The organism is Gordonia sp. NPDC003585, from assembly GCF_040610755.1.
GTDB lineage: Bacteria > Actinomycetota > Actinomycetes > Mycobacteriales > Mycobacteriaceae > Gordonia.
The window spans coordinates 1-57120 of the sequence record NZ_JBEXMX010000005.1; the positions used below are offsets into that span (position 1 = coordinate 1).

The 57120-nt window shown below is 66.5% G+C and carries 50 protein-coding genes and 2 pseudogenes; 27 read left to right on the forward strand and 25 right to left on the reverse strand.

Going from position 1 to position 57120, the window contains the following annotated elements:
- Positions 1-188 (forward strand): annotated as a pseudogene (locus tag ABZW74_RS02020) (hypothetical protein); the annotation flags it as partial.
- Here the strand turns inward: ABZW74_RS02020 and ABZW74_RS02025 are convergent.
- The 3 genes from ABZW74_RS02025 to ABZW74_RS02035 form a co-directional block, all read right to left on the reverse strand.
- Positions 163-621 (reverse strand): NlpC/P60 family protein, encoded by a 459-nt coding sequence (locus ABZW74_RS02025; RefSeq protein ID WP_355273549.1) that lies wholly within the window; start codon positions 619-621, stop codon positions 163-165. The pseudogene ABZW74_RS02020 and the gene ABZW74_RS02025 sit on opposite strands and share 26 nt — an antisense overlap.
- 129 nt (positions 622-750) lie before the next feature.
- A complete protein-coding gene (locus ABZW74_RS02030; RefSeq protein WP_240861943.1) occupies positions 751-1143 on the reverse strand; it encodes a hypothetical protein in 393 nt (130 codons plus the stop codon).
- Between the two features lie 4 nt (positions 1144-1147).
- Positions 1148-2368 (reverse strand): Rieske 2Fe-2S domain-containing protein, encoded by a 1221-nt coding sequence (locus tag ABZW74_RS02035; RefSeq protein WP_240861947.1) that lies wholly within the window; start codon positions 2366-2368, stop codon positions 1148-1150.
- Between the two features lie 240 nt (positions 2369-2608).
- Between ABZW74_RS02035 and hsaA the strand changes: the two genes are divergently transcribed.
- The 6 genes from hsaA to ABZW74_RS02065 all read left to right on the forward strand — a co-directional run bounded on the left by hsaA (position 2609) and on the right by ABZW74_RS02065 (position 8524).
- On the forward strand, positions 2609-3784 hold the full coding sequence (hsaA, locus tag ABZW74_RS02040; RefSeq protein WP_355273397.1) for a 3-hydroxy-9,10-secoandrosta-1,3,5(10)-triene-9,17-dione monooxygenase oxygenase subunit: 1176 nt from the start codon (positions 2609-2611) through the stop codon (positions 3782-3784).
- A 117-nt stretch (positions 3785-3901) separates the two neighbouring features.
- A complete protein-coding gene (hsaC, locus tag ABZW74_RS02045) occupies positions 3902-4816 on the forward strand; it encodes an iron-dependent extradiol dioxygenase HsaC (RefSeq protein ID WP_240861951.1) in 915 nt (304 codons plus the stop codon).
- A gap of 1 nt (position 4817) precedes the next feature.
- Positions 4818-5402, forward strand: a complete 585-nt coding sequence (gene hsaB, locus ABZW74_RS02050) for a 3-hydroxy-9,10-secoandrosta-1,3,5(10)-triene-9,17-dione monooxygenase reductase subunit (protein WP_355273400.1) — start codon at positions 4818-4820, stop codon at positions 5400-5402.
- Positions 5399-6592 (forward strand): hypothetical protein, encoded by a 1194-nt coding sequence (locus ABZW74_RS02055; protein ID WP_355273402.1) that lies wholly within the window; start codon positions 5399-5401, stop codon positions 6590-6592. Before hsaB ends, ABZW74_RS02055 begins: the two co-directional genes overlap by 4 nt.
- On the forward strand, positions 6589-7371 hold the full coding sequence (locus tag ABZW74_RS02060) for an SDR family oxidoreductase (protein ID WP_355273404.1): 783 nt from the start codon (positions 6589-6591) through the stop codon (positions 7369-7371). Before ABZW74_RS02055 ends, ABZW74_RS02060 begins: the two co-directional genes overlap by 4 nt.
- Positions 7364-8524: a sulfotransferase gene (locus ABZW74_RS02065; protein WP_355273407.1), complete on the forward strand. Its 1161-nt coding sequence runs from the start codon at positions 7364-7366 to the stop codon at positions 8522-8524. The genes ABZW74_RS02060 and ABZW74_RS02065 overlap by 8 nt, the downstream gene beginning before the upstream one ends.
- 572 nt (positions 8525-9096) lie before the next feature.
- Here the strand turns inward: ABZW74_RS02065 and ABZW74_RS02070 are convergent.
- The 5 genes from ABZW74_RS02070 to ABZW74_RS02090 all read right to left on the reverse strand — a co-directional run bounded on the left by ABZW74_RS02070 (position 9097) and on the right by ABZW74_RS02090 (position 14227).
- Positions 9097-10188: an acyl-CoA dehydrogenase family protein gene (locus ABZW74_RS02070; protein WP_240862117.1), complete on the reverse strand. Its 1092-nt coding sequence runs from the start codon at positions 10186-10188 to the stop codon at positions 9097-9099.
- Positions 10185-11159: an acyl-CoA dehydrogenase gene (locus ABZW74_RS02075; protein ID WP_240862115.1), complete on the reverse strand. Its 975-nt coding sequence runs from the start codon at positions 11157-11159 to the stop codon at positions 10185-10187. The genes ABZW74_RS02070 and ABZW74_RS02075 overlap by 4 nt, the downstream gene beginning before the upstream one ends.
- Before the next feature lie 4 nt (positions 11160-11163).
- Positions 11164-12330, reverse strand: a complete 1167-nt coding sequence (locus ABZW74_RS02080) for an acyl-CoA dehydrogenase family protein (RefSeq protein WP_240862119.1) — start codon at positions 12328-12330, stop codon at positions 11164-11166.
- A 1-nt stretch (position 12331) separates the two neighbouring features.
- Complete coding sequence (locus tag ABZW74_RS02085) at positions 12332-13243, reverse strand: enoyl-CoA hydratase (RefSeq protein WP_240862113.1); 912 nt, start codon at positions 13241-13243, stop codon at positions 12332-12334.
- Between the two features lie 66 nt (positions 13244-13309).
- Positions 13310-14227 carry a helix-turn-helix domain-containing protein gene (locus ABZW74_RS02090; RefSeq protein ID WP_355273412.1) on the reverse strand — a complete coding sequence of 306 codons (918 nt, stop codon included), beginning with the start codon at positions 14225-14227 and terminating at the stop codon, positions 13310-13312.
- A 53-nt stretch (positions 14228-14280) separates the two neighbouring features.
- Between ABZW74_RS02090 and cysD the strand changes: the two genes are divergently transcribed.
- From cysD to ABZW74_RS02105, 3 genes are read left to right on the forward strand one after another with little or no spacing between them, the layout of a single operon-like run.
- Entirely contained in the window at positions 14281-15234 is a 954-nt protein-coding gene (gene cysD, locus ABZW74_RS02095) for a sulfate adenylyltransferase subunit CysD (RefSeq protein WP_355273415.1), read from the forward strand.
- Positions 15234-17078: an adenylyl-sulfate kinase gene (gene cysC / locus ABZW74_RS02100; protein ID WP_355273417.1), complete on the forward strand. Its 1845-nt coding sequence runs from the start codon at positions 15234-15236 to the stop codon at positions 17076-17078. The genes cysD and cysC overlap by 1 nt, the downstream gene beginning before the upstream one ends.
- Before the next feature lie 31 nt (positions 17079-17109).
- Entirely contained in the window at positions 17110-17871 is a 762-nt protein-coding gene (locus tag ABZW74_RS02105) for a 3'(2'),5'-bisphosphate nucleotidase CysQ (protein ID WP_240862105.1), read from the forward strand.
- 280 nt (positions 17872-18151) lie between these two features.
- Here ABZW74_RS02105 and ABZW74_RS02110 read toward each other — a convergent pair whose 3' ends face one another.
- The 3 genes from ABZW74_RS02110 to eccA are packed head-to-tail and all read right to left on the reverse strand — an operon-like array spanning position 18152 to position 20886.
- Entirely contained in the window at positions 18152-18706 is a 555-nt protein-coding gene (locus tag ABZW74_RS02110; RefSeq protein WP_240862104.1) for a hypothetical protein, read from the reverse strand.
- A gap of 15 nt (positions 18707-18721) precedes the next feature.
- On the reverse strand, positions 18722-19099 hold the full coding sequence (locus tag ABZW74_RS02115; RefSeq protein WP_355273420.1) for a hypothetical protein: 378 nt from the start codon (positions 19097-19099) through the stop codon (positions 18722-18724).
- Positions 19100-19116: 17 nt separating this feature from the next.
- Positions 19117-20886 (reverse strand): type VII secretion AAA-ATPase EccA, encoded by a 1770-nt coding sequence (eccA, locus tag ABZW74_RS02120; protein WP_355273423.1) that lies wholly within the window; start codon positions 20884-20886, stop codon positions 19117-19119.
- 151 nt (positions 20887-21037) lie between these two features.
- Here eccA and purL point away from each other — a divergent pair, with 151 nt between their 5' ends.
- Positions 21038-23338 carry a phosphoribosylformylglycinamidine synthase subunit PurL gene (gene purL / locus ABZW74_RS02125; RefSeq protein ID WP_355273426.1) on the forward strand — a complete coding sequence of 767 codons (2301 nt, stop codon included), beginning with the start codon at positions 21038-21040 and terminating at the stop codon, positions 23336-23338.
- Between the two features lie 177 nt (positions 23339-23515).
- Here purL and ABZW74_RS02130 read toward each other — a convergent pair whose 3' ends face one another.
- Positions 23516-24376, reverse strand: a complete 861-nt coding sequence (locus ABZW74_RS02130; RefSeq protein WP_240862096.1) for a glycerophosphodiester phosphodiesterase family protein — start codon at positions 24374-24376, stop codon at positions 23516-23518.
- 68 nt (positions 24377-24444) lie between these two features.
- On the opposite strand from ABZW74_RS02130, the gene ABZW74_RS02135 reads away from it, so the two are divergent.
- Together ABZW74_RS02135 and ABZW74_RS02140 are read left to right on the forward strand one after the other, a co-directional pair.
- Entirely contained in the window at positions 24445-25551 is a 1107-nt protein-coding gene (locus ABZW74_RS02135; protein WP_355273429.1) for a diacylglycerol kinase, read from the forward strand.
- A 389-nt stretch (positions 25552-25940) separates the two neighbouring features.
- A pseudogene (locus ABZW74_RS02140) lies at positions 25941-26135 on the forward strand (hypothetical protein); the annotation flags it as partial.
- A gap of 7 nt (positions 26136-26142) precedes the next feature.
- On the opposite strand, the gene ABZW74_RS02145 reads toward ABZW74_RS02140, so the two are convergent.
- Together ABZW74_RS02145 and ABZW74_RS02150 are read right to left on the reverse strand one after the other, a co-directional pair.
- On the reverse strand, positions 26143-29226 hold the full coding sequence (locus ABZW74_RS02145; protein WP_355273432.1) for an MMPL family transporter: 3084 nt from the start codon (positions 29224-29226) through the stop codon (positions 26143-26145).
- Between the two features lie 206 nt (positions 29227-29432).
- A complete protein-coding gene (locus ABZW74_RS02150) occupies positions 29433-30941 on the reverse strand; it encodes a glutamate--cysteine ligase (RefSeq protein ID WP_240862091.1) in 1509 nt (502 codons plus the stop codon).
- Positions 30942-31008: 67 nt separating this feature from the next.
- Here ABZW74_RS02150 and ABZW74_RS02155 point away from each other — a divergent pair, with 67 nt between their 5' ends.
- The 4 genes from ABZW74_RS02155 to purM all read left to right on the forward strand — a co-directional run bounded on the left by ABZW74_RS02155 (position 31009) and on the right by purM (position 35126).
- Positions 31009-31401: a sterol carrier family protein gene (locus ABZW74_RS02155; RefSeq protein ID WP_240862090.1), complete on the forward strand. Its 393-nt coding sequence runs from the start codon at positions 31009-31011 to the stop codon at positions 31399-31401.
- 120 nt (positions 31402-31521) lie between these two features.
- Positions 31522-32247: a hypothetical protein gene (locus ABZW74_RS02160; RefSeq protein WP_355273436.1), complete on the forward strand. Its 726-nt coding sequence runs from the start codon at positions 31522-31524 to the stop codon at positions 32245-32247.
- Between the two features lie 114 nt (positions 32248-32361).
- Positions 32362-33942, forward strand: coding sequence for an amidophosphoribosyltransferase (purF, locus tag ABZW74_RS02165; protein ID WP_240862086.1), 1581 nt, complete (start codon positions 32362-32364; stop codon positions 33940-33942).
- Between the two features lie 74 nt (positions 33943-34016).
- Positions 34017-35126, forward strand: coding sequence for a phosphoribosylformylglycinamidine cyclo-ligase (purM, locus tag ABZW74_RS02170; protein ID WP_240862083.1), 1110 nt, complete (start codon positions 34017-34019; stop codon positions 35124-35126).
- Positions 35127-35585: 459 nt separating this feature from the next.
- On the opposite strand, the gene ABZW74_RS02175 is transcribed toward purM, so the two are convergent.
- The 3 genes from ABZW74_RS02175 to ABZW74_RS02185 all read right to left on the reverse strand — a co-directional run bounded on the left by ABZW74_RS02175 (position 35586) and on the right by ABZW74_RS02185 (position 37741).
- A complete protein-coding gene (locus ABZW74_RS02175; protein ID WP_240862080.1) occupies positions 35586-35762 on the reverse strand; it encodes a DUF3073 domain-containing protein in 177 nt (58 codons plus the stop codon).
- Between the two features lie 150 nt (positions 35763-35912).
- Complete coding sequence (locus tag ABZW74_RS02180) at positions 35913-36563, reverse strand: MOSC domain-containing protein (RefSeq protein WP_240862078.1); 651 nt, start codon at positions 36561-36563, stop codon at positions 35913-35915.
- A complete protein-coding gene (locus ABZW74_RS02185) occupies positions 36560-37741 on the reverse strand; it encodes a folate-binding protein (protein WP_355273441.1) in 1182 nt (393 codons plus the stop codon). Before ABZW74_RS02185 ends, ABZW74_RS02180 begins: the two co-directional genes overlap by 4 nt.
- Before the next feature lie 65 nt (positions 37742-37806).
- Here ABZW74_RS02185 and ABZW74_RS02190 point away from each other — a divergent pair, with 65 nt between their 5' ends.
- From ABZW74_RS02190 to cydC, 5 genes are all read left to right on the forward strand, one after another.
- Positions 37807-38679 carry an aminodeoxychorismate lyase gene (locus tag ABZW74_RS02190; protein WP_355273444.1) on the forward strand — a complete coding sequence of 291 codons (873 nt, stop codon included), beginning with the start codon at positions 37807-37809 and terminating at the stop codon, positions 38677-38679.
- Positions 38680-38868: 189 nt separating this feature from the next.
- Positions 38869-40428, forward strand: a complete 1560-nt coding sequence (locus ABZW74_RS02195) for a cytochrome ubiquinol oxidase subunit I (RefSeq protein ID WP_355273447.1) — start codon at positions 38869-38871, stop codon at positions 40426-40428.
- A gap of 11 nt (positions 40429-40439) precedes the next feature.
- On the forward strand, positions 40440-41522 hold the full coding sequence (gene cydB / locus ABZW74_RS02200; RefSeq protein WP_355273450.1) for a cytochrome d ubiquinol oxidase subunit II: 1083 nt from the start codon (positions 40440-40442) through the stop codon (positions 41520-41522).
- Positions 41523-41532: 10 nt separating this feature from the next.
- Entirely contained in the window at positions 41533-43278 is a 1746-nt protein-coding gene (gene cydD / locus ABZW74_RS02205; RefSeq protein WP_355273453.1) for a thiol reductant ABC exporter subunit CydD, read from the forward strand.
- Complete coding sequence (gene cydC / locus ABZW74_RS02210; protein ID WP_355273456.1) at positions 43260-44954, forward strand: thiol reductant ABC exporter subunit CydC; 1695 nt, start codon at positions 43260-43262, stop codon at positions 44952-44954. The genes cydD and cydC overlap by 19 nt, the downstream gene beginning before the upstream one ends.
- A gap of 149 nt (positions 44955-45103) precedes the next feature.
- Here the strand turns inward: cydC and ABZW74_RS02215 are convergent, their stop codons facing one another.
- Positions 45104-46597 carry an aldehyde dehydrogenase gene (locus tag ABZW74_RS02215; RefSeq protein WP_240862065.1) on the reverse strand — a complete coding sequence of 498 codons (1494 nt, stop codon included), beginning with the start codon at positions 46595-46597 and terminating at the stop codon, positions 45104-45106.
- Between the two features lie 116 nt (positions 46598-46713).
- On the reverse strand, positions 46714-47412 hold the full coding sequence (locus ABZW74_RS02220; RefSeq protein WP_240862063.1) for a helix-turn-helix domain-containing protein: 699 nt from the start codon (positions 47410-47412) through the stop codon (positions 46714-46716).
- 127 nt (positions 47413-47539) lie between these two features.
- On the opposite strand from ABZW74_RS02220, the gene ABZW74_RS02225 reads away from it, so the two are divergent.
- Positions 47540-48082: a universal stress protein gene (locus ABZW74_RS02225; protein WP_355273460.1), complete on the forward strand. Its 543-nt coding sequence runs from the start codon at positions 47540-47542 to the stop codon at positions 48080-48082.
- 10 nt (positions 48083-48092) lie between these two features.
- On the opposite strand, the gene ABZW74_RS02230 is transcribed toward ABZW74_RS02225, so the two are convergent.
- Together ABZW74_RS02230 and mhuD are read right to left on the reverse strand one after the other, a co-directional pair.
- Positions 48093-48710 (reverse strand): LON peptidase substrate-binding domain-containing protein, encoded by a 618-nt coding sequence (locus ABZW74_RS02230; RefSeq protein ID WP_240862060.1) that lies wholly within the window; start codon positions 48708-48710, stop codon positions 48093-48095.
- A gap of 32 nt (positions 48711-48742) precedes the next feature.
- A complete protein-coding gene (mhuD, locus tag ABZW74_RS02235; protein WP_240862058.1) occupies positions 48743-49051 on the reverse strand; it encodes a mycobilin-forming heme oxygenase MhuD in 309 nt (102 codons plus the stop codon).
- Between the two features lie 45 nt (positions 49052-49096).
- On the opposite strand from mhuD, the gene ABZW74_RS02240 reads away from it, so the two are divergent.
- On the forward strand, positions 49097-49933 hold the full coding sequence (locus ABZW74_RS02240) for an alpha/beta hydrolase (RefSeq protein ID WP_240862056.1): 837 nt from the start codon (positions 49097-49099) through the stop codon (positions 49931-49933).
- A 66-nt stretch (positions 49934-49999) separates the two neighbouring features.
- On the opposite strand, the gene ABZW74_RS02245 is transcribed toward ABZW74_RS02240, so the two are convergent.
- The gene (locus tag ABZW74_RS02245) at positions 50000-50986 is read right to left on the reverse strand and encodes a hypothetical protein (RefSeq protein ID WP_240862054.1); all 987 of its coding nucleotides are present in this window, start codon (positions 50984-50986) and stop codon (positions 50000-50002) included.
- Positions 50987-51088: 102 nt separating this feature from the next.
- The gene (locus tag ABZW74_RS02250; RefSeq protein ID WP_240862052.1) at positions 51089-51991 is read right to left on the reverse strand and encodes an A/G-specific adenine glycosylase; all 903 of its coding nucleotides are present in this window, start codon (positions 51989-51991) and stop codon (positions 51089-51091) included.
- Between ABZW74_RS02250 and ABZW74_RS02255 the strand changes: the two genes are divergently transcribed.
- Both ABZW74_RS02255 and ABZW74_RS02260 read left to right on the forward strand, forming a co-directional pair.
- Positions 51990-52643, forward strand: a complete 654-nt coding sequence (locus ABZW74_RS02255) for a carbonic anhydrase (protein ID WP_240862050.1) — start codon at positions 51990-51992, stop codon at positions 52641-52643. The two genes, ABZW74_RS02250 and ABZW74_RS02255, sit on opposite strands and share 2 nt — an antisense overlap.
- Positions 52644-52771: 128 nt before the next feature.
- On the forward strand, positions 52772-53530 hold the full coding sequence (locus tag ABZW74_RS02260; RefSeq protein WP_240862048.1) for a hypothetical protein: 759 nt from the start codon (positions 52772-52774) through the stop codon (positions 53528-53530).
- Between the two features lie 37 nt (positions 53531-53567).
- On the opposite strand, the gene disA is transcribed toward ABZW74_RS02260, so the two are convergent.
- Positions 53568-54650, reverse strand: coding sequence for a DNA integrity scanning diadenylate cyclase DisA (gene disA / locus ABZW74_RS02265; RefSeq protein WP_240862046.1), 1083 nt, complete (start codon positions 54648-54650; stop codon positions 53568-53570).
- Positions 54651-54872: 222 nt separating this feature from the next.
- On the opposite strand from disA, the gene ABZW74_RS02270 reads away from it, so the two are divergent.
- Positions 54873-55421 carry a PaaI family thioesterase gene (locus ABZW74_RS02270; RefSeq protein ID WP_355273468.1) on the forward strand — a complete coding sequence of 183 codons (549 nt, stop codon included), beginning with the start codon at positions 54873-54875 and terminating at the stop codon, positions 55419-55421.
- 295 nt (positions 55422-55716) lie between these two features.
- On the opposite strand, the gene radA is transcribed toward ABZW74_RS02270, so the two are convergent.
- Positions 55717-57096, reverse strand: coding sequence for a DNA repair protein RadA (gene radA, locus ABZW74_RS02275; protein ID WP_240862762.1), 1380 nt, complete (start codon positions 57094-57096; stop codon positions 55717-55719).
- Between the last annotated feature and the right edge of the window lie 24 nt (positions 57097-57120).

Genomic DNA, 57120 nt, shown 5'->3' on the forward strand with positions numbered 1-57120 from the left:
TGAGCGACCCGGCCGGTCATCTGTTCTCCGAACGTCTCACCGAAGCGCTCGACCTGGATCTGCCGACGATGCAGCCCGGCTATGGACTGATCGGCACGCTGATCGTCGGTGTTCTGGTGTTGGCACTGGCGGTGTTCTGGGCTGCGACGTCGTGGAGGCGCCCTACCCGAACCGACGAATCGTCTTGATCGGCGGCATCCGGTCGAGCGGGGTGAACCCGATCGGGACACCGTTGGGTCCGTACGCGTTGAAGACCTGGCCGAACCCGGCGTAGATGCCGATGTGGCTGGCGTCGCGCCAGAACACGATCGCGTCGCCCGGCGCGAGGGCGCTCATCGGGATCGCGTGACCCACCCGGGCCTGCTGCTGACTGACGCGTGGCAGCCGGATTCCCGCGGTACCGAATGCCCATTGGACCAGGCCGGAGCAGTCCCACGAGTTCGGTCCGACGCCGCCCCACTTGTACGGCTTACCCATTTGCGTCATCGCCGCCGACAGCGCCTGCAACCCGGCCGGGGTCGATATCGGCAGGTAGATCTCCACCGAACCCGACGAGCCGGATGACCCGGTGTCGGCCGACGCGGTGGGTTCGCCCGCGGCCAGGGCGACACCGGTGGCCATGACGAGCGCAGCGCCGATCGCCGCGACACGGCAACGGAGACTCGACACGCGATCCAGGGTGACCCCTCGGTTCGGGGAAGTCTCAGGTTGCGGTTGAGATGTTATCGATGCGTGACCTTCACCTGCGGGTCACCAGTAGCCGTCGGGGTCGCTCTCGGGTGACTCGGCGGGAATGATGCCCTCGGCGACGCCGTGGTCGATGCTCGCCGACAGCCGGGGGCAGGTGGGCATCATGGCGGTGTTGCCGCCCTGCTCACGGATGCGTTCGAGTTCATTGCAGCGGGCCCGCGCATCGGCGTTCCACTGCACGCTCGTGTGGAACGAACTGGTCTTCTTGACCATGACGCACGCGTGACACGATCGGCACTCGATCTCGGTCATTCCGCCCCGCAGGTAATGCTCGCGGTCGCGGGCGGTCGCGGCATGCACGGCGGCCAGACGGTCGGGATCGCCGCCGAAATCGGGTGCCTTGGCCCAGCCGATCTGGCTGTCGGCGGTCGGACGTTCGGCGGCGCGGGTCATCGCCTCAGACCTCGGCCGTTTGGACGGAGTCGTCGGCGTCCTCGGACTCCTTCGCGGCCTCCTGCATGCGCAAGTTCTCCTGGATCTCGACACCCCAGCTCTCCAAGGCCTTCTCGGTGTCGATCTCGTACTCGAAGCGCTGGGTCATCTCGTCGGTGACGTCGGCCTTGTCGACGTAGAACTGCTCGTACCAGCGTCGCAGTTGGTAGACCGGGCCGTCTTCTTCGACGAGGAGCGGATTGTCGATGCGGGTCTTGTGCTTCCAGATCTCGACGTCCTGCAGGAATCCGACCTCGACGCCGGCGCTGATCTTCTTGGCCATCTTGGCGGCCTGCTCGTTGGTGAGACCGTCGGGGACCTTGGCCATCACCCCGTACATCAGGACGAAGGAGTTGGCGTCGATCGGGTAGTGGCAGTTGGTGAGGATGGTCTCGACCGCGAACTCGCCGTAGTACTGGATCATCGGGTTCAGCATGTAGGACGGGCCGTAGTACGCCGCGATCGACTCGAGCCGGCTGTCGCCGTAGTTGGTGCCGAGCGTGACGTCGGGGCGGCCGTGCGAATTCATGTACTGCGCAGCGGTTTCGCCCTCGAAGACGTTCTTGAAGTAGTCGGGCAGGGCGAAGTGCACGTAGTAGAAGTGCGCCATGTCGACGACGTTGTCGATGATCTCGCGGCAGTTGGAGCCCTCGATGACGATCCGGTTCCACGTCCAGGCGGTCCACTCGTCGGACCCGACCTCGTCGAGCGCCGGGATGATGCAGTCCTCGGGTGGCGCGTTGCCCTCGGGGTCGTTGTAGACGAACACCTGGCCGTTGCGGACCATCGTCGGCCACGACCGGGTCTTGGCCAGCTTGGGATTGCGTTTCGCGTAGGGAACTCCGGCGCAGCGGCCGTTGCCCTTCCATTGCCAGCCGTGGAAGGGGCAGGCGACGTTACCGTCGTCCTTGATGCTGCCCTGGGAGAGGTCGGCACCCATGTGGCGGCAGAAGGCGTCGAGGACGTTGAGCTTCACCTCGCCGTTCTCGTCCCGGGTTGCCCACACGACCAGCTTGGTGCCGAAGATCTGCACCGAGTGCGGCTTGCCGTCGTCGAACTCGTCGATCAGGCCGAGGCAATGCCAACCGCGTGCGAACCGGGAGGGCGGGGCGCCGGTGTCGATCTCGCGCACTCCCGGCTCTTCACCGCTGCGCGTGGAACCGACCGTCTCGGGTGTCGCCGACATTCGTCTCTCCTGTCACTCGACTCGCGTTGCGTGGATCCGCAGACGAACGCGGACCGCATGATGCAATACTAGAACACGTTTCAATAATGATCCGTCAATCGGGGCGAGTGGTCCAGGTCTGTCCTGGAAATGGGCATAAAGTCCCAGTACTCGACATAAATGAGAACGTGTTCTAATCTCGAGTCTGACGACGATGATGGCCGGCCACCGAGGTTGGCGACTATGGAGTAGGAGTGGACGATGCGCAGCGAAGCCGCGGAGCAGGTCCTGGAGAAGATCAACGCACTGTTGCCCGAGATCGAGCAGCGCGCGCAGCAGACCGAAGACCTGCGCCGCATCCCCGACGAGACGGTGTCGAGTCTGGAAAGCGCCGGCTTCTTCAAGCTGATGCAGCCCGAGCAGTGGGGCGGCTACCAGGTCGACCCGGTGACCTTCTACGAAGCGGTCCGTCGGATCGCGACCGCCTGCGGTTCCACCGGCTGGGTGGCCGGGATCATCGGTATCCACAACTGGCATCTCGCCCTGTTCGACCAGCAGGCCCAGGAGGACGTCTGGGGTTCGGACACCTCGGTCCGGATCTCGTCGTCGTATGCGCCCATGGGTATGGGTGAGGTCGTCGACGGCGGCTACAAGGTCAACGGCAACTGGGCGTTCTCGTCGGGCTGCGAACTCGCTGACTGGACCTTTGTCGGCGGCCCGGTGATCAAGCGCGGCAAGCCCGTCGACTTCGTCAGCTTCTTGCTGCCCCGGTCGGACTACACCATCAAGGATGTGTGGAACGTGGTGGGACTCAAGGGAACCGGCTCGAACACGCTGGAGGTCAAGGACGCATTCGTCCCGACGCACCGCGTGCTGAGCATGCGCACCATGGCCGAATACAAGAGCCCCGGCCTGGAGCGCAACACCGCACCCGTCTACCGGATGCCTTGGGGCACCATCCATCCCAGCGTGATCTCGGCACCCATCGTGGGCATGGCCTACGGTGCCTACCGGGCGCACGTCGAGCATCAGGGCAAGCGCGTGCGCGCCGCCTACGCGGGCGAGAAGTCCAAGGACGACCCGTTCGCCAAGGTGCGTATCGCCGGCGCCGCCAGTGACATCGACGCCGCGTGGCGTCAGCTGTCGGGCAATCTGGCCGCCGAGTACGAGCTGATCCGCAAGGGTGAGGAACCCCCGATGGAGATGCGCACCGCCGCCCGGCGCGACCAGGTCCGCGCAACCGCTCGGGCCATCGCGTCCATCGACAGTCTCTTCGAGAACTCCGGTGCCGGAGCGTTGAACCTCGACTCGCCGATCCAGCGGTTCTGGCGCGACGCACACGCCGGCCGGGTGCACGCCGCCAACGATCCCGAGCGCGCGTACGTGGCGTTCGGCAACAACGAGTTCGGGATTCCCATCGGCGACACCATGGTCTGACTTCTCGAGGCTCGCAAGGTCGCACCGTTACCGCTCCCTGAGGTGCGAGGAGCGCAAGCGACGAGCCTCGAAGGGCCTGGCAACACTCGACAAAAAGCAGTTCCAAGGAGTCATCACATGAGTGACAGCAGTCCGATCAGATCGCTGGGATACATGCGCATCGAGGCCACCGACATGGCCGCGTGGCGGGAGTACGGACTCAAGGTTCTCGGCATGATCGAGGGCAAGGGGTCCACCGAAGGTGCGCTGTATCTGCGCATGGACGACTTTCCCGCACGTCTGGTGATCGTGCCGTCCGACCGCGACCATCTCGGTAGCTCAGGCTGGGAATGCGCGAATGCGCAAGCGCTACAGGATGTTCGCAACCGGCTGTCGGCCGCGGGCGTTGTGTACCGCGAGGGCAAGGACGAGGAACTGGCCGATCGTCGTGTCGTGGAGATGATTGTCTTCAACGACCCGGCCGGCAACACGCTGGAGGCGTTTCACGGTGCGGCACTGGAGCATCGGCGCATCGTCAGCCCGTACGGGCACCGGTTCGTCACCGAGGAGCAGGGGCTCGGGCATGTTGTGCTCACCTGCGACGACGACAAGGCCGCACTCGAGTTCTACCGCGACGTCCTCGGCTTCAAGCTCCGCGATTCGATGCGTCTGCCCCCGCAGGTCGTCGGACGTGAAGAGGGCGAGGAGGTTCCGTGGCTGCGGTTCCTCGGCTGCAACCCGCGCCACCACTCACTCGCGTTCCTGCCGATCCCCAACGAGACCGGCATCGTGCATCTGATGGTGGAGGTGGAGAACTCCGACGACGTCGGGCTGTGCCTCGACCGCGCGCTGCGCAAGAAGGTGAAGATGTCGGCGACCCTCGGCCGCCACGTCAATGACCTGATGCTGTCCTTCTACATGAAGACCCCGGGTGGGTTCGACATCGAATTCGGTTGTGAAGGAAGAACCGTCGACGATCACGAATGGATCGCACGGGAGAGCACCGCGGTCAGCTTGTGGGGGCATGACTTCACCGTCGGGTTCAAAGGCTGACATGACACAGACCCCATACGGTTCGGCCGAGTTCGACTCTCGGCAGTTCCGGACGGCAATGGGTCAGTTCTGTACCGGCGTCACCGTGATCACCACGTTCGAGATCGGCGACGACGGTGTCGGCCGGCCGGTCGGGTTCGCGTGTCAATCGTTCGCGGCGCTGTCGCTCGACCCGCCGCTCGTGCTGTTCTGCCCGCAGAAGACCTCGCGCACCTGGAAGGTCATCGAGAAGACCGGAAAGTTCTGCGTCAACGTCCTGTCGAATCGTCAGCAGGATGTGAGCGCGACGTTCGGTGCGCCCGGCGACGACAAGTTCGCGTCGATCACCTGGGACCCGTCACCGGCCGGGTTGCCGGTGATCCGGCATGCCCTGACGTGGGTGGAATGCGACATCGAGCAGGTCACCGACGGCGGCGATCACTTCATCGTCATCGGGCGGGCGATCACGCTTGGCGACGTCCTGCAGGACAAGCCGCTGCTGTTCTACCGCGGCGGCTACCTGTCGACCGAACACCCGCGGGTCACACCCGCGCAGGCCGAACTCGAGAACTTTCTCACCTGGACCGGAGGAGACACCTGGCTATGAGCGCCACGGTCATGGCACCGACTGCGGTGGCCAAGCCCCTGACGGATGCGATCGCCGAGGCGGAAAAGCTCATCGCCTCAGCGGAATTCGTGGAGAGCGAACAAGATCTGGCGGAGGGATACGACTACCTCGCCGGCAGCATCGCGGCAATACTGCAGTTGGTTCGCTCTCGTCAGAAGACTCACCCGAACTTCATCACCTCGACGGGTCCGTCGACCAAAATGGGTCTCGACAACCCGGACACCCTCTACTACCACGCCGACGTGGAAGATTCCGGCACCTACATCGTGCGGGGACATCGGGGTGGCACAGCAGATCTGAGCTTCCAGGTGCTGCGCGGCGACTACACGCCGTCGGAGGTGCCCGGCGGCGACGACGCGTTCGACGACCGACGCATCCCCATCGACGCCGACGGCAACTTCGAGATCACCTTCGGGCCCCCAAAGGAATCCGCAACGGACGGATACTTCGTTCTCCCCGAGGGAGCATCGATGCTCTCGGTGCGCGAGGTGTACAGCGATTGGGCGGTCCGGAAGGGATCGATCTCCATCGAGCGCGTCGACACCGTGGGCACCGCACCGGAAGAACCCGACCTGGCGCGGGTGGTGCGCCGGTATGCCACGGCCGGAAAGATGCTGACCTCGCGGATCAACACCTGGTTCAACTTTCCCAAGTGGTTCTACCTCGACGAACCGGTCAACACCTTCACCCCGCCACGCCTGACGCCGGGTGGGCTGTCCACCCAGTTCTCCTCGGTGGGCCATTTCCGGCTTGCCGACGACGAGGCCATGGTGATCACGGTCCCGAAATCGGATGCGCCATACCAGGGTTTCCAACTGGGGTCGATGTGGTACATCTCGCTCGACTACGTCAATCACCAGACGAGCCTGAATTCGTCTCAGGCGCAGGTTGATCCGGACGGCATGATCCGCATGGTGGTGTCGCGCCGCGACCCCGGCATCGCCAACTGGATCGAGACGACCGGCCGGGTGACCGGAATTCTCCAGTTCCGCTGGCAGCGCGTGGCCGCACCTATCACTCCCGAGCAGGGACCGAGTGCACAGGTCGTGGACTTCGACGACGTCGCGGCGCATCTGCCCTACCTCGATTCGAACCGGATCGATGACAGCGGGTGGCGGGATCGAATCGCTGCGCGGCAACGCGCTTTTGCCGAAAGGATGCTCGGATGACCGGCGTGTTGGACGGAAAGGTCGTCGTCGTTTCCGGGGTCGGCCCCGGGTTGGGTCGGTCGATCTGTCTGCGCGCTGCTGCAGCCGGGGCGTCGGTGGTCTTGGCCGCACGCACCGAGTCCCGCCTGAAAGACGTTGCCGCCGAGGTCGACGCCGCGGGTGGAACGTCGCTCGTGGTGCCGACCGACATCACCGACGACGACGCGGTCGACGGTCTTGTGCGCTCGGTGCTCGACGAGTTCGGCCGGGCCGACGTGGTGGTCAACAATGCGTTCGCGCTTCCGTCGATGAAGCCGTTGGCGCGCACCGACTTCGACCAGATCAGCGCGAGCCTGGACCTGACCGTCCTGGGCACCCTGCGTGTCATCAAGGCGTTCACCGAGACGCTGGCCGAAGCCGACGGCGCGATTGTCAACATCAACTCGATGGTGATCCGCCATTCCGAACCCCGATACGGCAGCTACAAACTCGCGAAGTCGGCGTTGCTGGCGATGTCGCAGACCCTGGCGACCGAGCTGGGCGGCAAGGGGATTCGGATCAACACCGTCGCGCCCGGCTACATCTGGGACGACCAACTGAAGTGGTACTTCGGCGAGGTGGCCAAGAAGTACGACATCACGCCCGAGCAGGTGTACGAGCAGACGGCCGCCAAATCCGATCTGAAGCGTCTACCCGAACCCGACGAGATCGCCGAGGCCGTCGTCTTTCTCGCGTCCCCGATGGCCAGCGCGATCACAGGTCACACCCTCGACGTGAATTGTGGTGAGTACCATGACTAGTTCGGCGACGAGCACGGGAAGCCCGCGGACGTCGGTCGGTACCGTCGAGGATCTGCATGCGTCGGCCACCCGTGCTACCGGCCTGGACGACTTCGGTGACGACGCCTACCTGGAACCGCTTGGTGTACTGCTGGATTCGTATCGCACCGAGGCAGGCCTGACGGAGCTGGGCAGCAAGATGTTCCGGTTCTTCCTCAAGGGTGCGCTGATCGCGCGTCTGCTGAGCGAAGCGGCGTGGAAGGCGAATCCGGGTTACGCGGATGTCGAGATCCGACGCCCGATCTTCGTGACCGGCCTGCCACGCACCGGTACCACCGCGCTGCATCGACTACTCACTGCAGATCCCGGTCATCAGGGCTTGGAGATGTGGCTGGCCGAGTTCCCGCAGCCTCGGCCGCCGCGCGACACCTGGGCCGACAATCCGGTGTATCAGCAGATCGATGCCGGGCTGGCGCAGCATCACGTCGAGAATCCCGAATTCATGGGGTTGCACTACATGGATGCCGGCGAGGTCGAGGAGTGCTGGCAACTCCTGCGGCAGAGCGTCATGTCGATTTCCTACGAGTCGCTGGCGTACTTGCCGACGTACTCACAATGGCTCGCCGGGCAGGACTGGACCCCGGCGTACCTGCGCCACAAGCGGAACTTGCAGATGATCGGGTTGAATGATCCCGAGAAGCGTTGGGTTCTCAAGAATCCCAGCCACCTGTTTGCGCTCGACGCGCTGATGGCGGCGTATCCCGATGCGCTGGTGATCCAGACGCACCGCGAGCCGAAGACGATCATCGCGTCGATGTGCAGCCTGGCCGAGCACGCGACGCCGGGCTGGTCGACCACCTTTGTCTGCGACACGATCGGCAGCGCTCAACTCGAACTCTGGTCCCGTGGACTGCGTGAGTTCTCGGCGGCGCGTGGGCGATACGACTCGTCGCAGTTTCTTGACGTCGACTTCGCCGATCTGCGCAACGATCCGATGGGGACCGTCGAGCGGGTGTACGCGGCGCTCGACGCGCCGTTCACCGACGACGCGCGCAAGGCTGTCGTGGCCCTCGATGAGGAGAGCAAGACCGGGGACCGCAAACCGCAGCATCGATATCAGCTGTCTGACTACGGACTCGACGAGCAGACGGTGGCGGCTGCTTTCGCGGGCTGACCCGTCGAGTTCGGTGAATGGCCCTCCGCCGCTCCCTGATCCGAAGAGTCGGTGACTGCCTGTCGGGCTGGGGAATTGGGGCGCTTGTGCCGGCGTCGGTCCCCTGAAACTAGGGGATGAGTTTCTTCCCCTAGGTCTGGAGTCGTCCCTCAGCAATTTCGCGGGGAAGACACCAAAGGTAGGGGACGAATCTTCTTCCCCTAGATTCTTTCGGTCCAGACGGCACAACTACCTCGTCCACCTCCAAGGGCCGTTGCGGTAGGCCGCGGGAGTGTCGTGGCCGACGGATGGGTGGTCACCCGGTGCGCGTCGGCGTGAAGCGAACGCAGAAACCGCGTGTCCGGTCAGAAACCGTATGCGCGTATACGGGTTCCGGCCATGGCCGCGGTTTCTGACCACATGTGCGGTTTCGGTGACGGACTTCACGACGTCAACAGGGCCCGCCCTTTGTGTCGAAATCTGTACGTGGCAGCGAAGCCACGTGCAATGTGCACTTTGTCGGTGGTCTCGACATGACGCCTAGCCTGGCGGCTCGGAGTCGCTCGAGCAGCGGGGGTGGTGACTCGCCAGGATCAACCGCGCAACGCTGCCACTGCTTCTCCCACGGCGCGATGGGGCGCCCCGAACAACTGCGCACTGCCGTGTGCGCGTTTGAAATACAGCTGGATGTCGTGTTCCCAGGTGATGCCGATGCCACCGTGCAATTGGATCGCGTCCCCGGTCACGGTACGGAAGGCCTCGGAGCAGTAGACATGTGCGGCGAGGGCAAGCTCATCGCCATCCGGATCGCCGGCCACCAGAGCGGACACTGCGGCACGGGAGATCGACCGTGTGGTCTCGACCAGCACGTACATGTCGGCCATGCGGTGTTTGAGGGCCTGGAAGGAACCGATGGTGCGTCCGAATTGCTTGCGGGACTTGGTGTATTCGACGGTCAGATCCAGGGCCGCCTGCGCGCCGCCGACCTGTTCGGCCGACAGGAGGGCCCAGGCAAGCGACCGCAATCGGTGTGCGAGATCGGCGGGTGCCGGGATGGTCGTCGCCGAAACCTCGTCGAAGTGCACCGAACTCAACGGCCTGGTGGGGTCCATGGTGGGCAGCGGCGTCACCGTGACTCCGTCGGAGGTGGCGTCCACTTCGTGGAGCGTCACGCCCTCCCCGCTGGAGGCAAGCACCACCAGCGTGTCGGCGACTTCGCCGTCGATCACGAAGTGGGCTGTCCCGGTCAGCAAACCGGCATCCGCCCGCACGCTGGGCCGGTCCCAGCCTGTTTCGCCTGCCCAGCACAATGCGGCCACCCGCTCGCCGGAGGCCAGGTCGGGCAGCAGGCGTTTGGAGGTGTCGTCGTCGTCCGCGATCAGAATGGCCGCGGTGGCGAGAACGGCGGACCCGAACACGGGAACGGGACTCAGTGCGGCGCCCAGTTCTTCCAGTACCGCGGCGCTCTCGACGAAAGTCGCTCCAGCTCCGCCGAATTCCTCCGGAACGGGCAACGCGGCCACACCGATCTCGCTGCACAGGGTGCGCCACAGGTCGCGGTCGGAGCGAGGTGTCGAACCCATCGCAGCACGCACCGAGGCCGAGTCCCCACGCCGCTTGCACAGGTCACGGACCGCGGTGGCCAGGGCATCGCGCTCTTCGGCCGAAACCGCCTCGATGGTCATCGCAGCGTCTCCAGGATCGCGTTCCGATGGACAGCCGGTGTGCCCCACGAACTCAGCAATGCGCGAGTCTTGGTGATGTACAACGACAGATCATGCTCCGCGGTGTAGCCGATCGCGCCGAGGACCTGCAGCGACCGGCGTGCAGCGAGATGGGCCGCGTCGGCCGTGGCAACCTTGGCAGCCGCGATGTCGCGTCGTACGTCGGTGTCCTCGGGCACCTGACCGTCGATGCCGAGAGCCGCCGCATGCACCAGCGGACGGGCCATCTCGAGCGCGATCGCGACGTCGGCAAGGTGATGCTTGACGGCCTGGAACGATCCGATCGGCCGGCCGAATTGCTTGCGCGCCTGCGCATACTCGGCGGCAATCGCGAGCATGGCCTGTCCGAGGCCGAGGAGTTGGGCCGCGGTCGCCAGGACGCCGGCGTCGACCGCATCGGTGGCATCGACGCTCTCGGCGAGAACCTCACCGGCGGTCACTCGAGAGAGGGTCCGGGTGGGGTCGACCGACCGTAGGGTCTCCTCGATGTGTCCGATCGCCAGCACGCCGTCGGTGACCACGTACCGATCGTCCACGGCATCGGCATCGGCGGCCAGCAGTGCCAGGGGTGCGATCGCGCACGTGGCGCCGCGGCCCGCCGCCAGGGCGGTCAGACGCTCGGTGTGACCGGCATCCCGGAGTAGAACGGGAAGTACTGCAATACTTTCCGCGATTGGTCCGGGGACGCAGTGTTTGCCGAGTTGTTCGACGGCGACGACCATCTCGATCGCGCCGGCGCTCGATCCGCCGTGTGACTCGTCGATGAGGAGGCCACAGATGCCGGTGTCGGCGAGTTGAGCGTAGACCGCCGACGCGGCGCCCCGATCACCGGCCGCCCAGGCGCGGGCCGCCGCGGGCATGTCGGCCTTGGTGAGGATTGCGTCGATGGTCGACGCGAGGTCGTCGTGTATGTCCGAGAGCAGGAATTCCATCGTCTCACCGATCTCCGCGGGGCAGTCCGAGCAGCCGTTCCGCGATCACATTGCGCTGAATCTCGTTGGTGCCGGCATAGATCGGTCCGGATAGCGAGAACAGGTAGCCGTCCATCCAGGGGTCGTCGAGTTCGGCGGTCGCACCCTGCAGATCCAACGCGGTCTCGTGCGCGGCGATGTCCCACTGGGACCAGAAGACCTTGTTGATCGACGACTCCATGCCCAACTGGCCACCGGCGGCGAGGCGGCTCACCGTCTGATAGGTGGACAATTCGTAAGCGCGCGAACCGATCCAGGCGTCGGCTACGTGGGCATCGACATTCGCGGTCGTGGGGACGTCGTCGCGTGCTTCCTTCCACAGCTTCACGAGTCGGTCGGTGGTGGCCAGGAACCGGCCGGGGGAGCGTAGCGACAGGCCACGCTCGTTGGCCGCCGTGCTCATCGCCACCCGCCAGCCGTTGTCGACCGTACCGATCACGCCCGACGCGCCGGGGTCGGCCGGGTCGTCGGGGACGAAGACGTCTTCGAGGAACAGTTCCGCGAAACCCGCCTCGCCGTCGAGCTGCGCGATGGGGCGCACCGTCACCCCGGGAGCCCGCAGGTCGAACATGAAGTAGGTCAACCCTTTATGCCGTTGTGCGGCCCTGTCGGTGCGGAACAGGCCGAAGGCCCAGTCGGCGAAGCTCGACCGCGAACTCCACGTTTTCTGGCCGTTGAGCAGCCAGCCGCCGTCGGTGCGGGTGGCCGTCGACCGGAGCGACGCGAGGTCGCTGCCCGCCTCCGGCTCGCTCCACGCCTGACCCCAGATGTCGTCCGCACGGGCCATCCGCGGCATGATCCGGGCCAGCTGGTCGGGATGAGCGTGTTCGAAAAGTGTTGGTGCCAAGAGGAAGATTCCGTTCTGGCTGACGCGGCCCGGCGCACCGGACCGGTAGTACTCCTCCTCGAAGATGACCCAGTGCAGCAGCGGGACGTCGCGCCCGCCGTACTCTTCCGGCCAACTCACCACCGACATTCGGTCGGCGGCCATGGTCCGCTCCCATTCGCGGTGCGCCTCGAATCCGTCGGCGGTGTCCATCGATGGAAGGGGCTGAGCCGGAACATGTTCGGCCAGCCAGGTGCGTACCTCGTGGCGGAACTTCTCGGCCGCCGCGTCGAACAGCAGATCCATGTCAGCGGCCCGTCCCATTGGCGCTTGACGCCTTCATCGACTTGGCGTCCATGCCGCCCAGCGAATCCCCACCGTCCTCGGCGTTGGCGGCATGCGCGAAGTGGTGCCAGCCGAACACCGAATCCATCGCGTTGCGCAGCCCCATCTGGTCCTCGCAGATGTTGACCGCCTTCTTGCTGAGCATGAGGCCCTGGATCGGCATCGCCGCGATCTGCTCGGCGATGGCGTCGACCTTGGTGGCGAGTTCGTCGCGCGGCACAACGTGATTGACCATGCCCCACTCGGCGGCCTGTGCCGCGGTGAAGCGTTCGCCGGTGAACAGGATCTCTTTGGCGCGTCGGGTACCGAGCGCGTAGGCGTGCGCGAAATACTCGACGCCGGGAATGCCCATGCGGGCGACCGGGTCGGAGAAGAAGGCGTCGTCGGAGGCGACGATGAAGTCGCAGATCCAGGCGAGCATGAGTCCGCCCGCGATGCAGGCGCCGTGCACCTGCGCGATGACCGGCTTGGGCATCTCCCGCCACCTACGGCACATACCCATGTACACCTCCATCTCACGCGCGAGCCGCTGGTCGGCGCCCGATCGGTCGGTGTGGTCCCAGTACAGGGTGGCGACGTTGTCGTAGTAGGTGTCGAAGTCGCGTTCCGGTGTGCCGATGTCGTGGCCCGCCGAGAAGTGCTTGCCGTTGGCGCGAAGCACGATGACCTTGACGGCCTTGTCGTCGACCGCCCGGCGGAACGCGGAGTCCAACGAATAGGTCATCACCGAGTTCTGGGCGTTGCGGTACTCGGGCCGGTTGAGCGTCACGTACGCGACGGCACCATCGGGTCCGCCGGTCTCATAGGCCACCGGGGTGGTGTCCGGCCCGAGTTCGTCGGGGCGCAGGGCAGGGGGAATCACCGCGTCGCTCATGCCTCCGAGCGTAACCTAGCAAGTGCTTGGTTGGTAGGGTCTGGTCGGAGTCGAACGCGGCGTCGATCACAGGTGCGTGCTGACCCATTCGGCGGCCCGCACGGCCGATTCGGCGAGTTCGCGCAGTTCATACCCAGTTTTCACACCGCCGGGACAGGCGACGAGGGATGCCACGACCGTGCCGCCGGCGTCGAAGACCGGTGTGCCGAGGGTGACGACGCCGTGCTCGGTGTCGTCGGACAACTCGGTGTCGAGGTAGTCGATGTCGCCGAGTTCGCTGAGCAGATCGCCGACGCGGGAGCGCAGCGAATCCGAGACGCCGTCGAGCGAACTCAGTGCGTCGATCATTGCGATGTGGTCGGGGGTCAGGCGCTCGATGGAATAGCCGCGTTCGCGGATCTCGTCGAGCACGATGGCCAGACGGGTACGCACCGACGCCGGGGCCTGTTCGATCCATTGTGTCCGGTCGGTCGGACTCGACCACGCGATGAACTCGCGACAGATGGGTGGACGTAACCGGATTCGACGACCGGGGCGGAACCAGGAGGCGGCCGGGTCGAGGCGCGACGACCCATCGTCGGGCAGAGCGTGTTCGACGACGGAGATCGTCTCGGCGTCGATGCGCCGGGCCAAGAAGCATGGCATCCCGTGTTCGTCGGCGAAGTTCCGGACGGCCGGGCCTGCCCACTGGCCGAGGAGGTCGGTGCTCTGTGCGGTGCGGGCGAGGGCCACGAACGCGGGGCCGAGTCCGAACTCGCCGGTCCTGGGATGTCGCGTCGCCCAACCGCGATCGACCATCTCCGACGCGACGGCGTGCGCGGTCGCGCGGGATTGGCCGGTGAGGCGGACAATCTGTGCCAGCGTGAGTGTGTCGGGCGCGGATCGCACGAGTAGTTCGACGACACGCATCACGCGAGCGGTCGGAGGCGACGGCGAGCGGGGCTGTTGACCCTGCTCGGCGGGGTCGCCTACTGTGTGTGTCACATAGTCAATACTGACCGTCGAATATTCGACAGTCAAGGGAAGGGGTTGCGCCGATGGGACCCTCGGTGGGCAAGGACTCGACGTCTTCCGCGTCGCACCCGCATGGTTACGAGCTCTCCCATCTCGAGGCGCTCGAGGCCGAGTCGGTGCACATCTTTCGCGAGGTGGCCGCCACGTTTGAGCGTCCGGTGCTGCTCTTCTCCGGCGGCAAGGACTCGGTGGTGATGTTCCACCTGGCGCGCAAGGCGTTCTGGCCGGCGCCGATCCCGTTCCCGCTGATGCATGTCGACACCGGGCACAACTTCGACGAGGTGATCGAGTACCGCGACCGCGTCGTCGCCGACACCGGGGTGCGCCTCATCGTCAGTTCGGTGCAGGACGACATCGACGCCGGGCGAGTGGTCGAGGCAACCGGCCCGGGCGCCAGCCGAAACAGACTGCAGACCACCGCGTTGCTGCGGGGCATCACCGAGAACCGGTTCGACGCGGTGTTCGGGGGCGCGCGCCGCGACGAGGAGAAGGCGCGGGCCAAGGAGCGGGTGTTCAGCTTTCGCGACGAGTTCGGTGCGTGGAATCCGCGCGCGCAGCGGCCCGAACTGTGGAATCTGTACAACGGCAGGCACAATCGCGGCGAGCACATCCGGGTGTTCCCGTTGTCGAACTGGACCGAACTCGACATCTGGCAGTACATCGCCGACGAAGCCATCGAACTGCCGCCCATCTATTACGCGCATCAACGTGAAGTGATACCGCGCGACGGCATGCTGCTGGCGAAAACCCGCTTCCTCGAACAGTTTCCGGGAGAGACGAGCCACGTCGAGACGGTCCGGTTCCGTACCGTCGGCGACGCCACCTGTACCGGATGCGTGCGCTCGACTGCCGACACCGTCGAGGCCGTCATCGCGGAAGTGGAGGCGACCCGACTGACCGAGCGCGGTGCCACCCGCGCGGATGATCGAATCTCCGAGTCCGGCATGGAAGATCGCAAGAAGGAAGGGTACTTCTGATGCCGCCCACCACGGAGATGCTGCGGCTCGCGACCGCCGGCTCGGTCGACGACGGCAAGTCCACGCTGATCGGGCGCCTGCTGTTCGACGCCAAGTCGATCTTCACCGATCAGCTCGAATCCATCGAACGCACCAGCGCCGAACGCGGTGACGAATACGCCAACCTCGCGCTGCTCACCGACGGCCTGCGTGCGGAGCGCGAGCAGGGCATCACCATCGACGTCGCCTACCGCTACTTCTCCACGCCCAAGCGGAAATTCATCATCGCCGACACGCCGGGGCATGTGCAGTACACGCGCAACATGGTGACCGGTGCGTCGACCGCCGACCTCGCGATGATCCTCATCGACGCCCGCAAGGGTGTGCTCGAACAGACCAAGCGGCATGCGTTTCTCTCGTCCCTGTTGGGTATCCCGCACCTGACGGTCTGCGTCAACAAGATGGACCTGGTGGACTGGTCGCAGCAACGGTTCGACGAGATCTGCACAGAATTCGTCGATTTCGCCGCCAAGTTGAATGTGTCGGACCTGACCTTCATCCCGCTGTCGGCGCTGCGCGGGGACAACGTGGTCGAGGCGTCGGTGAACATGGGCTGGTACGAGGGCCGGCCGCTGCTGAGCCATCTGGAGAACGTGTACATCGCGTCGGACCGCAATCTCATCGATGCGCGGCTGTCGGTGCAGTATGTGATTCGCCCGCAAACCGCCGACGGCACCGACCATCGTGCCTACGCGGGGACCGTCGCCGGTGGAATCTTCTCTCGCGGAGACGAAGTCGTGGTGCTGCCGGGTGGATTCTCCACCACCATCACCGACCTCTGGGCCCCCGGCGGAGCACGGGTGGACGAGGCGTTCGCGTCCATGGCCGTGTCTGTCGAACTCGCCGACGAGATCGACATCGTCCGCGGTGACATGCTGGCCCGGCCCAACAACCGTCCCTACGTCGGCCGGGATCTAGACGCGATGGTCTGCTGGTTCGCCGACGACACCGAGCTGCGTGTCGGCAACCGGTACCAGCTCATGTGCGGCACTCGTCTGACCCGTGCCCAGATCTCCGGGTTCAACTACCGGCTGGACGTGAACACGCTGCATCGGGACGAGAGCGCGGAGTCGTTGCAGCTCAACGAGATAGCAAGACTATCGGTGCACACGCAGGAACCGGTGATGTTCGATGCCTACGGCCGCAACCGGGAGACCGGCAGTTTCATCCTGATCGACGAGGCCTCCAACAAGACGGTGGGCGCCGGCATGATCACCGCGCCGGTCCGACGCGACAGTCACGTGGTGTGGCAGTCCAGCAAGGTATCTCGCGAGCAACGGACACATCGCGGTGCGACCATCTGGCTGACCGGCCTGTCGGGGTCGGGGAAGTCGTCGCTCGCTGTCGAACTCGAGCGTCGGTTTGTCGCGGAGGGTCGGCACGCCTACCTGATGGACGGCGACAACCTGCGGCACGGCCTGAATTCGGATCTGGGCTTCTCCGACGACGATCGCCGTGAGAACATCCGTCGGACCAGCGAGGTTGCCGCGCTGTTCGCCGATTCGGGTGCGGTGGCGATCGTCTCGCTCATCTCGCCGTTCACCGACGAACGCGAACGTGCCCGGGAGATCCACGCCGAGAGGGGACTGCCGTTCTTCGAGGTCTTCGTCGACACCCCGCTCGAGGTTTGTGAGCAGCGTGATCCGAAAGGCTTGTACGCCAAGGCGCGTCGTGGTGAGATCAGCCAGTTCACCGGGATCGACTCGCCTTACGAGCGTCCCGAACACGCCGACATCGTCGTGACGCCGGACGACGGTCAGCCGACCGAGGCCGCCGACGCCGTGCTCCGTAACCTGGGGCTGTAGATCTCCACATGATGAGGAAGGAAGGCGACACGTGACCGACGACCGTTCCCTCGCCGGTGATCTGGCCACCGCTGCCGGTGAGTTGCTGATCGACGTCCGGGCCAACAGCGGACTGAGCGGCAAAGAGCTCGGCCGCGCGGGTGACCTGCGTTCCAACGACTATCTGCTCGACCGCCTACGCGCCGAGCGGCCGGATGATGCAGTGCTGTCCGAGGAGTCGGCCGACGACAAGTCGCGATTGTCGGCGCCCCGGGTCTGGATCGTCGACCCCGTGGACGGCACCCGCGAGTACGGCACCGAAGGCCGGTCGGACTGGGCTGTCCACGTGGCGCTGTGGTCGTCGGACACGGGGCTGATCGTCGGCGCGGTTGCCTTGCCCGCGCTGGGCGTGACCTACGTCGACGATGCGTCCCCGATCGCCCCTGTGGCCGGGTTGGCCGCAGAGCCGAAGGGCGAGCGCGTGCGGGTTGTGGTGAGCGGATCGCGGCCGCCGGTGTTCTCCCAGGATGTCGCCGATGCGCTGGGCGGCGAGGTGCTCTCGATGGGATCGGCCGGAGCCAAGGCGATGGCGGTGGTGCGCGGCGAGGCCGACGCCTACGTACACGCGGGCGGGCAGTACGAGTGGGACTCGGCGGCGCCGGTCGCGGTCGCGCGCGCAAAAGGTCTGTGGTGCGGTCGGATCGACGGCTCCGAGCTGGTCTACAACCGCGACGACACCTACCTACCGGATCTCGTCATCTGCCGACCGGAGCTGACCGAGACGATCATCAAGGTGACCTCCGCCCACGCCTGAGCCTGGTTCCGTGGAAACGAAGCCAACCTCCGCTGCCTGAGGTGCGACGAGCCCGTGCGAGGAGCCTCGAAGGCCTGGTGACTGTTTGTGCGTGGTCGCCCAATTGCTGTGTCTCACCTGCCCTTAGAGGCTCTCGGCTAGCGCCTCGAGCACCTCAGGGAGCGGAGGGAACTATTCGAGTCCGCGCGCCGAAATCTTCACCCTGGCTCGGGGAGCGGAGGGCGGTCTCCGAGTCGGTGCGTTCGAAGATTGTTGCGTCTGAACGGTCAACGGGTGCGCGTCAGTGGGTGAGGATCACCTTGATGCCGACCACGGCGGTGGCCAGAATCAGGACGGCGATCGCGCCTCCGAGGGTTGCGCGCGACGGACGTTCGCCGTTGAGGCGGTCGATGACGAACACCGTGCCGGCGATACGGGCCAGGATCACCACCTCGGCAACGAGTTGCGCGGTGCGGGGTTCGAGCCAATCCAGCAGTCCCGCAACCAGTATCAGGCAGGGGAGCACCGCCGAGGTGAGGATCGGCACCGAGTTGCGCAGATGGTGGAGGACGGACCGGGGTGTGGTGTGTTCGGACCCGTCCAACACCTGCCGGCCGAGTGTCTCGGCGAAGACGTGGGCCAGGAAGGTCGACGCCGCCGTGCCGAGAAGCACAAGCACACCGAACTTCTCGCGTTCTGGATCGATAGGGATGATCGCGGCGAGGATCAGGATGTTGCCGTAGATGTAGGCGCTGATCCGGGCAGCGGCGCTCTCGCGGTCCAGCGGGTTGTTGCGTGAGAACAGCGGACCGTGCAGAAGTGTCTTGCGTGGAGCCTGTGAATCATCTTGGGACACGATCGAATCCCTCCGTCACCGCGCGACTTCGGGCAGTCGTTCGATGATGCCGGCGACCGTGTCGTCGGGCAGGTTCAAACACATAGTGGCCACGACGCCGGCGACAAGGCGTTGATTCTGCTTGACCCCGAGTTCTTTGACGACGGCGACCCGCGTGGCCTCGTCGAGACCGCGGTACTCGCGGCACGTCATCGACTTCGAGTTCGCGGGGGCATCAACCGTCGGCAGGTCACCGGTGGTGATCGGCAGTCCGGGGATCGACGACGCCGGTACCGACTGCGATGTGCCGGCGGTGTCGTCGGAGTCCGACGAGCACGACGTGAGAACCAGGCCGAGCGATGCGAACAACGCGACCACGACGATCAATCGTCGTCGAACCGTGCGCTCGAACATCCACACCTCGTCTCTCGTCAACGGTTGAGTCCCGACAATACGCCCGACAGCGCGGCCTGCACGTCGCAGGACTCGATGCGCATGAGGTCGTCCTGTGACAACGAATTGATGTCCGGTGCAGTCGAGAGTCGGTACTCGCGCTCCTCCTCGGCGGCTTCGATGATGTTGCGGATGAATCGCCCGTTGCCGGCCAGGTCGCTGGCTCGCCGTATGGTGCCGCCCTCGGTTCGGATGTCGTGATACAGAGGGGTGCAGGCCTTTTCGATCTCCACGACCGCTTCCGGGGTGAGCGCCGAGTCGCGTCGCGTGGCGATGAACTCACCGATCCGGGCCAGTTCGTCGGGCGTGTAGGAGTCGAACCGGACGCGCCGCGCGAACCGGGACGACAGACCGTCGTTGGCCGCCAGGAAGCGGTCGATCTCCGCGTCGTAGCCCGCGATGATCACGACGAGACGGTCGCGGTCGTCCTCCATCCGCGCGAGCAGGGTGTCGACCGCCTCCCGGCCGAACGCGTCGCCACCCGAGAGTCCCTGCTGGATCAGTGTGTACGCCTCGTCGATGAACAGCACGCCGTCCATCGCCGAATCGATCAGCGCCGACGTCTTGATCGCCGTGCTACCCAGGTGCTCACCGACCATGTCGCGCCGCGTCGCCTCGACGACCCGGTCGGACTTGATGAAACCGAGGCCGCAATAGATCTTGGCGACGATGCGCGCGATGGTGGTCTTGCCGGTTCCGGGCGGCCCGGTGAAGGCGAGGTGCAGGCTCCGCGCGGACGTCGACAGCCCGCGGTCGGCGCGGACGCGAGCCAGCATCGACGCCGACTGCAGTTTGGCGACCTGCTGCTTGACCGACTCGAGCCCGATCTGCTCGGACAGTTCGCGCTGCGCGTCGGTGACCATCGCGTCGGGCGTGGGCGAACCGTCGGCGCCCGTGGACTCGCTGCCCGGCGCCGACGACGGGTCCCAGCGGTCGGTGCGCTCGGCGATGGATTCCGGAGTGGTGACGCGCAGGCGGATGCTCGGCGAGCGAAGTGCCTCGCCGGCCGCGGTCAGCGAGGGGTCGCGGGCGAAGACCTGCTCGAAGGTCGCGCGGGCCTCGTCCTCGTGGCCCTGCTCGCGCAACGCGAGCCCGTAGGCGTACATCGCGCGGGTGGTGCACGCCGGGATCGGACCGTCGATCGCGTTCTTGAGCCGACGCATGCCTTCGCCGAGCATGCCCAGCTGGATGCACGCGCTGCCGGCGAGGTAATCGGCCACCGCTTGCATGTAGGTGTCGCCCCACCGCGGCGCACCCGTCAGAGCGGCGAGCACGTCGGGCCACCGCTGAGTGCTGAAGTGGAGTACTCCTCGGATGAACTCGACGATCGCGACGGGTTGGGCCGCGACCTCGTCGAGCACCTGCTCGGCGCCGGTGTGGTCGCGTCCGCGGATGAGGCTGCTCGCGTAGGCGGCGGTGGCCTCGATCGGGTCGGACACCGGGTAGTCGATGAACATCCCGGTGTAGAAGCGGCCGACCAGGGTGCGGGGTGGTAGTCCGAGCCGACGCTGCTCGGCGCCGATCGAATGGCGGGACCGGTAGAGCCCCAACAGCACCTCGTCACTGGCATCCCCGCAGGCCAGACGGCCTATCCAGGCGTCTCCCTGCTCGGGATCCCACTCGCTGGCACGGGTGAACGCCTTGGCCGCCTGCGCCGGGTTGTGCACCGACTCCTGACCTTCGAGGGGGATGTCGAGCGAGAGCACACCGAGTTCGAACAGCGCCCTCGCCTTACGGATGTCGGCCATCGGCCCCCCTGCCTGCCGTCGCGGTGACGCGACTCCTACCTGCCCGCGCAACAGATTATCGCCTGGAACGCACACGACGGTGATGTAGTGCACCGCCCGCTCGCCTCGCGCCAAATGGGTCCGATTTGGCATGCCCACATAGACTTGGTTCGTGAGCTCCAGTTCCCACCACACAGTGGACACCGTCGCGACCGCAGCCCAAACCCCGGACCAACCGCAGCCCTTCCGCGAACTCGGTCTGAAGGACGACGAGTACGCCCGGATTCGCGAGATCCTGGGCCGCCGGCCGACCGACGCCGAGCTGGCCATGTACTCGGTGATGTGGTCGGAGCACTGCAGCTACAAGTCGTCCAAGGTGCATCTGCGCTACTTCGGCGAGACCACCACCGACGAGATGAAAGCGAGCATGCTCGCCGGCATCGGCGAGAACGCCGGTGTCGTCGACGTGGGTGACGGGTGGGCGGTCACCTTCAAGGTCGAGTCGCACAACCACCCCAGCTACGTCGAGCCGTACCAGGGGGCGGCGACCGGTGTCGGCGGCATCGTGCGCGACATCATGGCGATGGGCGCACGTCCGATCGCGGTGATGGATCAGCTGCGCTTCGGCCCTGCCGACGCCCCCGACACGCGGCGAGTGCTCGACGGTGTGGTGCGCGGCGTGGGCGGCTACGGCAACTCGCTCGGCCTGCCCAACGTGGGTGGCGAGACCGTCTTCGACGCCAGCTACGCGGGCAACCCGCTCGTGAACGCGCTGTGTGCCGGGGTGCTGCGGACCGAGGATCTGCATCTGGCGTTCGCCTCCGGTGCCGGCAACAAGATCATCCTGTTCGGCGCGCGCACCGGCCTCGACGGCATCGGTGGGGTGTCGGTGCTGGCGTCGGAGACCTTCGACGACGACGGGGAATCCTCCGGACCGAACCGCAAGAAGCTCCCGTCGGTGCAGGTGGGCGACCCGTTCACCGAGAAGGTGCTCATCGAGTGCTGTCTCGAGCTCTACCACGCCGGTCTGGTGGTCGGCATCCAGGATCTCGGCGGTGCCGGATTGTCCTGTGCCACTTCGGAACTCGCCGCTGCGGGCGATGGTGGCATGCACATCGACCTGGAGAAGGTGCCGATGCGGGCGGTCGGGATGACGCCTGCCGAGGTGCTTTCCAGCGAGTCGCAGGAACGCATGTGCGCGGTGGTGACGCCCGAGAACGTGGACGCCTTCCTCGACGTCTGCCGCAAGTGGGATGTGCTGGCCACGGTGATCGGTGAGGTCACCGACGGCGACCATCTCGTCATCACCTGGAACGGCGAGACCGTCGTCGACGCCCCGCCGCGCACCATCGCGCACGACGGCCCGGTGTACGAGCGGCCGGTCGAACGGCCGGAGTGGCAGGACGCCGTGATCGCGTCGAGTTCGGCGTCGTTGACGCGGCCGAGCACGTCGGACGAGTTGCGGGACACGCTGCTGAGGATGCTGGCCTCGCCGGCGCTGTGCAGCCGCAAGTTCATCACCGAGCAGTACGACCGCTACGTTCGCGGCAACACGGTCCTCGCCGAGCACGCCGACTCCGGCATGATCCGCATCGACGAGACCAGCGGCCGTGGAATCGCTTTGGCCACCGACGCGTCGGGCCGCTACACGTACCTCGACCCGTATCGCGGGGCGCAGCTCGCGCTCGCCGAGGCGTATCGCAATGTCGCGGTGTCTGGCGCGGTGCCCAAGGCGGTCACCAACTGCCTCAACTTCGGGTCGCCAGAGGACCCCGCCGTCATGTGGCAGTTCCAGCAGGCCGTGCGCGGGTTGGCCGATGGCTGTGCCGCGCTCGGCATCCCGGTGACCGGCGGCAACGTGAGCTTCTACAACCAAACCGGCTCGACCGCGATCCTGCCGACCCCGGTGGTCGGCGTCCTCGGCATCATCGACGACGTCCGCAGGCGCATCCCGACCGGCATCGGTACCGAGCCGGGCGAGACCCTGATCCTGCTCGGCGACACCCGAGACGAGTTCGACGGCTCGATCTGGGCTCAGGTCGCCCACGACCACCTCGGTGGCGTGCCTCCTCAAGTGGACCTCGCGCGCGAACGCCTGCTGAGCGAGATCCTGGTCGCCGGGTCGCGCGACGGTCTCATCTCCGCGGCGCACGACCTCAGTGAGGGCGGGCTCATCCAGACCGTCGTCGAGGCTGCGCTGGCTGGCGAAACCGGTTGCCGCGTACTGCTTCCCGAGGGTGCTGACCCATTCGTCTGGCTGTTCTCCGAATCGGCCGGCCGTGTGCTGGTGGCCGTGCCGCGCACCGAGGAGTCGCGGTTCGTCGGGATGCTCGATGCTCGCGGGATGCCGTGGACGCGGATCGGCGTCGTCGATCAGGGCAGCGACTCGGTGGAGGTGCAGGATCACTTCTCGGTGACGCTCGACGAGTTGCGCGGCGTTCACGAAGGTACGTTGCCGAAGCTGTTCAGCTGATCCGAGGAGTTCGGGGCCGGGTCGCGGACACAGGTTTCTCGCCAGGGCTTCGAGGCTCGTCGCCAGGGCTCCTCGCTCCTCAGCCGGCGGGGAGGCCTGGTCTTTCCCATCGCCTGCGCGATCCTGGCGATGGTGCCGAACACCGGGCGGTGGATCGAGTCGGGCTGAGCAACGTCCTCAGCCGCGGCCCACTCGCGCCACGACGCCCTCCGGGTCGTCGGTGGTGATCTGGTCGACGCGCAGCTCGAGGAGGCGTCGGATCAACGCGATCGATCGTCGGTCGACCCGGTTGACCGTGTACCCGTCCACCATTCGGTCCGCCGCGTGGAACGCGCCGATCAGGTCGACGCCGAGGTGGTCGGCCGCGATGATGAGCCGGTTCTCCAGGTACACCATCTCGGCTCGCGGCGACGCGGCGACCGCGCGTCCGACGAAGCCGTCGAAATCCTGTGAGCCCAACACCGCATCGACGGCGCCGTGATGGCACGGGTCGTAGCCGACCCGAACGTCGGGTGCGGCGTCGGTCAGTCGGGTCACCGCGGCTGCATCGCCACAGGACAGGATCATGTGTCGCGCAAAGGGTTCCACCGCTCGAGCGAAGGTCTGCACGGCGTCGGCATCCAAGGCTTCATCGTCCTCCTTGAAATCGAGCTGCAGCAGGGCGTCCGGCGCGACCTCGACGTCGGCGAGCAGGTCGGCGAGATCCTCGAGGAGCAGGACGCGCTGCGACAGTCGACGGCCACGATTGGACCGCAGGCACAGCGCTCGCAACTCGTCGGACGACAGATCGGCTACCCGGCCGCGACCGGTCGTCGCGTGATCGACGGTCCGATCGTGCAGGATTGCGTACCCGCGGTCGGCGTGCAGGACGAGGTCGACTTCGACGCTCGCGCCGAGCCGCATGCCCTCGACGATCCGCGACGCGGTGAACGGCGGGTCGCCGGGCCGCCTGCGGGCGCGATGCCACTTGATCCAGGTCCGGTGGCCGTCGCGTTCGAGGAACAGCGGTGCTGGGGTGGAATCGGGAGTCTTGGACATCATCGTCGACATTAGTGGTGTGTCCCCAACACGCAGACAGAAAGTGAAACATGTTCTAGTTTGGGGTCATGACACTTCGTGTGGTCGAGTGGTCGACCGGAACCGTGGGCAGGCATGCGATCGCCGGGATCGACACCCGGCCGGATCTCGAACTCGTCGGGGTGTGGGTGTCCGACCCGGCGAAGGTGGGATGCGACGCCGGCGAGTTGGCGGGGTTGGGTCGCGAACTCGGGGTGATCGCCACCAACGACCGGGACGCGCTGGTCGCGTTGGCGCCGGATTGCATCGTGCACACCGCGATGACCGACGATCGGATCTTCGAGGCCATCGAGGACCTGATCTTCTTCCTGGAGTCGGGGATCAACGTCGTGTCGAGTGGGCCGGTGGTCCTGCAGTTCCCGCACGGCATCCTGCCTGCGGAGATGGTGTCGCGGATCGACGACGCAGGTCGCCGGGGCGGGGCCAGCCTGCACGTCAACGGCATCGATCCCGGCTTCGCCAATGACGTTCTACCGCTGTCGATGACGAGTCTGTCGCAACGCATCGACGAGATCCGCTGTCTCGAGATCGCCGACTACTCGACCTACTACCAGCCCGTGGTGATGTCGTCGATCTTCGGTTTCGGCCAACCGATGGACTCGACGCCGATGCTGTTCACGCCGGGCGTGCTGTCGATGGCGTGGGGTCCGGTGGTGCGGCAACTCGCGGCCGGACTCGACCTGACCCTCGACGAGCCGCTCGTCGAACGCGTCGAACGGGCCGCAGCCGACCGTGACTATTCGACGGTGTCGGTCGAGATTCCCGAGGGCACGATGGCCGCGGTGCGCTTCGAGGTCGTCGGGCAGGTTGACGGCGTGGACCGCGTCGTGCTCGAGCACATCACCCGCACACATCCCGATCAGTGCCCGCAGTGGCCGAAACCGGTCGAGGGCGACGGTAGTTACCGGATAATTGTCTCCGGCGAACCGCAGATGAAGGTGGAGTTCTCCCACCACGGTGAAAACGGTGACCACAACGTGTCCGGGATGATCGTGACGGCCATGCGGCTCGTCAATTCGGTTGCCGCCGTGGTGAATGCGGAGCCGGGACTGATCACGGCACTCGACCTGCCGCAGGTGTGGGGTCGGGGACTCGTATCGGCGCCGTCGGTCGAGCCGGCGGGTTCCGCTTTGTGAATTGATTCAATTCGCAAACTCGCGACGGTGGTCTCCTTCTACAGTGTGTTTTGATCATCGGTTGAATTCTGCATCCGTGATCCACACTGTCAACCACGGAAAGAGTTGCCGCCAGGAGGAACCGCCTCATGTTGATCGACGTTGTCGGGGATGAAGTGATCGAGAGCCGGGGGGCGGAAGAAAAGGGTGGCGACAGCCGCGAAGGAGCCGGCAGCGACGTCGCGGTCGTTGATGATGCGGTCGTTGATGATGCTGCCGTCGACGAAGCTGCTGTCGGCGAGGTTGCGACGACCGGCGAGTTGGACGTCATCGATGCCGACGGGGACGAGGGCGTCCCCGTCGCGGAGCCTCCGAAGATCTTGGGCTACTGGACGTACAACGGGATCGCGATGCAGCTGGTCGACGGCGTGCTGCATGGTTCGGTGTCGCTGAACGACAGTCATGCCGGCCGGCCGGGGTGGGCCTCGGGTGGCGTCGTGGCGAATCTGTTCGATGAGTTGCTGCTGGTGGCACTGGCGCCGCATGCGCTCGACGTGAGATCGAGTCGGATCGAGGTGGACTTCCTGGCCCCGGTGCCCCTTCACGAGCGGATCACCTTGAGCGCGTGGGTCTCCCACCGCGAGGGGCCGCGCGTGTACACGGCTGCGTCGCTGCATCTCGGTGCGCGGGTGCTCGCGCAGGCGATGGGCGCGTACTTCGTGGTGGGAGCGCGGGCCACCAGATGCGCTCCCCGATGACCGTCATCGCGGCCGGGACGAGGACAGTGCGCACGATGGCGATGTCGAGGAGCAGGCCGACGCCGACGGTGAACCCGATCTGCACCAGATTGAGCACCGTCCCGCTCATGAGTGCAAACATGGTCAGCGCGAACACGATTCCGGCTGTGGTGATCACCCCGCCGGTGCTCCCGAAGCCGCGGATGATCCCGCGGACCATGCCACCTCTCGCGGACTCCTCCCGGATCCGCGCGGCGAACAGCATCGAGTAGTCCGCGCCGACGGCGATCACGGCCATGAACGACACCGGAATCACCGACCAGTCGAGGTCGAAGCCGATCAGGTGCTGCCACACCAGGACGCTGATGCCGGCCGCCGACGCGAAGGACAGCACCACGGTGGCGACGAGCAGCACCGGGGCGAGGACGCTGCGCAGCAACACCATCAAGATGAGCAGCACCGCGATGACCGCGACCGTCGCGAACAACAGGAAATCCCGGATCACCTGATCGCGCATGTCCATCGAGAGCGATGCCAGACCGGTGGTCGACACTTGAGCGTCGGCCAGGGACGTGCCGGCCAACGCCTGATGGGCCACGTCGGGGAGTTCTCGACTTGCGCGCATCGCTTCCTGGCCGTACGGGTTGACATTCCACGTCACGAGCAATCGGGCGGTGCGTCCGTCGGGCGAGATCAGGAGTCGGCTGCCCGCGACGAAACGCGGATCGCGCATCGCTTCAGCCGGCAGATAGAAGCCGGCACCGGGGCCGGTGTGGGTGGCTGCCCCCATCGTGTTCAGATACTGCGAGGCGCGTCGCAGTCCATCGGTGAGCCGGCCGGTCAACGCCACTGTCTTGTCGGTTCCGGCCTTCACCTGTCGCAATCCGGCCGCGAGTTCTGTCAGCCCAGACGACAACTCGCCCACTCCATCGGTGAGGCGGGTCAGATCCGACCGCACCTGCGCCGGTGTGCGACCAGCGAGCTGTCTGATCAGAATGTCGACGGTGGTGAGTGCGGCTCGCAGGTCGGGGAGCGCGGCGGCTACACGATTCAGCGCTTCGGGCGGAGCCGCGGCAATCGCGTCCGCCGCCTGCAACGCGGCACGCGCCCGTCCGCCGAGCGCGCGATCGAGCTGTTCGAAGGCGAATCGTGCGGCCAGACAACGAGGATCGGTCGCACACCGCGCCGTCGGTCTTGATGTCAGCACGGGATCGAACACCACACCGAGGCGTCGCAGTGCGGCAACGGCGGCGGCGTCGCGGGTGTTCAGGGTGGACACCACTTCGGTCACGGTGCGCAGTGCGGTCCGTAGGGCGGGAAGTGACCCGGCCACGGTCTGCCCGCCGGTGGCGATGCTCACGATGTGCTCGGCGTGCTCGAGTCCGGTGAGGACAGTGCCCGCCATCGTCGCGACCTCGGTGGTGCCCGCGACGAGTTCGGGCATTCGTGCTGTCGCGCCATCGGCCCCGGCCGACAGTGCTGTCACGCCCTCGGCCAGACGCCGTAGTTCTGGCGTCGCGGTGACCATCTGTCGGTGGGCGTCGCCGAGCTGCCGGCCGATGACACCCGCCTGGTAACCGGTGGCGGCCTCGGGGAGCGGCCGCCCGTCGGGCCGGGTGATGGAACGGACCACGGCCACCTGTGGAACGTTGGACAGTGCGATGCCGGCCAGCTCGAGCGCCGCCAGATCGCCGGTGTTGCGCAGGGCGTGCGCGCTTCGCACGGTCACATATTCGGGTGCAATCTCGTTGTGGCCGAAATGCTTACGCACGGCCTCGTACCCATCCTTGGAGTCCGTGGCGTAGATCGCCATGGCCGCCTCGTCCCAGTTGGTGCGGAATGTGACGGTGATCAGCGCGGTGCCTGCCAGAAAGATCAACGCGACGGTGGTGTACACGCCGGCGTGGCGGATCACGCGAGCGCCGCGCCGCCGCCACGCGCGCTCGGTCGAGCGGCGCGGCTCGGCCAATCCTCGTCGCCCGGCGAGTGAGAGCAACGCGAAAGGGGCTGTCAGCGACACCAGCAGGGTGATGACGACCGCTAGTGCCGTGGGTGGGCCGGCCGTCGTGAACATGCCGATCTTGGTGAACGCCATCGCCGTGCACGCCGCCGCGATCGTGCAGGCCGACGCGACGAGGATCGGTGCGGTGCGGCCGACCGCGCGCGCCGTGGCGTCGCCGACCGACGACCCGCGCCGGCGGCCCTCGTGATAGCTCGAGATGGCGAAGATCGCGTAATCGGTGCCGGCGCCGAGCACCAGCGCCGTCATGATCGCGACGGTGAAGTTCGAGATGGATATCCATCCGGCGGCGCCGAACACGGAGATGATCGGGCGCACGACCGCCAGCGACAGGCCGATCGTCGCGAGCGGGATGAGTGCGGTGACGAGGTCGCGATAGGCGAGCAGCAGTAGCAGCGTGATCAGTACGACGGACACCGCGGTGATGATCAGCAGGGAGACGTCGATGGCCGAGAAGAGGTCGGACAAGGTCGCGGCCGGACCGCTGTAGTGCACCGCGAGGCCGTCGGGCTTCGCCATGCCGTCGATCACCGCTCGGATGCCGACCGTGCTGTGGTGGGCGCGGGTTGAGCCGACCGAACCCTGCGCTGCGACGGTCATCTGGACGGCCTTTCCGTCCGGGCTCAGCGCGACGCCACGGGTGACCGGGTTCCCGTAGGTGTCGAGAACATAGGCGACGTCCTCGTGGTCGGCGACGAGCCTGCGCACGAGTTCTCGGTAGTAGCGCTCGTCTGCGGGGCCGAAACCGTTCTCGTTGACGAGAACAACGCTGCTCACCGCGTTCGAGGCGGACACTTCGAAGTCCGACGCCATGCGTTCGAGACTGATGTTGGCCGGCAGGTCGTCGGGCACGAAGTCGGCGGAGTTGTTGGCCACGGTCCGTTCGAGTTGTGGCACAGCGATGTTGAGGATGGCCGCGACCGCGATCCAGCCCAACATGATCAGTCCTGCGTGGCGGTGTGTCCACGTTCCCAGAGCTGTGAATGTGCGGCTTTGCCCGTGCGCCACGTCGATTCCCCCCACCCCTACTATGTATGCCGGTTGGCATAGCGAAGTGGAGCGACGTTAACCGTTACCAAGAGTTACGGTCAATCGGTTGACGTGCTGGTCACAGAGCAGTCGGCAATATGGCACAGATCACATTGTCACGAAGTCCAGGTGTGAACGGGCTCGCCCTCGTGCATCTGCGTCACGTAGTCGCGCAGCATCCCGGTGAGCGCCTGATGGCGCGACTCGCCCGCCGACTCCCGTGCGGCCACCGCCGCGCGCTGCCACACCGACCCGGTCTGCCGCGTGATGCATCGGCCCTCGATCACCGACAGGTACCGGGTGCGAGCCTTACCCGACACCCCGAAGGAACGCAGTCCCTCGTCGGCGAGGGGCAGCAGGCGGCGCAGGGTCAGCTCGTCGGGGCGCACCCATCCGACGTTGGGCCAGTAGATCTGTGATTCGAAGCCCGCTCTCGCCCCGGCCTGCAAGTTCTCGGCCGCCGCGTTGAACGACATCTGCGACCAGAGGGGACGGTCGGCCTCGACGAGTCCGCGGACGACGCCGTAGTAGAACGCGGCATTGGCGAGGATGTCGACGACGGTGGGGCCGGCGGGCAGCACCCGGTTCTCGACGCGCAGGTGCGCCTGCCCGTCGACGACGTCGTAGACGGGCCGATTCCAGCGGTAGACGGTGCCGTTGTGCAGACGCAGCTCGTCGAGGGCCGGGATCTCGCCATTGTCGAGTTGTGCCAGTGGGTCGACGTCGGTGGAGACGGGCAACAGTGCGGGGAAGTAGCGGGTGTTCTCCTCGAACAGGTCGAAGATGGTGTTGATCCAGCGTTCGCCGAACCACACCCGCGGCCGCACGCCCTGATTCTTCAACTCCAGCGGCCGGGTGTCGGTGGCCTGCTCGAAGACCGGAATTCGGCTTTCGTGCCACAGTGCGGTACCGGCCAGGAAGGGTGAATTGCCGGCCAGCGCCACCTGGATTCCGGCGATGCTCTGCGCTGCGTTCCAGTGCGCGGCAAAGTCTTCCGGGGCCACGCGCAAGTGAAGCTGGAGAGAGGTGCAGGCCGCTTCGGGAAGGATCGAATCGGTGGAGGTGTGCAGGCGTTCGCTGTTGGAGTGGTCACCGAGGGGCACACCGGCGATGTCGATCTCGATGTCCTCGCCGCGTGCGGCGAAGATCTGCTGATTGAGCAGGTCGTATCGTGGATTTGCCGAAATCCATTGGTGGGCAAAGTGTTCGGTCTGAAGGGTGGGCAGGGTGCCGACCATCACGAGGTGGTTGTGGGTTTGTGCTGCGCGTTCCTCGGCACGGTTCAGCGACGTGCGCAAGGCCTGTTCGAGCGAGATCGTGTCGTCGGCGAAGAACGGCCGCGGCGAGACGTTGATCTCGATGTTGAACTGGCCCAACTCTGTTTGATAGTCGGGGTCGGCGATCGCGTCGAGGACGGTGGCGTTGGCCATCGCCGGCTGCATCTGTTCGTCGACGAGATTGAGCTCTACTTCCATGCCGAGCAGCGGCTCGGGTGGTTGGCCGTGATCGGTGAAAAGTCCGTCGGACAGCATCCGCGCGATGGCCTCGGTTCCGCGCCCAACTTGACGGCGAAACCGCACGCGGTCGGCGCCGGTGAACTGTTGGGAGGTCACATCGGTGCCCATGGCTCAATACTGCCCGATCACCGAGGCTCCGACCGGGCTTTGCGATGCGGTGATGCAAGATGGCCCGGTGCCACCGCATAAGAAGGTCGACCCCGCCGAGGTTCGCGCTGCGGTGCTCGCGATCCGCGCGTGGCTGACCGACGACGATGCGCCCGAGCCGTCGCGACCGGAGATCGCCGCTGCGGTGCGGACGACCGCGCGGACCCTGGCGCAGGTGGCTCCGGGCAATTCCGTCGAGGTTCGAGTGCCGCCGTTCGTGGCGGTGCAGTGCATCGAGGGTCCGCGCCACACACGCGGGACGCCGCCGAACGTCGTCGAGACCACGCCACGCACCTGGCTGCTGCTGGCCACCGGGCTGCTGGACTTCGACCTTGCCGTCGCCGAGGGTCTCCTCGACGTGTCGGGACATCGCGCGGGCGACATCGTCGACTGGCTTCCGATCGTGCCGTTGTCGAGCTGATCGGGCGAGAACTGGAGTTGATTTGGAGAACGCGAGTGCTGTAGCACTCGCGTCTTCCGATTCGGCACCGGTTGTCGCGAGGCGACCTTCCCGCCTCCACGATCGTCGCCGTCCGGCCGAATGACCGCGATGTGCGGGATTCGGATTCGTCGTCCGATACTCGGTCCGTGGTTCAACGAACTGGGAGTCCCGTCGGCGCCGATCGCGAGAACGCGCATCAGAAGTCGCTGCGTGGTGCTCGTCGCGGTGTGTGTCGGATTCTCGATGCTGAGTCGGCGCGCCACCGCGGCGACGCGCTACCGGGTCGCTTCGCGCTGGAGCGTCGTGTGTGTGGTGGTCGTGCCCCCGATCGGGTACGCGATCCTGTTCGGATTGCTTACGCTGGTCGGTCCGCTGCCCAGCGACGCACCCATCCGTCGCGTCGCGTATCTCCTCACTCTTCCGACGATCATCGGGATTCTCGTCGGGTTGAACTTCTGCACACTCCTCGCGGCGACGGCGGTAGGGGTCACGACACGTCGGCGATTCGCCAAGTGGAACGAGATCGCGGCGATTGTGTTCACGCGTGGCGACGATCCGCGCAGCTTCGAAGTGGGCGTCCTGGTCAAGCCCGGCGCGAATCCTCCCTGGTCGACGCCCATGCCGGTGCGTGAGGGTGAGGTGCTCACCGATCTACCGTTGCGGGTGCGGGTCCCGCGGTCGAAGTTCTCGGCCGACCGTCTCGCGTGGGCCATCGACCGGTTCGCCGATCCCGGGACCGCGCTGGTCGAACGGACTGCGATGGGCGTCATCGTGCATCGCCAGGGTGCGTTTCCTCACCCCGCGGGACGTGATCGGAATAACTGAGTACCCCACGCCGCTGCATGATTCGCAATCGATGGCTACCGGCACGTAAACTTCAAGACGTCTCCCAGCCCACCGATGTGTTGGCCCCGATCTCGCAGCCCAGGGAGCTCGTTGATGACCGACTTGTCGATCCACAGCCGAAACTTGATGGCCCCTACCCACAAGTGCCCGTCGGGCGCTTCGATGGACGAACCGGAGAACGAGCCGCGCGAGGAGTGCGGCGTCTTCGGGGTGTGGGCGCCGGGCGAGGATGTGGCCAAACTCAGCTACTACGGCCTCTATGCGTTGCAGCATCGTGGTCAGGAAGCCGCGGGTATTGCCGTCGGCGACGGCTCGCAGGTGCTGGTGTTCAAGGATCTTGGCCTCGTCAGCCAGGTGTTCGACGAGCAGAACCTTGGTGCGATGGTCGGCCACGTCGCCATCGGGCACTGCCGATACTCGACCACCGGCTCGACCACCTGGGAGAACTCCCAACCGATCTTCCGCACCACCGACGCAGGTACCGGCGTCGCCCTCGGACACAACGGCAACCTCGTCAACACCGCGGAACTGGCCAGCCGCGCCCGCGCCGCCGGCGTGATGAGTTCGGCCGCGACGTCGGACTCCGACATCGTCGGCGCCCTGCTCGCGCACGGTGCCGCCGACAGCACCATCGAGCAGGCCGCGATGGAGCTGCTGCCCACGCTGCGCGGCGCGTTCTGCCTCACCTTCATGGACGAGCACACCCTCTACGCGGCCCGTGACCCGCACGGCGTGCGTCCGCTGTCGCTGGGCCGCCTCGACCGCGGCTGGGTCGTGGCATCCGAGACTGCGGCCTTCGACATCGTCGGCGCCTCGTTTGTCCGCGACATCGAACCCGGTGAGCTGCTCGCCATCGACGCCGACGGCGTGCGCAGCACCCGCTTCGCCGACGCGACCCCGCGCGGCTGCGTCTTCGAGTACGTCTACCTGGCACGTCCCGACAGCGTCATCCATGGTCGGTCGGTGCATTCGGCGCGAGTCGACATCGGCCGACGCCTGGCCCGCGAACATCCCGCCGAGGGTGATCTCGTGATCCCGGTTCCCGAGTCCGGCACGCCCGCCGCGGTCGGGTTCGCGCAGGAATCCGGCATTCCCTACGGCCAGGGTCTGATGAAGAACGCCTATGTGGGCCGCACCTTCATCCAGCCGTCGCAGACCATTCGGCAACTCGGTATCCGGCTCAAGCTCAACCCACTCAAAGAGGTCATCCGCGGTAAGCGGCTCGTCGTCGTCGACGACTCGATCGTGCGTGGCAACACCCAGCGCGCTCTGATCCGGATGCTGCGCGAGGCCGGGGCGGCCGAGATTCACGTGCGAATCGCGTCGTCGCCGGTGCGTTGGCCCTGCTTCTACGGCATCGACTTCGCGTCGCCCGCCGAGCTGATCGCCAACGGCATGGACTCCGAGGAGCACATGGTCGAGGGTGTGCGTCAGGCGATCGGCGCCGACTCGTTGGGTTACATCAGCATCGACGAGATGATCGCCGCGACCAACCAGCCCGCGTCGGCACTGTGCGCGGCCTGCTTCGACGGCGACTATCCCATCGACCTCCCCGAGGAGACGTCGATGGGCAAAGCCGTGCTCGAACACATGCTCGCCAACGCGGCCGGCGACGCTCGAATCGATCCGCTGACGGCGCAGAACGACAACGTCAGCGCCGTCATGCGCCCCTGACACTCGCCAGGATGCGCTCGGGTAGCGTGTGAGCCGTCCGTACGAGGCGTACAAGAGAACAGGGGACTGCGCTGATGACCGAGCGTGATGGTGCTGCCGACGGATCGACGGACGCACCCGAACATGCGTCGTACGCGGCCGCCGGAGTGGACATCGATGCCGGTGAGCGAGCAGTGGAACTGTTTGCCCCGCACGCCAAACGCGCATCGCGCCCCGAGGTACTCGGTGGGCTCGGTGGATTCTCCGGCCTGTTCGCCCTCAAGGGCAACTATCGCGAGCCGGTGCTGGCCGCTGCCAGCGACGGTGTCGGGACCAAACTGGCCATCGCGCAGGCCATCGACAAGCACGACACCGTCGGCCGGGACCTGGTCGCCATGTGCGTCGACGACCTGGTCGTCTGCGGCGCCGAACCGCTGTTTTTGCAGGACTACATCGCCGTCGGCAAGGTCGTTCCGGAGACGGTCGCCCAGATCGTTGCGGGTATCGCCGACGGCTGTGTGGACGCCGGATGCGCCCTGCTGGGCGGCGAGACCGCAGAGCATCCCGGCCTGATGCAGGACAACCATTACGATCTGTCGGCCACCGCGGTCGGCGTTGTCGAGGCCGACGCGATCCTCTCGCCGGACAAGGTGCGCGCGGGCGACGTCGTGATCGCGATGGGATCGTCGGGCCTGCACTCCAACGGCTACTCGCTGGCCCGCAAGGTGCTGCTCGAATGGGGGCACATGGACCTGTTCGGCGAGGTCGAGGAGTTCGGACGCACGCTGGGCGAGGAACTCCTCGAACCGACGCGCATCTACGCCCGCGACTGCCTGGCCCTGACCGCCGAGGCCGACGTGCGTACCTACGCTCACGTCACCGGTGGTGGCCTGGCCGAGAACCTGGCCCGCGTCATCCCGACCGGGCTGGTCGCCGAACTCGAACGCGGCACCTGGACGCCCGCACCGATCTTCTCGATGATCGCCCAGCGCGGTCGCGTCGCCCAGTCGGAGATGGAACGCACCTTCAACATGGGCGTCGGCATGGTCGCCGTGGTTGCCCCCGAGGACACCGATCGCGCTCAAGCCGTGCTGACCGCCCGGCACGTCGACAACTGGGTACTCGGCACCATCAAGCGATCCGCCGAACCCCGGAACTCCGACGCTGCCCGCGTGACGCTGGTGGGAGAGCACCCGCGCTTCTGAAGCTCCGATGGCGGAGGAACACCCGTCTGCGACTGCGGTGCCGCCCGTGACTCGACGAGTTCGGTTACCACCGCGCTGAACTGGGCACATGCGGTAGTGCCGTGCCCGCAAAATCTAGGGGAAGAACTTCTTCCCCGGGGTTCGTAGTCGTCCGCGAGAACTTTCTGGGGGAGGACTCCAAGGGTAGGGGACGAAGTTTCTTCCCCTACTTTTGGGCGCGCGTGCCTGGCGTCCCGTTCTGCGGGTGGGTCGCTGACCCAAGCAAGAGACCCCTCCACCGGAGACTGGTCACCTATTTCCGAGACAGACACACCACTAGCGCCTCCAGACTGCTCAGGGTGCGGTGGAAGAACCGAGATGAATGATCTCGGTACGACGAAGCGCGCCACATGTGGCGTCGTTGTCGAAACAGGATTGACCGTCAGATCGAACGGTCAGGGGGTGAGGGCAGGCGGCGCCTCAGGCGTGCCGCCACTCCTCTTCTTCAGCCCACTCGTCCACCGGATCCGGACGATCCACCGGATCGCTGGAACCCGACAGCTCGCGTTGCAGGCTGTCGAAGTCGGTGTTCGGAGTGGAGTACTTCAGCTGACGAGCAACTTTCGTCTGCTTTGCCTTCGCCCGGCCGCGGCCCATACGGGACCCCCTCGCACAATGACGGGGCGGCCAAACACTTGGCGGCCCCGTTCTCTTGAAGTAATTCTGTCGTGCTCAACAGTCTAGCGCGCCGATCGGAATTCTGTGGACTGCCCTGGCGCGGTATGGCGTGCGTGCCGGAAACCGGCCTCAGGAGGAGGCCAGGCGTTTCTCGGCGTCGCGTCGGACCTTGGGTGCCAGGTCGTCGGTCGAGAGAAGTGCGTGCAGGGCGTCCGCGTCGGCGGTGGTGCCGGTGGGGAGCAGGTGGCGGACGAGGACGCCGTGGTCGGGTCGATGGATCACGGTGATCGTATCGCCCGCACCGACGCTGCCCGGTGAGTGAACCCGCAGGTAGGTGCCGGTGTCGCCACGGTCCAAGAAGCGTTTGACCCAGCGTGGTTCCTCGGCCCAGGCGGCGAAGGTCCGGCACGGGATGCGGGGGATGGTGGTTTCCAGGATCAGTCCGTCGTCGCCGATCTGCCACCGTTCGCCGACGACGGCGTCGGTGACGGGCAGGCCGTTCACGCGGAGGTTCTCCCCGAACCAACCGTAAGGAAGCTCACGTCCCAATTCGTCGGCCCACCTGCGGGCCTCGGCGTCGTCGTAGGCGTACACCGCCTGATCGACGCCGCCGTGGTGTTTGGTGTCGCAGACGTGGTCGGTGCCGAGTCCGAGCGATCCGACGTGCACACGATCGGCATGCGGCCGCTTGTCGATGGCCGAGGCGCCGACTCTGTCCAACACGACGTCGTCGGAGGCCGAGCAGACCGCCAGCACGGCGCCCGCGACGGGCACGCTCACGATCCGCTCTCCGCAGGGCCCCGACGCAGGCGCTCGACCGCTGCACGCCCGGCCTGGGCGTGGTCGTCGGTGTCCACCGAATCGGGATCGATGCGAGCGCTGACCGGGTGATCGGAGCCGACCAGCAAGTCGGTGTCGGCCGGAACGTTGCGCTTGACCAGCGCCAACGCGATCGGGCCGAGTTCGAAGTGATCGACGACGGTGCCGACGCGGCCCACCGTGCGGCCGCCGGCGCTGACCGGGTCGCCGGTCACCGGGCGCGCATCGTCGCTGCCGTCGAGATGAAGGAGGACCAGCCGACGGGGCGACTTACCGAGGTTGTGGACGCGTGCGACCGTCTCCTGCCCGCGATAGCACCCCTTGTCCAGGTGCACCGCACCGAATTCCTCCGGGCCGCCGATCCATCCGACCTCGTGGGGGATCGTCTTCTCGTCGGTGTCGACGCCGAGCCGCGGGCGCAGCGCCGCCACCCGCAAGGCGTCGAACGCCCAGCTCCCGGCCATGCGTGCACCGGCATCGACGAGCGCCGTCCACCATCGATCCAGCAGATACTCGGGGAGAACGACGTCGACGACGGGCAGCGTCGCGTTCTCGCCGATCGGCGGCATCACCCGCCAGAAGCCGAGCGGTTCGTCCTCGTGATGGGTCTCGGGCAGGTCGCCGGCCGCGTACACCGCCGCGTCGGGATCGATCTCCAACAACTCGGCGATCGGTCCTCGTCGGGCGTCCGGCCCGACGAGTGTGATGACCTTCATGTCCGCTCGCACGGCGGGCTCGGCCTTGGCCCAGAAGACCATCCGCGCGAGGAACCCGTGCAGGCCCGCACCGCGTGCGCCCTCGGTGTCAAGCCAGGTGACCCCGTCGACATCGGTGAGGACGAAATGCTCCTCGACGCGGCCGTTGGCGTCGAGGGACAGATTCTCGGCGCTCGTCCGGTCGGACAGGCTGCTGATGTGCTGACTGGAGATCGTGTGCAGCCACGTGAGGCGCTCGTCGCCGGCGATCTCGATCACCGCGCGATCGGATCGGTCGACGATGATCGCACCGCCGGCGGCAGCACGTTGTTCGCCGAGCGGGTCACCGTAATGCCACGCCGTTTCCGGCGAGCTGCCCACAGCGCCCGATTCGGGTCCGGGGACCGCGTCGGAATACCTGGTCAGAATGGGCGATGCAGTCACGTCACCGATTCTACGGACGCCCCGGCATGTGACACCCGGTGCGCCGTCGTGGCAGCCTCGTGCCCATGACGACATCGGTCTTGGTTTCCCTGGACGGCACCGCGCACGATTTCGACGCCCCGTTCCTCGCCGCCGACGATCTCGCGGCGGTCCGCGGCGACGGGGTGTTCGAGACGCTGCTGGTGCGGGCCGGGCGTGCGCGCGGAGTCCGGCTGCACCTGGACCGGCTGGTGACCAGTTCGGCCGCGATCGGATTGCCCGAACCCGATCTCGACGCCTGGCGTGCAGCGATCGACACGGCCGTCGGCCTCTGGAACGACGGGCACCCGAACTCCCATGATGCCGAGGGGCTGCTGCGACTTGTCTATTCCCGTGGCCGGGAGAGCGATCCGGGAACTCCCACCGCCTACCTCACCGTCGCGCCGGTCCCGGAACGAGTGAAACAGGCACGCGATCAAGGGGTTTCGGTCCTGACCCTCGAACGGGGATTCTCGGTGGATCTCGGTGCGAGAGCGCCGTGGCAGCTTCTCGGCGCCAAGACCCTCAGCTACGCAACCAACATGGCCGCGTTGCGGCACGCGGCCGACCAGGGGTTCGACGACGTCATCTTCACCAGCAGCGAGGGCCTGATCCTGGAGGGGCCGCGTTCGACGGTGGTCGCGGTCCGGGGCGACGAGCTGATCACCCCGCCCACCGAGATCGGGATCCTGCCCGGCACCACGGCTCGCGCGGTCTTCGAATTGGCAGAGCAGGAGGGCTGGCGAACATCGACCCGCGTACTGCGCGCCGCGGACCTGATTGCGGCGGATTCGGTCTGGATGGTGAGCAGTGTGACGCTCGCGGCCCGGGTGACCGCGCTGAATCGCTATCTCATGCCGGTTTCCGATGGTCACAAGAAATTCATCGATTTGGTAGATCGCGCTATCTGTGTTGATTGACAATCAAGTCGGGCAGCTGAGACGGAGCCCACAGGACGACGCACGGCGATGGGACCTTTGTCGCTTGTAGCCCACTGCGACCAGGCGTAACGTCGCCCGCATACCTACTACTCGAAGTAGTAGGTGCGCATGATCCTGCCGGTTCTCCGCGCCCCAGCCCGGGTGCGGAGCGACTCGATTAGAGGCGAAATGGACGCACTGGATGTCTCCCGTTGGCAATTCGGGATCACAACGGTCTATCACTTCATCCTGGTTCCCCTGACGATCGGTCTTGCGCCGATGATCGCGGTGATGCAGACGGTGTGGCACGTGACCGGCAACGAGCAGTGGCTGCGCGCCACCAAGTTCTTCGGGAAGCTGTTCCTGATCAACTTCGCGCTCGGCGTCGCCACCGGCATCGTGCAGGAGTTCCAGTTCGGCATGAACTGGAGCGAGTACAGCCGCTACGTCGCCGACGTCTTCGGTGCGCCGCTCGCGCTCGAAGGGCTCATCGCGTTCTTCCTGGAGTCCACCTTCATCGGGTTGTGGATCTTCGGCTGGGGCCGGCTGCCCCGCCGGATTCACCTCATGTGCATCTGGCTGGCCGCGATCGGCGTCAACGCGTCGGCCTACTTCATCATCGCGGCCAACTCGTGGATGCAGCATCCGGTGGGTGTGGTGTGGGACGAGACCCGCAACCGGCCCAGGATGAACGACTTCTTCGCCGTCATCACCAACAGCACGACGCTGGCGGCGTTCCCTCACGTCATCGCCGGCGCATTGTTGACCGCAGGCACCTTTGTGGCCGCGATCGGCATCTGGTGGATGGCGCGAAACTCGTGGCGGGCCAAGAAACTTCGCGAAGCCATCGAGACCGGTGACACCTCGGGAATGCCGAAGACCACCTCACCGAGCCAGATCGACGCGACGCCCGAAGATCTGGAACGCGACGCACGCGAATTGTGGCGTCCGGTGGCCAGATTCGCTCTGTGGCTCACCATCGTGTCCGGTGTGGCACTCTTCATCACCGGCGATATCCAGGCGCAGATCATGTTCAAGCAGCAGCCGATGAAGATGGCCGCTGCCGAATCGCTGTGCGACTCGACGACCGGCGGCGCCCCGTTCTCGGTGCTGTCCATCGGCCGACAGAACAATTGCGACAACATCGATCACGTCATCGAGATCCCGGGCATGCTCTCGTTCCTCGCCGACCACCATTTCGACACCCCGCTGAAGGGCGTGAACGAACTGCAGGTTCAGTACCAGGAGGCCTTGCAGATGCCGGGCCAGAACTTTGCGCCGAATCTCTTTGTCACCTACTGGAGTTTCCGCGCGATGATCACGTGGGCGCTGGGTTCGGTGGTCGTGGCGCTCGGCGGGCTGTGGCTGACCAGACGTAAGCGGGTGGTGACCTCGCGCAAATTCGGCTTCGTCGCGTTGCTGATGATCCCGACACCCTTCCTGGCCAACGCTTCCGGCTGGATCTTCACCGAGATGGGTCGTCAGCCCTGGGTGGTCGCACCCAACTGGGCCGACGACCTGGACCCGACGCAGATCAACATGCTCGTCCAGGACGGTGTGTCCAATCATGTCGCGGCCACGGTCTGGGTGACGTTGATCGGCTTCACCCTGCTCTATGGCGCACTGGGTGTGGTGTGGTTCATGCTGCAGCGCCGATACATCATCGAGGGTCCGGCCACCTACGATGCGGTGCCACCCGACGAGCCATCGGATTCCGATGAGCCCAAACAACTCTCGTTCGCTTACTGAGGAGGATCACCATGGGACTGCCTGAGTTCTGGTTTCTGCTCATCGCGGTGTTGTTCATCGGCTATTTCGTTCTGGAGGGCTTCGACTTCGGGGTCGGCATGCTGATGCCGTTCCTCGGCCGCAGCCACACCGGGGGCGACGCCAAGGTGGACGCGACCGACGACATCGCCGACCCCGACAAGCGGCGTCGCGCGCTGCTCAACACGATCGGGCCGGTGTGGGACGGTAACGAGGTGTGGCTGCTGACCGCCGGCGGTGCGCTGTTCGCCGCGTTCGGTGGTTGGTATGCAACAATGTTCACCGCCTTCTACCTGCCGCTGTTCCTCATCCTGGTTGGTCTCATCACGCGTGTTTGCGCGATCGAGTGGCGCGGCAAGATCAACGATCCGCGCTGGCGCACGTGGGCCGACGTCGGGATCGGGCTGGGCTCGTGGATTCCGGCCCTGCTCTGGGGAGTGGCCTTCGCCAACGTGATCCGCGGCATCCCCATCGACGAGAAGGCGCAATACACCGGCGGCTTCTTCAACCTGCTCAACCCGTATGCGCTGCTCGGTGGCGCAACCACGCTGCTGGCCTTCCTGACGCACGGCGCAGTGTTCCTGGCGCTCAAGACCAGCGGTGTGCTGCAAGAGGATTCGATGCGCTACGCGTCGCGTCTGGCCATCCCGACCCTGGTGGTCGCGGCGGGCTTCCTGCTGTGGACGCAGTTCGCCTACGGCAACGGCTGGACCTGGATTCCGGTTCTCATCGCCGCGGTCGCCGCGGTGGTCATGGTGTTGGCAACCCAGGTACGACGCGAAGGCATTGCCTTCCTGGCCACCTCGATCGCGATCGCCGGTACCGTTGCCACGCTGTTCTCGGTCCTGTACCCGAATGTGCTGCCGTCCTCCACCAACGAGGCCTGGAACCTCACCATCGACAACACCTCGTCGAGCCACTACACGCTGACCGTGATGACGTGGGCCGCGGTGCTCATCACGCCCGTGGTGATCGGGTATCAGGCGTGGAGCTACTGGGTGTTCCGCAAGCGCATCTCCGTCGAACAGATCCCGGCGCCCACCGGACTCCCGTCGTTGCGGGTGGGCGGCGAATGAGGTTCGTCGAGTGACCAAACGCGCCTCGCGACCGCCGCTGGATCCGCGGTTGCTGCGCTATTCGCCGACGGCACGGACGTATGTCGCGCTGACCGCAGCGTTCGCCATCGCCGAGGTGGTCGCCGTCATCGTGATCGCGGCGATGGTTGCCTCCATCGCCTCCGAACTCATCGTCGACCCCGATGCGCGGTCGCTGTCGGCGCAGACCGGCCATCTGACGGTGCTCGCCGTCGCACTGCTGGCCCGGGCCGCGATGACCTTCGGGCACGATCGCTACGCGCATCGGGCGTCGGCACGCACAATTGCCGAATTGCGTTCGCGAGCACTCGACACGCTGACCGATCCCGACCGCACGACGCCGCGTAACCTGCTGGGCAAACGCGAGCACGCGAGCACCGTCCTGCTCCGCGGTCTCGACGCCATCGGTCCCTACTTGTCCGGATACCTTCCCGCACTGATCATCTCGATGATCGTGACGCCGATCGTGATCGTGGTGATCGCGATCGCCGACCTTCCTTCGGCGCTGATCATCGTCGTCACGCTGCCGCTGATCCCGGTCTTCATGGTGCTCGTCGGGCTCATGACAAGGGACCGGACCGAACGCAAACTGGCCACCATGAGCCGGCTCTCGGCGCAGCTGCTCGATCTGATCACCGGCTTGCCGACCCTGCGTGCACTGGGCCGCGCGCAGGCACCGGCCAAGCAGGTCGCCGAACTCGGTGCGGCACACCGGCGCAGCACGATGTCGTCGCTGCGGGTCGCCTTCCTGTCCGGCGGTGTGCTGGAACTGCTGGCCACCCTGTGTGTGGCACTGGTGGCCGTCGGTATCGGTCTGCGGCTCGTGTACGGCGAGATGAGTTTGTATGCCGGTCTTTTCGCGCTGATCCTGGCTCCGGAGGCGTATCTGCCGTTACGGCGGGTGGGCATGCAGTTCCACAACTCGACCGACGGCATGACCGCCGCGCGCGAGGTGTTCGAACTCATGGAGAGTGCCGTGCCGCGCCCGGGCACCGCCACGCGCACGGTCGCCGTTGCGGGAGCGAAGATCACGCTGCTCGACGTGGGCGTGCACGGCCGCGACGGTTGGGCGCCCTATGGATTGGACGCGGTGGTCGACCCCGGTGTGATCACGCTTTTCACCGGCCCTAACGGTTCCGGCAAGTCGACCGCGCTGGCCACGATCCTGGGACTTGCCGCGCCGGACGAAGGATCGGTCCTCGTGGGTTCGGTTCCGGTTGCCGAACTCGAGCCCGCCGCATTTCATGAGCAGGTCGCCTGGCTACCGCAGCAACCGGTGATCGTACCGGGCAGCGTCGCCGACAATCTCGCGCTGTTCGGTGCACTCGATCCCGACGGTCTCGCAAAGGCCACAGCGGCAACGGGTTTCGACGATGTCCTGGCTGGTCTCGCCGAGGGCTCCGACACCAGGCTGGGCGCCGGGGGAGTCGGCCTGTCGGCCGGGCAGCGGCAACGACTCGCCTTGACGCGTGTGCTCGCCTCGCCGGCGCCACTGCTGTTGCTCGACGAACCGACCGCCCACCTTGACGCTGCCGCTGAGGCGTCGGTGCTTGCCGCACTTGCGGCGCGGGCCCGGGCCGGTGACACCGTGCTCGTCGTCGCACATCGTGACATCGCGCGTGATGTCGCCGACTGTGTGGTCACTTTTCCAGGGGCGAGCGAAGCGACGGGGGATGTCGGGGCGAGCGAAGCGACGGGGGACGATCCGGAGGTGATCTCGTGCGACAAGACCCGCTGATCCGGGCGCTCGGCTTTCTCGGTCTGAAGGGCCGGCCGGTGGTGCGATCGTTGCTGTTGGGTGTCGGCGGAGCGTTGTCGGCGTTGGGATTGGCCGCCTTGTCGGCGTGGTTGATCACCCGGGCCTGGCAGATGCCGCCCGTGCTGTTCTTGTCGGTGGCGATCACCGCCGTTCGTGCGCTCGGAATCTCGCGCGGACTGTTCCGGTATCTCGAGCGTCTTGCCACCCACGACTTGGCCCTCGGTGCGATGGCGTCGGCTCGTGAGCGGGTCTATATCGCCCTGGCGTCGGGTTCGCCGGCCTACTCGGTGACGTTGCGCCGTGGTGACTTGTTGACCCGCACCGGCGACGACATCGATGAGATCGGCAACGCGCTGATTCGCGGCATCATCCCGATCGGCGTCGGGCTCACGACATCGGTTGCGGCGGTGGTCATCATGGCGCTGGTATCGGTGTGGGCGGCGTTGGTGCTCGGTGCCGCACTGATCGTCAGCGGCGTCGTCGCGCCGTGGCTGGCCGCTCGTGGGGCGTCACGCTCGATCGCCGACGCGTCGAGTGCGACCACCCAATCGGCGGAGGCGACCACGACGGCGCTGTGGCACGCACCGGAACTCGTCGTCGCGCGTCGTCGGCCAGTTGTGCTGGATGCGGCGTCCGAGGCCGACCGTGATGCGCTTGCCGCCGCCGACCGCGGGCTGAGGTGGCAGGCGGCTGCGGCCGCGGCGACACCGCTCTCGCTCGGGGCGTCGTTGCTGGCCGCCTGCATGATCGGTATCCACCTGGCCTCGCAGGTGTCGGGGTCCCTCGCCGATGTGTCCTCGGGCCACGGACTCACGCCGATGATCCTAGGTGTGCTGATCTTGTTGCCGCTCTCGGCATTCGAATCGACCGCACCGTTGACGGAGGCGGGGATTCAGATCGAGACCTCGCGGCAGAGCGCGGCACGGGTGATGGCACTCGTCGACGCGGCCGGCACCGACCCCGATGCCGGCGGTGACGCGTCGGTGCATTTCGGCCCGGTTGCTCTCGACCTCGATCGGATGCGTTGGGGCTGGTCGGGTTCCGAGGCGCTTGGCCCGGTGAGCGGACTCGATCGCACCCTGCCTGCGGGGTCGCGCCTGGCCGTGGTCGGGCCGAGCGGATCGGGTAAGTCCACGCTGTTGTTGACGCTCGCCGGTCTGCTGGCTCCGCAGTCGGGTTCTGTGTCGTACTCGGGTTCGGGCGCCGAGTCTGTCGAACCTCGTTCGGCGGCAACCTACTTCGCCGAAGATGCGCACATCTTCTCGACGTCGATCCGGGAGAATCTTCGTGTGGCGCGGGGCGACGCGTCGGAGGGCGAGATGACTTCGGCGCTGGACCGGGTCGGTCTGTGGGCGTGGGTGACGGGACTTCCCGACGGGCTCGACACCGTGCTGGCCGGCGGTTCCGACGCGATCAGCGGTGGTCAGCGCCGCAGGTTGCTGCTCGCCCGTGCGCTGTTGCAGCGGGCGCCGGTGGTGCTCCTCGACGAGCCGACCGAACACCTCGACGCCGACGACGCCGATCCGCTGATGCGGCAGATCCTCGACCCGGCGGACGGGCTGTTCGGCCCCGACCGGACCGTCGTCGTTGTGACACACCAACTTCCGGACGGAACCGGCGCCGATGTCGTGGACCTCGCGGCGGTCGGTGTGTGACCCGAAGATTCCCGGAGTCTTCCACTCCGCCCGCGGAAATCTGTACCTGGGAGATCGGCCGAGCGCACAGTGCATTTGGCCGACCTCCCAGGTACAGCTTTCCTACGGGCGGTGACTCGGCCACCCTCGTCGGATCGGCCGGCTGGAGACTACTTGGGTTCGTAGCCAGCCGGAAGCATCGTCGACTTGTGTTCGAGGAAGGCCTCGAGTCCTTCGGGTCCGCATTCGCGGCCGATGCCGGAGTTCTTGAATCCGCCGAACGGTGACCCGGGATCGATGGCGTAGAAGTTGATTCCGAATGTGCCGGTGCGGATCTTCTCCGAGACCTCGATGCCGCGCTCCACGTCGCTCGTCCAGACGGTTCCGGCGAGCCCGTACTCGGAGTCGTTGGCGATGGCGATGGCCTCGTCGAGGTCGTCGTAGGCGATGACGGAAAGGACCGGCCCGAAGATCTCTTCCTGGGCGATGGTCATGTCGTTGGTGACGCCGGTGAAGATCGTCGGCGTCAGGAAGTAGCCTGCGTCAAGACCTTCCGGACGTTCGCTCTCCAGCGCCGCGGTGGCTCCGGCCTTCTTGCCCGCCTCGATGTAGCCCTCGACGCGGGCGCGCTGTCGGTCGGAGATCAGCGGTCCCAGTTGGGCTTCCGGATCAGAGGGCAGTCCGACCTTCATCAGCTTGGCCGATTCGACCATCGCGGTGACGATCTCGTCCTGGCGACTCCGGGGGACCAGCACGCGGGTCTGGGCGACACAGGCCTGGCCGGTGTTGAACAGACCGAGGAAGGTCAGCATGAAGGCGTTGGCGGCCAGGTCGACGTCGTCGAGCACGATGGCCGCCGACTTGCCACCGAGCTCCAGTGAGCAGCGTTTGAGCGACTCGGCACAGGCTGCGCCGATCGCCTTGCCGGCCGCGGTGGAGCCGGTGAAGGTGATCTTGTCCACCAGCGGATGCGCCACCAAGGCCTGCCCGGTCTCGGTGCCGCCCGGGACCACCGAGATGACCCCTTCGGGCACACCGGCTTCCACGAAGAGTGCGGCGACATAGTTTGCGGTGAGCGGGGTTTCGGGTGCGGGCTTGACCACCACCGAGCAGCCTGCGGCGAGAGCGGCGCCGAGCTTGTTGCAGGTGAGGAAGAGCGGCACATTCCACGCGCAGATCGCGCCGACCACACCAACCGGTTCGCGGGTCACGCGGGTGGTGCCGAACACTCCGTTGCGATACTCCACCCAGTCGTAGTTGCGGGCCGCGTCGGCGTAGGCGCGCAGCACCCCGGTACCCGGCAGTTGCTGCAGCATGCTGACCGCACTCGGCGGCGCACCCATCTCCGACGACACCAATGCCGCGACCTCGTCGTTGCGTTCGTCGAGCAGGTCGGCGACCTTGGCGACGATGTCGGCCCGTTCGGCGGGCGACTTGCTGCGCCACACGCCCGAGTCGAACGCGGCACGGGCGGTGCGGACCGCGGTGTCGACATCGACCTCGTCGGCCAGAGGCACCGAGCCCACGCGCTCACCGGTTGCGGGGGAGAACACCTCGAGCGTCTCGGTGGAGTGTGGGTCGGCCCAGGTGCCGCCGATGTAGAGCTGAGCATGGTCGCCGCCACCGGCGAGAGTGTCGACGCGGGACTCGACGGTTTCGGTCATGAGTTGAGTGCTCCTGTTTGGTCGCGGATCGTGTCGGGTGGGCCTGGTTGCGGCTCGCGGTGTGAACCACCGCACACTCCGATACTAGAACACGTTCTAACTCTGGGGCCAGTGGCTCACGTCTGATCGATCAGTCCGGAGTCGATCGTGATGCGCTCGGGCAGCGCCTCGACCAGCAGTGCGGCGGCCGAAGCGTTGCCGTCGAAGACGATGCGGCCGTCGGTGACGGCTTCGGTGAGCGACAGTCGTCCGGCACTCACGTCGACGATGGTCGCCGCATCCATGGTGATGTCGACGTCGACATCGCCATCCGGGTCGTCGGCGTCGGACTCGGTGACGCTGACCTCGCCATCTCGCAGGCGAATCGTGGCGCTGGAGCCATCGATGTGGAATCGGTAGGTGTACCGGGCATCCCGTGTCACATCCCCGTCGATCAGTTGCGCGATGAAGACGAGTGGCCATTCGGCCCGAAACATGTCGTCAGGCTGCTTGGGTGCGTGCGTCTGGTGGCGAACTCCCCACAGCGCCAACGGCAGCAGCGCCCGAGAGAGCTCGCGGCCCGATTCGGTCAGTTGATAGACCAGCGACGCCGACGGCTTCGGGAGTCGGCGTTTGAGGACCACCTCGGCGTCCTCGAGTTGGCGGAGCCTCGACGCCAGCAGGCTGGTGCCGATGCCGTCGAGGGCCTCGAGCAGGTCCGAGTAGCGCTTCGGTCCGGCCATCAATTCGCGAACGATCAGGAGGGTCCACCGTTCGCCCACGACGTCCAGGCCCATCGCCAAGCCGCAGAACTGTCCATACTGTCGCCGCGTCATGCCTCGGAGTCTACCAATTCATCGATTTCTGAACACATTGCTTCAGAAAAATGCTTGAGTACTTCTAAATCTTATGTTCCTATGGATGAGCAGTGGTTTTCCGTCCGGTCAGATAGGAGTTCCGGCCATGAACAACGAGCGAGTGCCGCGGGTCGTCCTCGGTGTCAGCGGTACCGATGCGTCGGCGAATGCGGTGGCATATGCCTCGATGGTCACCGGTGTGCGCGGTGAGATGATGCTGGTCAGCGCTGTGCGACGCACCCGGCGCAGCGCCTGGTCCCGACGCGAGGAACACGCGTGGGCCGACGCCTTGGGCGCCGACGCCCATCAACTGGCGGACGCATGGCAGATCACGGAGATTGCGCGTGAGGCCCGCGAAGCCGCGCAGGCGCACGGCCCGGTATCCACCCATGAAGTGATCCGGGAGGGCGACCCCTTCACCGTTCTCCGTGATGTCTGCGACGAGATGCGCGCAGATCAGCTGGTGCTCGGTGGAAACGGCGGCCCGTCGCGCCTCGCGCGCCGGCTCGGAAAGCAAAGCGGGGTCGATGTTGTCGTCATCGACAGCGCATCAGGTCTTGTCATCCCGGTGGAGCCGGCCCGAGCGCGTCGAGCGACGGCGACGTGGTCGCCCGTCGGACGCGTGTCGATGGCACCCGAGCGTGCGTGAGGCGGTCGGCCTAGGACCCGAACGCCATGCGCGCCTCGAAACCGTCTGCGGCGTCGGCGAGTATGTCGAGACCGGCGTCCACGTCGCGCGCTTCGAGCAGCCGCTGACGGTCGAGCGGTCCGGTCGGCAGACTGGCGACCCAGCGGTAGAGGGTGGCAACCGGTTCGGTGTCTGCGTCGTTCCCCCCGAACACGTCTTGCAGTTGGGTCGGATCGACGCCGCGGGCGCGCGCGAAGTCACCGACGAGGTCACGGATGCGCATGCCCAGCATGGAGAGACGCGCCCGCTGCCCCGCGTCGAAGACGAAATCGGGGAGAACCTCCACGCGGGCGCGCGGGTAGGGGTCGTCGGACAGCCACTCCAGTACCCGAAAGCGTCGTGCGCCGAAGGCCACGAGCGTCGCCCGGCCGTCCGGAAGCCGATCGACGGAATCGATCTCGGCGAACGTGCCGACATCGTGGCGTACATCACCGCCGCCGACCTCCGACCCCCGCGCAATCAGCACGACGCCGAATCGGGCGGGATCGCCGGCCGCCAGGCAGTCGCCGAGCATCGTTCGGTATCGCGGCTCGAAGATGCGCAGCGGCAGTGGTTCGCCCGGCAACAATGCGGTGCCGAGCGGGAACATCGGCGCGATGAGCGCCGAATCGGATTGGTCTGTCAGGAGCTCGGACGGGCGTCGAGCACGACCTCGAACTCGAGGAGGTCGGCCCCCGACGCGACCGGCTTTGCGCGTTCGCCCGCATGCGCTTCACGGGCCGGGCCCGACGCCCACGCCTGGAAGTCCTCCTCGGATTCCCATTGCGTCACAACGAAGTAGCGCTCATCGCCCTTGACCGGACGGAGCAGCTGAAAGCCCAGGAAGCCCTTGGAGCCGTCCACCGCATGCGCGCGATGGGCGAAACGCTTCTCGAGTTCAGGGCCCGCACCCTCGGGGACGGAGATCGCATTGATTTTCACAACAGCCATGGGTCCAGCTTACTGATGTCGACCGGTTGCAATAGGGTTCTGCCCGTGACAATTCGTCGGGCGTCGGAGTTCGTCGACCTCGGCCTGCGAGATCATGGCGGACCGCTGCCGATCCACGACGCGAGCGGCGCCGTCATCGACACCGGGGTCGGGCCGATCGTGTTGCTGCACGGCCTGATGGGGCGCGGTCGGACGTGGCGCCGGCAGGTCCCGTGGCTGCGCCGATACGGGCGGGTGTTCACCTTCGACGCCGCGTTCCATACCGGTGCCGACGTCGAAATCCCGGACGACCCCGCCGAACTCGCCACCGAACGGTTTGTCGCCGATCTCGCCGAGATCCTCACCTGGATCGACCTCGGTCCGGCGGTGCTCGTCGGGCACTCGATGGGTGCACTGCACGCCTGGTGTGCCGCCGCTGCCTACCCGGAGCTGGTGTCGGCGCTGGTGGTCGAGGACATGGCACCCGATTTCCGCGGTCGCACAACCACCAGCTGGACGCCGTGGTTCGAGAGTTGGCCCGACCGTTTCGCTTCCGTCGATGCGGCGCAGGAGATGTTCGGGCCGGTGGCGGGCCGCTACTTCTACGAGGCGTTCGACGACGGTCGGCTGCACGGCCAGATCCCGGTGTGGGCGGCGATCGCCGAGGAGTGGGGCGGCCGCGACTTCTGGGCGCAGTGGTCGGCCTCGTCGGTGCCTGCGTTGGTGATCGAAGCCGAACACACCGTCACGCCGCCCGGGCAGATGCGCAAGATGTGCGCGGTCCGCGACCGGGCGTCGTATCTGCGGGTACCCGGTGCCGGTCACCTGGTCCACGACGACGCCCCAGAGGTGTATCGCGGTGCGGTGGAGGCGTTTCTGTCCGGGCTGGACCTCAGCAGATAAGCAGAGGTCAGATAACCAGAGAGGCCGACCCGCTGATGCGGGCCGGCCTCGAGTGGACAGGGAATCTCAGGCGGGATCTGGGGGCGCGATGGGCGCACCGTTGAGTCGACGCCAGCAGTGCACGTAGAACAACTGTGCCAACGGAGCCGAGACGATGAGGCCGATGTAGCAGACGATCGCGCCGACCAGGTTGATCGCGTAGGCGACGAGAAGTGCGATCAGCGAGTCACCGACCTTCGTCTTCGCCAGTTCGAACGACGTCTTCATCGCATCGACCGGCGAGAGCTGCTTGTCGATCGTCGCGACGATCGAGAACTGCAGCAGGAAGATGGCGATCAGGCCCGGGATGACGCACAGCACCAGGCCGATCGAGGTGATGATGCCGACCAGGATCGCGGTGAGGATCGTCGGCCCGAAGCGCGTCGGCTTCAGGAACGACGCGGACGTGACGGGTTCACCGTTCGCGACGCGCAGTGCTCCCGAGATGATGCTGATCTGGATGTAGAAGATGCCGACGAGCAGCACCAGATACAGCAGGAACATCAGGAACAGGCCGCCGCCGCCGATGGTGGTGGTCTCGTAGCTGTAGGTGTAGCCGCTGCCGTAGTCCGATGTGTGGGTCTCGGTGGTTCCGAAGATCGCCGTGGCGAACACTGCGAGCAGGGTGACGATCAGGATGAGCGCGAACGCGATGACACCCGGCAGGATCATGGCGCCGACATTGTTCTTGAATTTCCCCCACGCCCAGCTGAAGGCCTCGCCGACGTCGACCTTGGTGGGGTCGGTGCCGAACTGGCCGGCCGGCGGCGGCCCGCCGGGGTAACCACCCTGCGGCTGACCGTACTGGGGTCCGGGCGGCGGCGGAGGCGGCGGAGCCTGGCCGTATTGCGGTTGCGGCGGGGGTGTCTGCCCGTACTGGGGTCCGGGTGGTGGGGGCGGTGGCGGTGTTTGACCGTACTGCGGTGTCTGACCGTAGTCGGGCGGCGGAGTCTGGCCGGGCTGCTGCCCACCGGACGCGGGATTGGGTTCAGGTGGGTAAGGCGGCTGCGTCATGGCTCGGGACATTAGCAACGTTTGCGCCGATGCGGGAGGTATCAAACGGACGACACATGTAAGCCCGCGTGTCGTGTAGGTACCGAGGCACAGAACGGGGGGTCAGAGGGTGCCGGATTCGCCTGCCAGGCAGTAGCGCCCGTCGTCGGTGAGTTCGACGAGACCGTCGACGAGGAGGGAGTCGAGCGCGCGATCGCGCTGCGCTGTGTCCGACGTCCACGCCAGGTCCAGTCGCGCACGTTCGACGGGATCCTCGGTGCCGCGCAAGACGTCGAGGAGCAGCCCGCGCACCTGACGATCGGTCCCGGCGAACTTCTGCGTCTTGCGCGGCGGCCCGGTGTGGGCGGGGCGTCCGCGGCGCACCCAGAGGCAGTCGGGGATCGGGCACCGATCGCATCGGGGGTTGCGCGCCGTGCACACGAGCGCCCCAAGTTCCATCAGCGCGGCCGAGAAGCGCGGCGCCGACTGTGCATACGACCCGTCGTCGGCTCGCGGGAGGAGCGCGTCGGCGTCGGCGAGATCGGCGCGGGCAGGATTGCCCGGATGCTCACGGCCGTGCTCGGCGCGGGCGATCACCCGACGGACATTGGTGTCCACCACCGGAACTGCCTGCCCGAACGCGAAGCAGGCCACCGCACGGGCGGTGTAGTCACCGATCCCGGGCAGCGTCAGCATCGTCTCGACGTCGGCCGGAACCCGGTCGTCGTGTTCGCGGGCAAGCACTTTCGAGCACTCGTGGAGGCGCAGTGCGCGTCGTGGGTAGCCGAGTTTGCCCCACGCGCGCAGGACTTCGCCGGCGGGCGCGGCCGCCATGGCCGACGGGACCGGCCAGCGGCGTACCCAATCGCGCCACGGCTCGATCACCCGCGACACCGGGGTCTGTTGCAGCATGATCTCGCTGATCAGGATGTGCCACGCCGTGCAGTCGGGGTCGCGCCACGGCAGATCACGTTCGTTGAGGTCGAACCAGCCGAGAACCGCGGCAGATGGCAGACTATTGCTCATGGCTGGAGTTACACCGCGACAGGCGTGGCGCATCTTGCGCGAAGGTAATGACCGTTTTGTGGCGGGGGATTCTCAGCATCCCAGCCAGGGTATCGAGGACCGCGCCCGACTCGCGGCGGGCCAGCACCCCAAATCGGTGCTGTTCGGCTGCGCCGACTCCCGACTCGCCGCGGAGATCATCTTCGACCAGGGTCTCGGCGACATGTTCGTCGTACGTACCGCCGGTCACGTGATGGACTCGGCCGTGCTCGGGTCCATCGAATACGCCGCCGAAGTGCTCGAGGTGCCGCTCATCGTGATCCTCGGCCACGACAGCTGCGGTGCGGTCAAGGCGACCCTCGACGCTCTCGACGAACTGCAGATTCCCGGCGGCTACATCCGGGACGTCGTCGAGCGAGTGACGCCGAGCATCCTCGCCGGTCGCAGCGAAGGTCTGACCCGGGTCGACGAGTTCGAAGCGCGGCACGTGGTGGAGACCGGGCAACTGCTGATGCAGCGCAGCCGGATCATCGCGGACCGCGTTGCGACGGGCAAGCTGGCGATCGTCGGGCTCACCTATCAGCTGAGTGATGGCCAGGTGCAACTGCGCGGCGCCTACGGCGACATCGGCGAGACCACCGTAGGTGTCCTGCGCCAGGTGGAGTCGGCCTGATCGAAGGCCGATACCGACGCATGTCTGGACCTGAACTCTAGACTTTGCGCCATCGGTGACGCTTTCTGTGAGCGACACGCCGACCTTGATCGGCCGAAACGTCCGAATCGGCCGTTAGCGTTGTTTTCGTGATCGAACCCCAGGGCCCACTGCCACCGGAGATCTACTGGCGCCGACGTGTCGTCGCTGCCGGTGGTGGTCTCGTGGTGCTCGCCGTGGTGGTCGGTCTCATCGTCTGGATGACGTCCGGCAACGACGCGGCGAAGAACACCGCCGCAAACGCGCCGCTGTCGTCTGCGGCCGCCACCACACCGCCGGTCGTTCCCTCGGAACCCAGTTCGCAGAACCCCGGTGGGCCGGGCGGCCCGGCTCCGAACGGCGGGAATCCCGCGGGCACGACGACAACACCGCCGACACCTGGCTCGTCGACCGCCGCGGTGCCCACCACCGGTCCGGCAGGACCGGCGCCCGTCGGTGGCCTGTGCCCCGACGAGAGCATCTCGGTGGTGCTGCTGATGGACAAGCCCACCTACACCGTCGGGCAGCGTCCGGTGTTCACGCTGGTGACCACCAACGCCGGTGTGGCGGCATGCACGCGAGACGTCGGCAAGGCATCGCAGAACGTCGTCGTCCGGACACTCGACGGCACGCGCACGCTCTGGACCGCTCGCGATTGCTCGCCGCTGCAGACGGTGAACAACCAGCTGCTTCAGCCGGGCCAGCAGGTCCGCGACACCATCGTGTGGTCGGGCACCACCAGCAACCCCGGATGTGACAAGCCCCGGGTGCAGATCCCGGTCGGCGCGTACAAGGCGGTCGGCAAGATCGGTGAACGGGAGTCCTTCCCGCAGACCTTCAACGTGGTCGCGCCGGCGCAGCAGCCCTGATTCATCCGGCCCGCTCGCTACGCTCCCGGCGCCTGATCTAGTCGTAGCGTTCGATGCTGGTCTCGGCCAGACGCGACAGTCCCTCGCGGATGTGGCGGGCCCAGATGCTGCCGATGCCTTCCACCGCCTGCAGGTCGGCCGCACTCGATGCCAGTAGCGTCTGCAGGGTGCCGAAGCTCCGGACCAGACGGTCGATGTGGGCGAACTGCAGTCGCGAGATGCGCGCGAGCATCCGGTAGCCGCGCGGGCTCATCGCGGTGTCCTGCGCGTCGATCGTGGTCGGATAGCCGAACGCGCCCGCCAGCAGCGTGAGGTCCAGCAGATCGGTGTCGCTGAGGTTCTCCACGATCTCCAGGGACTGTCGCACCTCCTCGGTGGTCGCCGGCTCGGGGCTCGCGTAATAGTCGCGGACCAGCAGTTCGCGCATGGTGTCGTTGTCGGAGATCAGTTCCTCGAGCTGCAGGCTTACCTGCCGCCCGTTGACGCCCAGTTCGAGGACGTACTCGTCGATCTCCACCGACACCCGACGCACCATCTCCATGCGCTGGGCGGTCGACATGGCGTCGCGCAGCAGCACGTAGTCTTCGATCTCCGCGCGCGACAACGCCGAGATCACCTCGTCGAGGCGGGTCTTGTACCGCTCGAGGGTGGCCAGTGCGACATTCGCGCGGGACAGGATGGGGTCCGGGCTCTCCACCACGCGTCGAGCGCCGTCGACGTACACCGACACGATCGACATCGACGCGCTCACCGAGATCACCGGATGCCCGGTCTGGATCGCGGTGCGCTCGGCCGCCCGATGCCGCGTTCCGGACTCCTCGGTCGGGATCGACGGGTCGGGGACCAGCTGCACGTTGGCCCGGACGATGCGCTTGCCGTCGGTCGAGAGCACAACGGCGCCATCCATTTTCGCGAGCTCGCGCAGCCGGGTGGGGGCGAACTCCACGTCGAGGTGGAATCCGCCGTCGCAGATCTTCTCGACGTCGGAATCGTGGCCGAGCACGATCAGCGCGCCGGTACCGCCACGCAGGATGCGTTCGAGGCCGTCGCGCAGGCCGGTGCCCGGCGCCACCCGGGCCAGTGTCTCCCGGGCCAGCTCGGATTTGGCGAACTCCGGCATGCGTCGTCCCTGTCTACTCGTCGGCGAACCGCCGTGTCTTACGCACTAGGGCGTGTCTCCCAATGCCCTTTGCGGGTCTTGGCGGCTCGATTGCACCCTGGCTGCGTTGTCGTCGAATCACAATAGCTCCGCTATTGCTCTCTCCTCCGCCTTGCCAGGGCACAATCGACTCCACCAATCCCCCGCAGTGGCATTGGAAGACACGCCCTAGGATATCGGGACGTGAACACTCCATTCGTGGTGCCTGCCGACCTGGAACCCCTCGAGCGCCACCCGAAGGCCGTTTCGCCGGGCGAATCGATCGGCCGCCACAACCCCGCGTGCTTCGGCTGCGGACCGGATTCGCCGCGTGGACTGCACCTCGACGTGCGTGCGGGCGAGGGGTTCACGGCGTCGGCGTCGATGCAGGTCGAGCCGTGGATGGAAGGCGGTCCCGGCATCATGCACGGCGGACTGGTGAGCAGCGCCTTCGACGAGGTGATGGTGAAGGTGCCGATGCTGGTGGATCCGGCGACGGTGACCGCGCACCTCGAGGTGAACTTCCGCGCACCGATCCCGGTGGGGTCGACGCTGACCGTCGAGGCAACACTGCTCGGCCGTCAGCGCCGCAAGGTGTACGCCGAGGGCATCGCGCACCTCGGCGACCCCGACCGTCCCGTCGCGTACGGGAAGGCGATGTTCGTGGCCATCAACGCCCGCGAACACTTCGCCGATCACGTCCACAAGAGCCAGATGGACGACGAGCTGAAGGATCGGATGTCGCGGCCGTAGTTGTCGGTTCCGCCGCCCTCGTTGACCTGCGGAAATGAGCCAGCGTCCTGCCCGCAAAATCTAGGGGAAGGGTTTCTTCCGCGGGTTTCATAGTCGTCCGCGAGAATTTTCTGGGGGAGGACTCCAAGGTTAGGGGACGAAGTTTCTTCCCCGACTTTTTGTGGGCGCCGGCCCACCCCCCGCCGCCACCGTCGGCTATCTGTACGCCACAGCCCGACCACGTGCACTGTGCATCTGACTCGGCTCCCAGGTACATATTTCCGCAGTTCAGGAGGCCGAAGGCAGTACGTTTCGCTCAGAACGGCGCGTCGACGACTTTGCGCTTCGCGGCGTCCTGCGCTTGTTGAAGGTTGCCGACCTTGGAGATGCGGATGCCGCTCGGCAACTTCTCGTCGGTGCCGACCGGAATGATCGCGTGGGTGAAACCGAGCCGCTTCGCCTCGGCGATCCGGCGCCCGACCGCGGACACCCGGCGCACCTCGCCGGCCAGGCCGACCTCGCCGATGGCGACCGTCGTGTTGGGAATCGGCTTGCCGTCCATGGCGGAACTGACGGCCAGCGCGATGGCGAGATCGCCGGCCGGTTCGGTCACCCGCATCCCGCCGACGGTGGCGACGTAGATCTCGTTCTTGGCGATGGCCTCGATCTTGGCGCGGCTCTGCAGCACGGCCAGCACCATCGCGACCCGGGCCGAGTCGAGCCCCGACACCGCACGCCGCGGCGTGGCCATCTGAGATCCGTTGGCCAGCGACTGTACTTCGCCGACCAGGGGTCGCTTGCCGTCCATGGTGACCAGCGTGGCGGTGCCACTCACCGTCGAATCACGTTGGTGCAAGAAGATTCCGGACGGATCGGTGACCTGGTGGATGCCATCGTCGCGCTGCTCGAAACAGCCCACCTCGTCGGCCGCACCGAACCGATTCTTGATACCGCGCACCATGCGCAGCGTCGAATGCCGGTCGCCTTCGAAGCTCAGCACGACGTCGACGAGATGCTCGAGTGAGCGAGGTCCGGCGACCGCGCCGTCCTTGGTGACGTGCCCGACGAGGATGACGGCGATTCCGCGGTTCTTCGCCAGCGACACCAGAGCCGTTGTGACGGAACGGATCTGGGTTACTCCGCCGGTGACGCCGTCGGCGCCGGTGGCCACGACCGTCTGTACCGAGTCGACGATCATCAGCGACGGTCGGACCGCGTCGACGTGGCCGAGAATGGTCGCGAGATCGGATTCGGCCGCGAGATAGACGTTTTCGTGTACAGCGCCCGTGCGTTCGGCCCGCATACGCACCTGCCCGGCCGACTCCTCGCCGGTGATGTAGAGCGCCGTACGACCTTGCCGGGCCCAGTGTTTGACGGCTTCGAGCAGCAGCGTCGACTTGCCGACGCCCGGCTCGCCGGCGAGGAGGATCACCGATCCGGGAACCACGCCGCGCCCGAGTACGCGGTCGAACTCGCCGATGCCGGTGGCCACCGCGGCCGACGATGCGGAATCGATCTCCGTGATGCGACGGGCGGGACTGCTTGGTGCGACGGCAGCGGTGGTCGAGGTGCTCGACGGCAGTGCCGTCACTTCGTCGACGGAACCCCATTCGCCGCAATCCGGGCACCGGCCAACCCATTTGGCGACTTGATGCCCGCACGCGCTGCAGCGGTAGGTGTTCTTCGGCTTGGCCACAGGTGTCAGGGTAGGCAATCGGAC

What these genes read in the sequence shown, in the direction of transcription:
- ABZW74_RS02025 (WP_355273549.1), bottom strand. Translation starts at nt 621, where the DNA reads ATGGCCACCGGTGTCGCCCTGGCCGCGGGCGAACCCACCGCGTCGGCC.
- ABZW74_RS02030 (WP_240861943.1), bottom strand. Translation starts at nt 1,143, where the DNA reads ATGACCCGCGCCGCCGAACGTCCGACCGCCGACAGCCAGATCGGCTGG.
- ABZW74_RS02035 (WP_240861947.1), bottom strand. Translation starts at nt 2,368, where the DNA reads ATGTCGGCGACACCCGAGACGGTCGGTTCCACGCGCAGCGGTGAAGAG.
- hsaA (WP_355273397.1), top strand. Translation starts at nt 2,609, where the DNA reads ATGCGCAGCGAAGCCGCGGAGCAGGTCCTGGAGAAGATCAACGCACTG.
- hsaC (WP_240861951.1), top strand. Translation starts at nt 3,902, where the DNA reads ATGAGTGACAGCAGTCCGATCAGATCGCTGGGATACATGCGCATCGAG.
- hsaB (WP_355273400.1), top strand. Translation starts at nt 4,818, where the DNA reads ATGACACAGACCCCATACGGTTCGGCCGAGTTCGACTCTCGGCAGTTC.
- ABZW74_RS02055 (WP_355273402.1), top strand. Translation starts at nt 5,399, where the DNA reads ATGAGCGCCACGGTCATGGCACCGACTGCGGTGGCCAAGCCCCTGACG.
- ABZW74_RS02060 (WP_355273404.1), top strand. Translation starts at nt 6,589, where the DNA reads ATGACCGGCGTGTTGGACGGAAAGGTCGTCGTCGTTTCCGGGGTCGGC.
- ABZW74_RS02065 (WP_355273407.1), top strand. Translation starts at nt 7,364, where the DNA reads ATGACTAGTTCGGCGACGAGCACGGGAAGCCCGCGGACGTCGGTCGGT.
- ABZW74_RS02070 (WP_240862117.1), bottom strand. Translation starts at nt 10,188, where the DNA reads ATGACCATCGAGGCGGTTTCGGCCGAAGAGCGCGATGCCCTGGCCACC.
- ABZW74_RS02075 (WP_240862115.1), bottom strand. Translation starts at nt 11,159, where the DNA reads ATGGAATTCCTGCTCTCGGACATACACGACGACCTCGCGTCGACCATC.
- ABZW74_RS02080 (WP_240862119.1), bottom strand. Translation starts at nt 12,330, where the DNA reads ATGGATCTGCTGTTCGACGCGGCGGCCGAGAAGTTCCGCCACGAGGTA.
- ABZW74_RS02085 (WP_240862113.1), bottom strand. Translation starts at nt 13,243, where the DNA reads ATGAGCGACGCGGTGATTCCCCCTGCCCTGCGCCCCGACGAACTCGGG.
- cysD (WP_355273415.1), top strand. Translation starts at nt 14,281, where the DNA reads ATGGGACCCTCGGTGGGCAAGGACTCGACGTCTTCCGCGTCGCACCCG.
- cysC (WP_355273417.1), top strand. Translation starts at nt 15,234, where the DNA reads ATGCCGCCCACCACGGAGATGCTGCGGCTCGCGACCGCCGGCTCGGTC.
- ABZW74_RS02115 (WP_355273420.1), bottom strand. Translation starts at nt 19,099, where the DNA reads ATGTTCGAGCGCACGGTTCGACGACGATTGATCGTCGTGGTCGCGTTG.
- eccA (WP_355273423.1), bottom strand. Translation starts at nt 20,886, where the DNA reads ATGGCCGACATCCGTAAGGCGAGGGCGCTGTTCGAACTCGGTGTGCTC.
- ABZW74_RS02130 (WP_240862096.1), bottom strand. Translation starts at nt 24,376, where the DNA reads ATGTCCAAGACTCCCGATTCCACCCCAGCACCGCTGTTCCTCGAACGC.
- ABZW74_RS02135 (WP_355273429.1), top strand. Translation starts at nt 24,445, where the DNA reads ATGACACTTCGTGTGGTCGAGTGGTCGACCGGAACCGTGGGCAGGCAT.
- ABZW74_RS02145 (WP_355273432.1), bottom strand. Translation starts at nt 29,226, where the DNA reads ATGTTGGGCTGGATCGCGGTCGCGGCCATCCTCAACATCGCTGTGCCA.
- ABZW74_RS02150 (WP_240862091.1), bottom strand. Translation starts at nt 30,941, where the DNA reads ATGGGCACCGATGTGACCTCCCAACAGTTCACCGGCGCCGACCGCGTG.
- ABZW74_RS02160 (WP_355273436.1), top strand. Translation starts at nt 31,522, where the DNA reads ATGACCGCGATGTGCGGGATTCGGATTCGTCGTCCGATACTCGGTCCG.
- purF (WP_240862086.1), top strand. Translation starts at nt 32,362, where the DNA reads ATGACCGACTTGTCGATCCACAGCCGAAACTTGATGGCCCCTACCCAC.
- purM (WP_240862083.1), top strand. Translation starts at nt 34,017, where the DNA reads ATGACCGAGCGTGATGGTGCTGCCGACGGATCGACGGACGCACCCGAA.
- ABZW74_RS02175 (WP_240862080.1), bottom strand. Translation starts at nt 35,762, where the DNA reads ATGGGCCGCGGCCGGGCGAAGGCAAAGCAGACGAAAGTTGCTCGTCAG.
- ABZW74_RS02190 (WP_355273444.1), top strand. Translation starts at nt 37,807, where the DNA reads ATGACGACATCGGTCTTGGTTTCCCTGGACGGCACCGCGCACGATTTC.
- ABZW74_RS02195 (WP_355273447.1), top strand. Translation starts at nt 38,869, where the DNA reads ATGGACGCACTGGATGTCTCCCGTTGGCAATTCGGGATCACAACGGTC.
- cydB (WP_355273450.1), top strand. Translation starts at nt 40,440, where the DNA reads ATGGGACTGCCTGAGTTCTGGTTTCTGCTCATCGCGGTGTTGTTCATC.
- ABZW74_RS02215 (WP_240862065.1), bottom strand. Translation starts at nt 46,597, where the DNA reads ATGACCGAAACCGTCGAGTCCCGCGTCGACACTCTCGCCGGTGGCGGC.
- ABZW74_RS02220 (WP_240862063.1), bottom strand. Translation starts at nt 47,412, where the DNA reads ATGACGCGGCGACAGTATGGACAGTTCTGCGGCTTGGCGATGGGCCTG.
- ABZW74_RS02225 (WP_355273460.1), top strand. Translation starts at nt 47,540, where the DNA reads ATGAACAACGAGCGAGTGCCGCGGGTCGTCCTCGGTGTCAGCGGTACC.
- ABZW74_RS02230 (WP_240862060.1), bottom strand. Translation starts at nt 48,710, where the DNA reads ATGTTCCCGCTCGGCACCGCATTGTTGCCGGGCGAACCACTGCCGCTG.
- mhuD (WP_240862058.1), bottom strand. Translation starts at nt 49,051, where the DNA reads ATGGCTGTTGTGAAAATCAATGCGATCTCCGTCCCCGAGGGTGCGGGC.
- ABZW74_RS02245 (WP_240862054.1), bottom strand. Translation starts at nt 50,986, where the DNA reads ATGACGCAGCCGCCTTACCCACCTGAACCCAATCCCGCGTCCGGTGGG.
- ABZW74_RS02255 (WP_240862050.1), top strand. Translation starts at nt 51,990, where the DNA reads ATGGCTGGAGTTACACCGCGACAGGCGTGGCGCATCTTGCGCGAAGGT.
- ABZW74_RS02250 (WP_240862052.1), bottom strand. Translation starts at nt 51,991, where the DNA reads ATGAGCAATAGTCTGCCATCTGCCGCGGTTCTCGGCTGGTTCGACCTC.
- disA (WP_240862046.1), bottom strand. Translation starts at nt 54,650, where the DNA reads ATGCCGGAGTTCGCCAAATCCGAGCTGGCCCGGGAGACACTGGCCCGG.